We start from the raw sequence: 56503 nt of genomic DNA on the forward strand, positions 1-56503 counted from the left end.
GTCTCCTCGACCTTCGACGAGCCCGCCGCGCGCCACGTGCAGGTCGCCGAGATGGTGATCGAGCGCGCCAAGCGCTTGGTCGAGCACAGGAAGGATGTGGTGATCCTGCTTGACTCGATCACCCGCCTCGCCCGCGCGTACAACACCGTGGTGCCGAGCTCCGGCAAGGTGCTGACCGGCGGCGTCGACGCCAACGCCCTGCACCGCCCGAAGCGCTTCTTCGGCGCGGCGCGCAAGGTGGAGGAAGGCGGCTCGCTGACGATCATCGCCACCGCGCTCGTGGAAACGGGCTCGAAGATGGACGAGGTGATCTACGAGGAGTTCAAGGGCACCGGCAACTGCGAAGTGCACCTCGACCGCCGCATCGCCGAGAAGCGCGTCTACCCGGCGATCAACATCAACCGCTCGGGCACGCGTCGCGAAGAGCTGCTGATCGAGCCGGACATGCTGCAGAAGATCTGGATCCTCCGGAAGCTGCTGCACCCGATGGACGAACTGGCGGCGATGGAGTTCCTGCTCGACAAGATGAAGAACACCAAGTCGAACGACGAGTTCTTCAACTTCATGAAACGCTGAACCGTCGCGGCGAACGCCGCGTCGAACGGCAGGCAGTAAAGCGAAGGCCCCGCGATGCGGGGCCTTCGTCGTTTCGCCGGCCTGTCGCCCGGCGCCTTCAGTTCACCGAGGTGCCGGCGACGTCGTCGAGGAGTTGGAAGCTCGACGAAGCGGCTTCACCCAGCGGCGTCATGGCCACGGCACCTTCGAGCGACATCGTCATCCACGGCAACGGGGTGACCTCGACCGGAATGCGCGGCTGCCAGCCCGAATGCGCGCGGCCTGGTGGCGTGTACTGAACCGGCACCAGTGCGGTGCCGCTGGCGATCACTCCCGGGTCGCGGAACCTCCAGCCCCGCGCGGCGCGCATCGAGGCGGAAGCGAACTGCCTGGCGAAGGCGATGGCACGAAGGCGATGCTGGATGTCGTCGACGGCGAGCGCGAGGCTGTGCACGCCTACACCGACCACGTGGCCCTCGGCATCGACGCGCACCATCAGCATCACCTTGGCGCCATAGCCTTCGCGCGCCGGTGTCATTGGATAGGTCGGCGGGCGCAGATCATTGCGAGGCGCGCGCTCGCCGTTTGCACTTTCGTGACTGGGCGGATCGATGAACACGATGTTTTCGATGCCGAGCTTCACCTGGTCACTGCCTGGCAGGCGCTCCCCGGTGGCATCGAGGAGGAAATGTGCCTTGGCGCGCACGACGCGACCGTCGACATCCACGGGCTTGAAGCGCCACGTCGACATCGCGGCGCGGTAGATCTCGCGCGTCGACGCCGGCATGTCGAGCTCGACTTCCGTAACGCGGCCATCCGGCTCGACCACTAGGGTGCCACGCGTCGAAATCTCAAAGCGCTGCACCTGTCGCGGACCATCGGGAATGGCGTACTGCTGCTCAGTGGGCAGCGTCGACGCCGGTGCCGACGCGCCGATCGGAGAGGACAACATCAAGACGGCCGCGCAGGCCGTTGCGATCATCGTTCGCATGGGGGGACTCCTGTCATTGCGAGGGGGGTACGCCGCCACACCGTGCCACGCCACCGCGCGGGTCGCAACGGCACCAGCCTAGTGCGGGGGAGCAGCCCGCCGTTGTGTCAGGGATCCCGCGGCTTCAGCAGTCGCGCGAGCGACGGCAACACGCCCGAAGCGGTGGGCGTCGATGGCACAGCCGGCGACGATGCCGAATTCGCGGCGTCGGAGGTGCTGGCACCGACGTCAGCCACAGGTTTCGCTTCCACGTGGCGCACCGACTGGAACAGCGCGGCGATGTCGACGAAGCCGCGGATCAGGGCGAGATCGTGCGGGGTGCGGCCGAGACGGTCGCGGGCCGCGGGCTGGGCGCCTTCGCGCAGCAGCCGCTCGACGATGCGGCCGAGGCCGTGCAGCGCCGCGAGGTGCAGGACGGTGAGGCCGCGGTGCTCGACGTGGGCCAAGGACACGCCTTCGCTGAGCAGGCGGTCGAGCGCGGCAAACAGCACATCCTCGTCGACGCTGGCACCGGCCTCGGCGCGCGCGCCGAGCAGCAGCAGCGTCGGGGTCTGCTCGGAGGCACTCGTCGCTTCGGCGTCGGCATCGGCCAGGAGCAGCGCGTCGAACAGCGCCAGGACGCGCGCACGCTCGCGCGAATTGAAGGTGAACAGCGCAGCGCAGTGCAGCGGCGTCAGCCCCTGGGCGTCGCGCGCGGCGACATCGGCACCGGCGCGCAGCAGGCGCGAAACGAGGTCCGGGAGGCCAAGCGCGGAGGCCAACATCAGCGGCGTGACGCCGCCGGGCATCGCCTGCTCGGGGTCGGCACCCGCCGCCAGCAGGCGATCGACGACGTTGGCGTGGCGCATGCTGATCGCCGCCGACAGCGGCGTGGCGCCGGTGCGCGCCGCGATGGAGGTGTCGGCATGCAGCCCGAGCAGATGGTCGACGATGGCGAGGTGGCCGCCGCCGGCAGCCCGCAGCAGGGCCGTGCAGCCCTGTGCATCCACGCCATCCACCGCGAGCCCCAGCGCGACGAGTCGGACGACGGCGCCGAGATCGCCGGCCATCGCCGCGGCCGGGAGATCCCCCGGCTGCAGCGCGCGTCCCGGCAGTTTCCAGGGGCCCCAGTCCAGCCATTCGGCGAGGTCGCGGCGGCCACGGGCCAGGGCCGCGCCGTGCGGCGTCTGGCCGTCGGCGGCACGCGCATCGGCGGGTGCGCCGTGGCGGACGAGGCGCTTGATCACGGCTTCGTGGCCACGGGCGACGGCCAGATGGAGCGGCGTGTGTCCGCGTGCATCGCGCTGCGCCGGGTCGACGCCCCGCTGAAGCAGCGCATCGAGCATGGGCAGGCAGGGCAACTGCGCGGCGAGGCCGATGGCGCTGTCCCCGTTCGGTGCGGAACCGAAGGGGTCGACGCCCCGTTCGAGCAGCCCCAGGCCGATGGCGGCGGCGCGCGATGGTTCGCGCGGGTTCGCAGCCAACCAGCGCGCCACCGCGCCCACGCCTTGCGGGGTTTGGCCCTGTGCCAGCAGCGCGCGCAGACCGAGTTCGGCATCGAGGCCGCGATCCAGCAGCAGCAGGCCGACGCTGTCCATGCCGGACACGCGATCGTCGGAATGCGCGCCGTGCTCGAGCAACCATTCGAAGACGTCGATGCCGGCGGCGTCGGCGAACTCCAGCAGCAGCATCGAAATCGCCACGCGGCCCGGCGCGTCCTCCGCGCCGAGCACGTCCTGCGCGGCGCGGAAATCGCGGGCCCGCAGCGCGTCGCGGAGGCGCTCGCGGGCCGGCTTGAGCGCGATGCCCGACGCCACCTCGTCGAGGTCGCCCGGCAGCGGGTAATCGGGATCGAGCACGGCGACGAGCGCCCAGCGTCCTCCACCAACGGCATGGTCGACCGGACGACGGCCCGCGGCGTCGCGCGCCTCGCGATCGATGCCGAGGGCCAGCAGGGCGCGCAGGCGCTCCGGCTCGACACCGGCCTCGCAGGCCAGGGCCAAGGCATTGCGCCCGCCGACGTCGCGGGCCGCCGGGTCGGGATGGCGGGCGAGCACCAGCGGCAACAGCGCCGGGTTCGGCGAACGCGCGGCTTCCAGCAGGGCGGTGCGTCCTTCGTCGTCGGCGGCGTCCACCGAGGCGCCGGCGTCGATCAGCACCTGCGCGATTGCGGCGTGGCCGGCGGCGAGCGCTTCGAGCAGCGCGGTACGGCCGCGGGCATCGCGCGAATCGACCTTCGCCTTGTGCTTGAGCAGCAATTGCACGCCGGCGGGATCGTCGTCTTCGCCACCCGCGGCCGCGAGCAGGGTCGGCTGTGCACCGGGGGATTCCGGCTTGGCGCCGCGTTCGAGCAGGAAGCGCGCGACGCGCCAGTTGCCCGAGGCGAGGGCCAACGCGAGAGGCGGCTGCGCTTCGCCGTTGAGGGCGTGCAGGTCGGCGCCGGCATCGAGCAACTGGGCCGCGATCGCCGGATCGGTGCTGCGCGCTGCGTGGTGCAGGGGCGTGTTGCCGTCGCGGTCGGCGCGTCGCGGGTCGGCGCCGTTGGCGAGCAGCATGGTCACGGCGTCGATGCGACCGTGCCAGGAATCGCGCGTCGCCGCGAGCAGCGGGGTCAGCCCGGCGTGCTCCTGGTTGAGGTCGGCGCCGCGGACGATCAGCTCACGCAGCAGGCGAAGGTCGGGCAGCAGGGCCGCGAGCATCGGCAGGCTGCGCTGGTCGGGCGCACCGGGCTCCGGCAGGGCGTCCGGGTCGGCGCCCGCATCGAGCGCTTCGATCACGGCATCGATGCGGCCGGCGCGGGCATGGGCGTACACGTCGCCGACAGCCGGCGAAGCGGGTTCGTCGTCTTCCTCGGCTTCGAGCACCCGAGGAGCGACAGGCTCCGGCGGCAGCGGCGGTGCTTCGGGCGCATGGCCCGAACGCTGGAGGGCGGCGTGCACCGCCAGCAGGCCGACGGCATAGGGCACCGCCAGCCACCAGATGGAGAGCAGGCGCGGCGGCGGCCACACCATCAGCCACGCCCCGACCGTGGCCGCGAGCACCGCGAAGGCCAGTGCCAGCCCCCGATGCAGCGACCAGGTCCCGGGCACCGCGGCGGCGAGTGTGGCCAAGCCGCCGCCCTGGCGGGCGGCCATGGCGAACAAGGTCCATTGCCGCCACAGCACGGTCCACGCGAGTCCCACGACCGCGCCCAGCCCCAGCGCGGCGGCAAGGCTGCCGGTTTCGAGCAGGCTGCTCCAAGGCCAAGCGAAGCCGAGGCCCAGCAGGGCGAACGTGGCGCCCCACAGCACGGCTAGGGTGATCGCGTCGCGCCACCACACGCGCAGCGCCGGGGACTCCGGGGCCGGCGACAGCAGAGCCATGCCGAGGGCCAACGCGGGCTGGGCCAGCCACGGCCCGAGCACGGCCATCGCACCGACCGGCCAGAGCGCCGGCAACACGGCCAGCCCCAAGCCGACGAGCAGCAGCGGAAGGGCGAGGCTGCGCTGCAGCGTCGACCGCGGATCAGTCATCCGCGCTCCCGTCGGTGGGCGGCGGCGGGAATTGGATGTGGAAGCCCTGCCCGGCGAGGTTCGCACGCACCACGGCGGCATCCTCGCGGGCCAGCTGGCGCTCCGGCGTCAGCGCCACGTCGAGCACGAAGCGCAGTTCGCCGAGCTGGGTGCGCAGCACCTCGGGCAGCAGGCCGAAGGCGTCGCGCTCACGCAGGTAGACGAAGGTCTCGGCCTTGCGGAGGGATTTGTAGACGTAGGCCTGCATTGAGCGGCGGCGCAATGCGCCAAATCTTGGGAATGCGGCGATTGTGGCCGCTGGCGGCCACAGTGACCAGCGCGCCGTCGCGCAGCCTGCGCGCGGGGCCCTGCTAGGCTCGCGCCCTCGTTTCCCGATGGAGAGCCTCGTGCCGAAGCCCCTGCCCCGCCCGATGCGCGGCCTTGCCCTGCTTGCGTCGACGCTGGCCGTCGCCCTGCCCGCCCATGCCGAGCCCACGCCCGCCCCGCTGACGCTGGACCTCGCGATGTCGCACCCGGACTGGATCGGCCCGCCGGTGGAGCAGCTGTGGTGGAGCGCCGATTCGCAGCACGTGGCCTACACGCTAAAGCGCACCGGCTCGCCGGTGCGCGACGTGTTCCGCCAGCCTGCGGCCGGCGGCGACGCGGTGAAGCTGGCACCGGCCGATGCCGCGGAAGCCGACGCCGCTGCCCCGGTCTTCGACGCCCGCCGCACGCGCATGGCGACGCTGCGCAACGGCGATGTCTTCGTGGTGACGCTCGCCACCGGCCAGCGCCAGCAGCTCACGCAGAGCGCCGCCGACGAAGCCGACCTGCGTTTCGCCGCCGACGGCAACGCGGTGTTCTACCGCGTCGGCGACGAATGGCGCGCCTACGATTTCGCCGCGCAGCGCGAGCGCACCGTCGCCGTGCTGAAGGCCGAGAAGGACCCGCAGGCGGCGCCGAAGCCCGACGTGCTGCGCGATGCCGAGCTGCGACTGATCGACACCCTCGCCCGCCAGCGCGCCGATCGCGACGCCCTGGCAGCCGAGGCCAAGGCGCAGCGCGACGGCGACCGCACGCGCGTGGCCGCACCGGTCTTTTTCGGCGACGACGTGACCATCGCCGCGAGCAGCCTCTCCACCGATGGCCGCCACCTGCTGGTGGCGCTGGAGCCGAAGGGCGCCGATGCCGGGCGCGGCGGCAAGATGCCGCGCTACGTCAACGAGGATGGCTTCGAGGACGCCGAGGACGTGCGCACGCGCGTGGGTCGGAACGCCCCCATCGCGCAGACCTTCAAGCTCGTCGACCTCGCCGACGGCACGGTCACCGACCTCGACCTCAAGGCCCTGCCCGGCATCGACGTCGACCCGCTCGCCGCGCTGAAGAAGGAACACGAGCAGCCCGCGCTCGAGGGCCTGCGCGCCGTGCGCCTGATGGACGCGCGTTTCGCCCCGGACGGCACGCCGCTGGCCATGCTGCGCAGCGTCGACAACAAGGATCGCTGGATCGTCCGCATCGACCGCGACACGGCGACGCTCTCGACGGTGCATCGCCTGACGGACGCCGCGTGGATCAACTGGAACTTCAACGACTTCGGCGTGCTGCCCGATGGCCGGGCGTGGTGGCTCTCGGAGGAATCCGGCTACTCGCACCTCTACGTGCAGGACGGTCGTCGCGCGAAGGCGCTGACCAGCGGCCGCTGGGAAGCCTCGTCGCCCGTCCTCACGGCCGATGCCGCCAGCTTCGTCTTCGTCTGCAACCGCGCATGGCCGGGTGACTACGAACTGTGCCGCGTGCCGGTGGCCGGCGGCGAAGTGCGCGAGCTCACGTCGCTCGATGGCGTGGAGGACTTCGCCCTGTCGCCCGACGGATCGAAGATCGCGCTGCGCTGGTCGGCCTCGTTCACGCCGCCGCAGGCGGCCGTGGTCGGCATCGATGGCGGTGACGTGCGCAAGCTCACCGACACGCGCGCGGCGGCCTTCAAGGCCATGCCGTGGCGCGCGCCGCGCTTCGTTCAGGTGCCGAGCAGCGACGGCGCGGGCACCGTCTGGGGCAAGCTCTACACGCCCACCACGATGGAGCCCGGCAAGCAGTATCCGGTGGTGATGTTCGTGCACGGCGCCGGCTACCTGCAGAACGTCTTCGCCCGCTATCCCGTGTACTTCCGCGAGCAGATGTTCCACCAGCTGCTCACCGACCGCGGCTACATCGTCCTCGACCTCGATTTCCGCGCCTCGGAAGGCTACGGCCGCGACTGGCGCACGGCGATCTACCGCCAGATGGGCACGCCGGAGCTGCAGGACTACAAGGACGGCATCGACTACCTCGTCGCCAACCATCAGGCGGATCGCGCGCGGGTGGGCATCTACGGCGGCAGCTACGGCGGCTTCATGAGCCTGATGGCGATGTTCAAGGCGCCCGGCGTGTTCCACGCCGGCGCGGCGCTGCGCCCGGTCACCGACTGGCGCCACTACAACCACGAGTACACCAGCAACATCCTCGACACCCCGGAGCTGGGCCCGCAGGTCTACATCGACAGCTCGCCGATCGAGCACGCGGAACACCTGCAAGGCCGCCTGCTGATCGCCCACGGCATGATCGACGACAACGTGTTCTTCCAGGATTCGGTGCGCCTCGCGCAGCGCCTGATCGAGCTGAAGAAGCCGGGCTGGGAGCTCGCGAGCTACCCGCTGGAGCGCCACGGCTACGTGCAGCCGGAAAGCTGGTACGACCAGTACCGCCGCATCCTTGAATTGATGGACGAGACCTTGAAGCCATGATCACCGCCCTCACCCTCCTCGCCGGTCTCGCCCTGCTGATCGTCGGTGCCGAAATGCTCGTCAAGGGCGCCTCGCGCGTCGCCGCGGGCTTCGGCATCTCGCCGCTGGTGATCGGCCTCACCGTCGTCGCCTTCGGCACCAGCTCGCCGGAGATGGCCATTTCGGTGTCATCCGCCTGGAAGGGCGAAGCCGACATCGCCGTCGGCAACGTGGTCGGCAGCAACATCTTCAACGTCCTGTTCATCCTCGGCCTGTCGGCGCTGATCACGCCGCTGGTGGTCAGCAAGCAGCTGGTGAAGCTCGACGTGCCGCTGATGATCGGTGTGTCGGTGCTGGCCTTCCTGCTGTCGATGGACGGCCGCATCGCCTTCTGGGAAGGCGCCATTCTCTTCGTCGGCGTCATCGGCTACACGATCCTTGCCATCCGCATGGGCAAGGCCAGCGGCGAAACCGGCGAAGCCGTCGAGGGCGCCGACCGGACGGGGATGAACCTCGGTCTCATCGCCGTCGGACTGGTGCTGCTGGTGCTCGGCTCGCAGTGGCTGGTGAGCGCGGCCATCACCATCGCCACCGCCATGGGCGTGAGCGAACTCGTGATCGGCCTGACCATCGTCGCCGCCGGCACCTCGATGCCGGAAGTGGCGACCTCGGTCACCGCGGCCATCCGCGGCCAACGCGACATCGCGGTGGGCAACGTCGTCGGCAGCAACATCTTCAACATCCTCGCCGTGCTCGGCCTCACCGCGATGGTCGCCCCGGGCGGCCTGCCGGTCTCGCAGGCGGCGCTCAACTTCGACTACCCGGTGATGATGGCGGTGGCCGTGGCCTGCCTGCCGATCTTCTTCGTCGGCTACACGATCCAGCGCTGGGAAGGCGCCCTGTTCCTCGGCTACTACGTTGCCTACACCGTGTACCTCGTTTTCGCCGCCACCGAGCATGACGCCCTGCCGGTGTTCAGCCAGGCGATGATGTGGTTCGTGGTGCCGCTCACGGTGATCACGCTGCTGATCGTGCTGGCCCGCGAGCTGAAGGCACGCCGGTCACGCCAGGGGACTTGAGACAACGGGGCGCTTTACGGCCTGTAGACGCCCCGCAAGACCCTCAACAAGCCAAGCCATCGCCGGCCACCGCTCAGGTCGCCGGCCAGTCGCATCAGTGCATCGTGGAAGCCAAGGTCGGGCAATGCAGCCTCCACTGCACGGAGCTGTTCCGCGCCCAGACCCTTGCGCAGTCGTCCTTGGGTGGCATCCACCCAGTCCGCCTTGCGCAAGGCATTGACCACCCTCGCGTTCGGCCCACAGTAGGGCGTCAGCTTGTGGTGCCAGTGGATCAACGCGACCATCAGATCCACATCCACTGCCAGCTGCCGCTGGCGGACCGTCTGCGTCGCCAAATGCTCGGAGGGCGCCAGATAGGCGAGGTCTTTGGCCACCCACAGTCCGATGTCATGGAAGGCCAAGGCGGCTTCGATGGTGGTGCGGTGGGCCTCGTCCCCGCCGAGGAAGTGGTTGGTGTAGGTCAGCACCCGAAGGATGTGGTTCCGGTACCCGGGCAGGTCGCTGCCGATCAGGGCAGCGTGCGGTTCGAGCAGCGTATCGACCAGCGGCGAACCGGTGATGATGGCGATGGGGGTCACGAGCGTCTTGTCCGGTCTGCGGGCAGGCGGCGATCCTAGGCATTGCATGCCCCCGGGGCGACGACAGAATGTTCTGACTCGATGCGAAAGCCCTACACGAAGAAGCGGCCGCCGCTGGACCCCTGTCCTCTGGAGGAAGTGCTCTCCCTCGTCGGGGGCAAGTGGAAGGCGCGGATCCTCTACGCGTTGGGCCAGGGGCCCGCGAGCTTCAGCAGGCTGAAGGCGTCGCTGGGTCGGGTCTCCCGCGAGGTGTTGTCCACCCAACTGCGCGCCCTGATGTCCGATGGGCTCATCACGGCTGCGCCCGACGACGGCGGCACGGGAACGCTCTACCTGATCACCACCGACGGTGCGGCACTGGTCGCGCTTCTCGTGCCCGTTGCCGCCTGGGGCGAGCAGCGCCTCGAGCGGCGGTGCCTTCCCCGCTAGCTCCCGGCGAACACGCCCTCGAGTTCGACATCGAGCTCGCGGCGGCAGACATCACCCTGCAGGAAGGCGACGCGGGCCAGTGGCAGGCCCGCGGCCTCGAGGCGCTCCTGCACGGCCGGCAGCGCGGCGGCCTCGCGCACGTAGACGCGCAGGGCCTGCAGGCCCTCCATGCGGAAGCGCTCGCCGCTGCGCTGCGAGCCCTCGTCGAGCAGCACGTGCAGGTTCGCGAGGCTCTCGTCGAGCTGGGCCACGACATCCCCCGCGTGCAGCGAGACATGGCCGACGATGCTCGCCGTGCCGGACGCCAGCAGCGTGGCGCCGTCGCCGTCGCACAGCACGGCGCCGCGCGAGAAGCCCGGCGGCACCGGGCCGTATTCGCGCGGGTACTGCCAGGCCGGCGTCTGCCGCGGATTCTCCAGCGCGATGGCGGGCTGCGCGCTGCACAGCGCGACGACGCTGAGCGGTGCGCCGGGATCAGGCGCTCCGATGGCGGTGGCCGCCGGCGGCGGATCACGGAACATCGCATCCACGGCCGCGTTGCGCCCGACGCAGAACCGCCGGTAGCGCTCGCTGTCACCGTCGCCGGCATTGATGGCGCCGAAGTAGTTCCAGATGCGGATCAGGAAGGGATGCGCGCTGGGGCGCGCGGCGGCGAGCAGGTCGCGGTAGGCGGCTTCCGACTCCGCCGCCACGTCGCCGCCGGCCATCGGCCGGTGCAGGCCCAACACCGCCCACGCGCCGGCGGATCGTCGCAGCACGCCCGCACCGATCGAACCCGCCTCCAGCGGCCGGTCCGACATCCACGCCTCGCGCCGCGCGCCGCCGAGCCACGAGCAGCCGCTGCGCCACGGCAGGGCGGCATCGACGAAGTCGAAGTCGAGCAGGGGAGCGTTGTCGGGGCGGTCGGAAACGCGCAAGGCGGATCGGGGCGATTCGGAAGGCCGCGAAGTATAGCGGCGCAGCCCCCTTGACCCCGCGCAAGGGGGCTCGACGGCAGGGGCCGCTAGACTGCGCGCCATCGATGCCTCCGAGGACCCGCATGAGCGCCCCCAGCCCGAACTTCACCGCCGTCCGCGACTACCTGATGGGCCTGCAGGACCGCATCTGCGCGGGGCTCGAGGCCGAGGACGGCGAGGGCCGCTTTGCCGAGGACGCTTGGGCGCGGACGGAAGGCGGCGGTGGCCGCTCGCGGGTGATGAAGGAAGGCGCGGTGTTCGAGCAGGCGGGCGTCGGCTTTTCCGACGTGAGCGGAACTACCCTGCCCGCCTCGGCCACGGCGCACCGCCCCGAACTCGCCGGCGCGCCATGGCGAGCGGTCGGCGTCTCGCTAGTGATCCACCCGCGCAATCCGTACGTGCCGACCTCGCACGCCAACGTGCGCTACTTCGAGGCCCGCCCCGAAGGCCGCGACCCCATCTGGTGGTTCGGCGGCGGCTTCGACCTGACGCCGTTGTATCCCGTCGACGAGGACGTGCGGCATTGGCACGGCGTCGCCCGCGCCCTCTGCGCGCCCTTCGGCGCCACGCGCTACGCCGAGCACAAGGCCTGGTGCGACAAGTACTTCTTCCTCAAGCACCGCAACGAGTGCCGCGGCGTGGGCGGGCTGTTCTTCGACGACCTGCACGCCGACGGCTTCGAACGCAGCTTCGCCTACCAGCGCGCCGTCGGCGACGGCTACCTCGAGGCCTACGTACCCATCGTCGCGAAGCGCAAGGCCACGCCCTACGGCGAACGCGAGCGCGAATTCCAGCTCTACCGCCGCGGCCGCTACGTCGAGTTCAACCTGGTGTGGGACCGCGGCACGCTGTTCGGCCTGCAGAGCGGCGGCCGTACCGAGAGCATCCTGATGAGCCTGCCGCCGCGCGTGCGCTTCGAGTACGGCTACGTGCCGGAAGCGGGCAGCGACGAGGCAAGGCTGGCGGAGTATCTGGTGCCGCGGGAGTGGCTCAGCGAGGGGATGCCACGATGCGGGGCCTGAGCGTGGCGGCCATGGGCCGCCTCGAGCCTAGCTAGGGCATCCACCGCCGCACCACGTCCACCGCCTGCTGCCGCAGTTCCGGCACGGCGCTGGTCTCGAAGCGCTCGCCGAAGCGCGCGGCGCCAACCAACGCGAGGCTCGGATCGGCAGGCGAGCGCACGCCGGTGCCGAGCGGATGCGCCTCGAGCACGCCATCGCGCACCAAGCGAGCGAGCAGTGAATCGCCCGCGAGCGCGGCGCGGAAGCCGGGGCCGCGGCAATCCAGCGCGAGCGCGACATCCAGCACGGTTCCACCGGAACGATCGCGCTTGACGATGCGACCTTCGCTATCGACGCCGATGCGGCCGGGCTCCAACGAGAGCGCGGTGTCAGCGTCGAGCGCCGCGCACACGTCAGGGGCCATGCGGTGGCGGTGGCGGTTCCAGACGCCGAAGGCGTGGCGCAGCACGCGCCGCTGCTCGTCCGGCGCAAGGCCGGCCCAGCGCGCATTGGTGTCGGCGCGCAGCGCATCGATGACGGCGCGCCACGGATGCCGCGCCGCGAATTCGCGGAGTACGCCCAGCACCTGCCGGGCCGTGGCGGCCTCGTCGAGGGCCTCGTCGAGGGCTTCGCGCACGGCGGGCGCCAGCGGCGCGGCCGGGGCATGCGCCTGCGACCAGCGACCACCCGGCGACACCACGCGGATCCGTCCGCGGAAGCCACGCTCGCGCAAGCCCAGCACCATGTCGACCGCCGTCAACCCGCTGCCGACCACCAGCACCGTCTCGGCATCGCCGACCGGCACGCCCTGCGCCGGAAGCGCCCGCCACCACGCCCACGGGTCGGCGATCCAATGCGTCGGGGCATGCGCCATCGGCAGGCCTGTCGGCATACCGAGGCACAGCGCCACACGCAGGGCAGTGTGCGGAACGGCTGGCCCACCCGGCCTGTCGTGGCCAGTGTCGATCCGCCAGGCGCACGCCTCGTTGCGGAGGCTGCGCACAGCGCCAAAGCAGGACGTCACGTCGACGTCTTCCAGCCGGGCCTGGAGGAACTCACCAAACCAGCGCCGCGGCACGAACTGGCCGGGCTCGACGCCGCGATCTGGATGCTCTTGACGCAGCCAATCGAAGAAGTCGACCGGCGCTTCGGCGTCGAGGCCCATGCGCTCCACGGGGACGTTCAAGCGATGCAGGAGGCTGTTCGCGCCATAGGCTGGAAGGAAGGCGCGCGCCGGCGCCTCCGGTCCACGGCACCAGAGCAGCCGCCAGTGCGGCTGCCGCGCGCGAGCGGCCAGTACCGTCGCGACGCCAGCGGGCCCGCCGCCGATCACGGCGAGGTCGTAGGGAGCGTCGATCGCGGTCATGCGGCCTTATGCCACAAGCCGCCGGGATCGGAAAATAAAAACCCCGCGAGCCAGGGGAGACTCGCGGGGCTGGTGAAGCGACGAGAGGGGAGGCCCGCCGCTTCGGTGTGGGTCGACCAGGGGAGGGATCGATTCCACGGCAACGGACATTGCATCCGTTGCGTGACATCTGACCACCCGGGCACTGAGAAGTTCGTGAACTCGCGCGCTCTTTTCCGCAAGGATTCAGGAGGGATTCACCGCTTTGTCGTCGAAGCGTGACGGAGTCGCTAGTCCGCCGTGATGGAACCGTAAAGTCAGTGTGCCTCGTCCCAACTGGCGCCCACGCCGGCCTCGACGAGCAGCGGCACGCGCAGGGTGGCCGCGGCCTCCATGCGTTGCAGGATCTCGGCCTTGGCCTCGTCGACGAAGCCGGCCTCCACTTCGAACACCAGTTCGTCGTGCACCTGCATCAGCATCGCGATGCGGTCGGCGCGCGGCACCGTCCACGCATCCACCGCGACCATCGCGCGCTTGATGATGTCGGCGGCGGTGCCCTGCATCGGCGCGTTGATGGCGGCGCGTTCCGCACCCGCGCGCTGAGCCTGGTTGCGCGATCGGATCTCGGCGAGATGCAGGCGGCGGCCGAACACGGTCTCGACGTAGCCCTTCTCCTTGGCCTGTTCGCGGGTGCGGTCCATGTAGGCGCGGACGCCGGGATAGCGGCTGAAGTAGAGGCCGATGTAGTCCTGCGCCTGGCCGCGGTCGATGCCGAGCTGGCGCGCGAGGCCGAAGGCGCTCATGCCGTAGATCAGGCCGAAGTTGATGGCCTTGGCCGCACGGCGCTGGTCGCCGCTGACCTCGGCCAGCGTCACGCCGAACACCTCTGCCGCGGTGGCCTTGTGCACGTCGAGGCCTTCGGCGAAGGCGCGCAGCAGGCCGGCGTCCTCGGAGAGGTGGGCCATGATGCGGAGCTCGATCTGCGAGTAGTCGCAGGCGAGGATCACGCGGCCCTCGGGGGCCACGAAGGCACGGCGGATCTGCCGGCCTTCCGGCGTGCGAATCGGGATGTTCTGCAGGTTCGGGTCGTTCGACGACAGACGGCCCGTCGCGGCGCCCGCCTGGTTGTAGCGCGTATGCACGCGGCCGGTGAGCGGATTGACGCTCTCGGGCAGCTTGTCGGTGTACGTGCTCTTGAGTTTGGCGAGGCCGCGATGCTCGAGGATGAGGCGCGGCAGCGCGTGCTGGTCGGCGATCGCCTCCAGCGCCTCTTCGTTCGTGCTGGGCTGGCCGGTGGGCGTCTTCACCAGTGCCGGCAGGCCGAGCTCGTCGAACAGCAGGGCCTGCAGCTGCTTGGGCGAGTCGAGGTTGAAGGGCCGGCCGGCGATGCCATGCGCTTCCTGCTCGATGGCATGCAGGCGCTTCGCGTGCTCGGCGCTCTGGCGCTTCAGTTCGGCGACGTCGATGCGCACGCCGCTGCGCTCCATCCGCGCCAGTACCGGCACCAGCGGCATCTCGATGTCTCGGTAGACCGAGGCCAAGGCCGGCTCGGCGGCGAGGCGCGACGACAGCGCGGCGTGCAGGCGCAGCGTGACGTCGGCGTCCTCGGCGGCGTAGGCCGTGGCGCGTTCGAGGTCCACCTGGTCGAAAGTGATCTGCTTGGCACCCTTGCCGCAGACGGTTTCGTACTTGATGGTCGTATAGCCCAGATGGCGCTCCGCCAGCGCGTCCATGTCGTGGCGGTTGAGGCCGGCGTCGAGCACGAAGCTCATCAGCAACGTGTCCTCCGCGTAGCCCTGCACGTCGATGCCGTGGCGGGCCAGCACTTCGATGTCGAACTTGCCGTTCTGGCCGAGCTTCGGCTTGGCGGCATCCTCGAGGATCGGCTTGAGCGCCTCGCAAACCATCGCCCAAGGCAGCTGCGGAGGCGCGCCGGCGTAGGCGTGCGCGATGGGGATGTAGCAGGCCGTGCCGACAGCGACGCAGAGGCTGACGCCGACGAGGTGGCACTGCTGCGGATCGAGGCCGTCGGTCTCGGTGTCGAAGGCGATGAGCGGCGCGGCGCGCAGCGCCTCGACCCAGCGCGCGAGCTGCGCTTCGTCGAGCACGCACTCCACCTCGCCTTTTGCCGACCAAGCCGGGTCGATCGGCGCGGCCGGCGTCGGATCACCGCCACCGCCGAAGCCCCGCGGTGCACTGCGCGCCGCTCCGCTCGATGCCGGAGCGCCCGTTCCGCCATCCAGATCGCGCGCGGCGGCGTTGAAGCCGTACTGCAGGTAGAGCGCGCGCAGCGCATCGACGTGGCGCTCGCGCAGATGCAGCTCGGCCGGACGGCGATCGAGTTCGACATCGGTCTTGATGGTCACGAGCTGGCGGTTCAGCGGCAGGCGCGGCAGCGCGGCGCGCAGGTTCTCGCCGATCTTGCCCGTCACCTTGTCGGCGCTCGCGATGACGGCTTCGAGCGTGCCGTACTCGGCCAGCCACTTCGCCGCCGTCTTCGGCCCGCACTTGTCGACGCCGGGCACGTTGTCGACGCTGTCGCCCATCAGCGAGAGGTAGTCGATGATCTGGTCGGCGCGCACGCCGAACTTCTCGATGACGTCGGCATCGCTCGAGAGCTTCGAGCCGCTCATCGTGTTGGTGAGCGTGATTCCGGGGCGAACCAGCTGGGCGAAGTCCTTGTCCGAGGTGGACACGGTGACGTCCATGCCCTGCGCAGCGCCCTGCACCGCCAGCGTGCCGATCACGTCGTCGGCCTCGACGCCGGGCACGCGAAGGATCGGGAACCCCAGCGCCTCGACGATGGCGATCATCGGTTCGACCTGCGCGCGCAGGTCGTCGGGCATCGGAGGGCGGTGCGCCTTGTATTGCGGGTCGAGCGCCTCGCGGAAAGTCGGACCGGAGGCGTCGAGAACAAAGGCGGCGTGCTCCGGCCCCTCCTTCAACGTGGCACGCAGCATGTTCACGACGCCGAACAGCGCACCGGTGGGCGTGCCGTCCGGGCCGGTCAGCGGCGGCAGCGCATGGAAGGCGCGGTAGAGGTAGGACGAGCCGTCGATCAGGACGAGGCGCGGCATGGACGGCTCCGGTTCGGCAGAGGCGGCGATTGTATCGGCCTCGCCCACGGTGCGATCCTCGCGCGTCGCGAGCCACGCGGGAGGGCGCATGGGCAGAATCCAGAAGATCATCGACGGGACCAGCGAGGTCTGCGGGCACGTCGCCGCGCTGGCAGCCACGGCGCTGGTCGTGCTCACGGCCGGCCTCGTGCTGGCTTTCAGCCTCGGCGTCGGCTCGGTGAGGCTCCAGGACCTCGTGCTGTGGCTCAACGCCGGCATGGTGATGCTCGGGCTCGGCTATGCGCTGAAGCACCGCGCGCACGTGCGCATCGACGTGTTCTCCTCGCGCTGGTCGACGCGCACCGTGGCCCGCATCGAGCTACTGGGCATCGGGCTGCTGCTGCTGCCATTCTCCGCCGCACTCGTGTGGTTCAGCCTCGACTACGTCGCCATGAGCTGGCGCATCGGCGAGCGCTCGGGCAGCACCGGCGGCCTCGGCGGCCTCTATCTCGCGAAGACACTGCTGCCGGTGGGCGCCGGGCTGCTGGCGCTGCAGGGCATCGCGGAAGCGCTGCGCGCGCTGCCCGTCGCCCTTGGCGGCGAGGCGGGCGCCACGGCGGCGAAGGCCGGGGAGGCGACGGCATGAGCCTGCACGACCAGCACATCCTGATGCTCGTCCTGCTGATGCTGGGCCTGTGCGCCGGCCTGGCCAGCGGCTTCCCGGTGGCCTTCGTCATCGGCGGCGTGGCCCTGCTGCTCGCGGGGCTGGGCACCCTGCTCGGCAATTTCGATCCGAGTTTCCTGCAGGCGCTGCCGAACCGCCTGATCGACACGATGACCAGCCAGACGCTGCTCGCCGTGCCCCTGTTCGTCTACATGGGCGTGATGCTCGAACGCAGCCAGCTCGCGGAAGCCCTGCTCACCCGCGTGGCCGCACTGTTCGGGCAGCGTCGCGGCGGGCTCGTCGTGGCGGTGATCCTGGTCGGCGCGATCCTTGCGGCCAGCACCGGCATCGTCGGCGCCACCGTCGTGACCATGGGCCTGATCTCGCTGCCGGTGATGCTGCGCGCTGGCTACGACCCGAAGCTCGCCACGGGTGCCATCGCCGCCTCAGGCACGCTGGGCCAGATCATCCCGCCGTCGATCGTGCTGGTGCTGCTGGGCGACCAGCTCGGCAACGCCTACCAGCGCGCGCAGCTGGCCGCGGGCAACTACTCGCCGGACACCGTTTCGGTGGGCGATCTTTTCGCCGGTGCGCTGCTGCCCGGCCTCGGCCTCGTGGTGCTCTACCTCGGCTACGCCCTGTGGGTGGCCTGGCGGCACCCGGAGCGCGCGCCCGCGCTGCCCGACGCCGTGCGGCCCTCGCTGTTCGAGCTGGCCCGCGACGTGCTGCCGGCGCTCGGCCTGATCGTGCTGGTGCTGGGCTCGATCCTCGGCGGCTTCGCCACGCCGACGGAAGCCGCGGCCGTGGGCGCTCTGGGCGCCAGCGCCTTCGCCGCGATGCGTGGGCGGCTCTCGTTCGCGCGCCTGCACGAAGTCGCGCGCGAAACGGTCAAGGTGAGCGCGATGGTCTTCGCCATCCTGTTCGGCGCGGCGCTGTTCTCGCTGGTCTTCCGCGGCTACGGCGGCGACGACCTCGTGCATGAACTGCTGACGGGCCTGCCGGGCGGGGCGAACGGGGCGGTGCTGCTGGTGATGCTGCTGATGTTCCTGCTGGGCTTCGTTCTCGACTTCATCGAGATCGTGTTCATCGTCGTGCCGATCGTCGCCCCGGTGCTGTTCGCCCTCGGCGTCGACCCGGTGTGGCTGGGCGTGATGATGGCCGTGAACCTGCAGACGAGCTTCCTGACGCCGCCCTTCGGCTTCGCGTTGTTCTACCTGCGCGGCGTCGCGCCGCCGAGCATCGAGACGATGGCCATCTATCGCGGCGTGGTGCCCTTCATCGGCCTGCAGCTGGCGATGCTGGGCATCCTCTGGTTCGTGCCGGAGTTGGCGACGTGGCTGCCGGGCGTGCTGTACGACTGAGCCGGCCGACCCGCCCGGGCGGGCCCGTGCTTCAGCCGCGCTGCGCCTTGATGTTGGCCACGACGTCATCGAACGGCGCCGGGCGGCCCAGCAGGTAGCCCTGCAGCTCACCACAGCCGTGCTCGGCGAGCCAGTCGCGCTGCGGCTCGGTCTCGACGCCTTCGGCCACGGTGTCGAGGCCGAGGCTGCTCGCCAGCAGGATCACCGAGGCGCAGATGGCCTCGTCGTCCGGGTCGCCGCCGAGGCCGCGCACGAAGCTGCGGTCGATCTTCAGGCGCTGGATCGGCAGGCGCTTCAGGTACGAGAGCGAGGAATAACCGGTACCGAAATCATCCACCGCGATGCCGACGCCGAGCTTCGCGACGCGACGCATCTGCTCGATGGTGCTTTCGGCGTTCACCATCAACACGCTCTCGGTCAGTTCGAGCTCGAACGCGCCGTGCGGCAGCGCGAACTCCTGCACGATGGCCTCGATGTCCTCGAGCAGGTGGTGGTGCAGCTGCGTGGCCGACACGTTCACCGCCAGTCGGACATCGCCCAGCCCCAGCGCGACCAGTTCGGCGTGACGGCGCGCGGCGTCGCGCAGCACCCAGCGCCCCACCTCCACCATCAGGCCGCTCTCTTCGAGGGCATCGATGAAGTGCCCCGGAGCGAGCAGTCCACGCTGCGGGTGGCGCCAACGCAACAGGGCTTCGAGGCCCTGCGCGCGGCCATCCCAGCGGAACTGCGGCTGGTAGTGCAGCTCGAACTCCTGCCGCTCGACGGCCTCGCGCAGCTGCGAAATCAGGAACAGGCGCTCGGTGGCGCCCTGGTCGAAGGCCGGCTCGTAGCCCACGGCGCAGTTCCGTCCGCGGGCCTTGGCCTGGTACATCGCGATGTCGGCGCGCTGCAGCAGGATGCCGGCCTCGTCGCCATGCTGGGGGCAGCGCGCGTAGCCGATGCTGGCGGTGACGTAATGCATCGAACCCGCCAGCTCGACCGGGCGGCGCAAGGCTTCGGTGATGCGGTCGACGACGCGCAGCACGTCGGTCTCCACTTCGCCGAGCAGCAGCACCACGAACTCGTCGCCGCCGAAGCGCGCCACGGTGTCGGTCTGCCGCAGGCAGCCTTGCAGGCGGCGCGCCACGGTACGCAGCAGCTCGTCGCCGGCGGCGTGGCCGAGCGAATCGTTGACCAGCTTGAAGTTGTCGAGATCGACGAACAGCACCACGAGGTTCAGGCCGAAACGTTTGCTCTCGCGCAGCGCCTGCGCGAGACGGTCGCGGAACAGCTGGCGGTTCGGCAGCGTGGTGAGTTCGTCGTGGGTCGCGCGGTGCGCCAGCGCCTGCTCGGTGGCCACGCGCTCGCTGACGTCGATCTGCGAACCAACGTAGTGGGTGAGCGTGCCGCTCGCGTCGCGCACCGGCGAGACGACCAGTTCGATCCAGTAGGCGCTGCCATCCTTGCGGAAGTTGCGCAGCAGCACCTGCCCGTCGCGGCCTTCGCGCAGGGAATGACGCAGGGTTTCCAGCCCGGGCTGCTCGCGCTCGGCGCCCTGCAGGAAATTGAGGTTACGGCCCAGCAGTTCAGCGGCGCTGTAGCCGCTCATGGCCTCCAGCGCGGAGTTCACGTACACGGTCGGCCAGCCGTCCTGCCGGGCATCGACGATGGCCACGCCGGTGGTCGTGGCGTCGAGCGCGCGCTTGAGCAGCGCGAGGCGGTCGATGGCACCGAGTTCCTCGCTGATGTCGGTGACGCCGCCGATGGCGCGCATCGGATGGCCGGCGGTGTCGCGCAGGATCATCAGTCGGTCGCGGGCATGGCCGGTGCTGCCATCGGGCTTGTCGAAGCGGTAGGCGATCTCCCATTCGACCATGCCGGTGTTCAGCGCCTGCGCGTAGCCCTGCCGGACGCGCTCGCGGTCCTCCGGGTGGACCTTGGCGAGCCAGTCGGCGATCTCGTGCGCCGCAGCGTCGGCGGGCAGGCCGAACATCCGGCAGAAGGCCTCGCTGCGCCACAAGGTGTTGCGCTCGAGGTCGGCGTCGTAGATGCCGTCACTGGTGGCGCGGGCGATCAAGGCGAAGCGCTCGCGCTCGCGGGCCTCGCGCCGACGGGCCCGCCACAGCGCCAACAGCGCCACGCCCATCGCAATGAGCAGCGCGAGGATGGCGAGGGTGGACGGTGACGCGCTTGCGGGCATGGGGGCTCCCTTGAAGACGCCCTCAGCCTACCAGCGTCACCCCCGGCAGGCCGAGTACGTAGTCGGCGCCCATCAGCATCGACGGGGTCTTGAAGCCGGGCTCGGCGCCGCCGTCGAGCAGGCGCTGCGTGATGCCCAGCGCGGCGGTCACCGTGAGGTCGTAGCCGTTCGGCGTGCGCAACTGGCGCTTCAGCTCACGGCCGTCGGCGGTGCGTGCCTCGCCCCACACCAGCGTGTCGGTCTTGCCGCGCTTCGACTCCGACGGGCCGCGCACGCTTTTCTCGACGCGTGCCTTCATGAAGCGCTGCACCGGACCGAGGCCCAGCAACGGCCGGACGAGGCGCAGTCGCCGCACGCGACCGATGACGGCCGGCGGCACCGCCATGTAGACCTCGATGTCCGGGATGCCGGTGCTGACGTAGGCCGTATAGACATCGCCCCACGGGATGGTCATGGCGGTGCGGGGCTCGCCGTCGCGATCGAAGGTTCGGTGCTTCCACGCCAGCGGCACCGTGGTCATCTGGCCGCCGATGCGGGCGCGCCCGCCCTTGCCGAGGCCCTCGACGCTGGTCTTGGCCGTGCCCGGGCTTGGGCCGCCGCCGGCTTCGAAGGCCAGGACGAGCGAGGTGGCCTCGGGGAGATCCCGCTTCAACTGCGCCGCAAGGCAGTCGGTGGGCACCACGTCAAAGCCGGAACCCGGCAGCACGACGATGCCGGCCGCCTTCGCCCGCGCGTCCTGCTGGTGGCAGTGCGCGAAGACATCGATCTCGCCGGTGATGTCGAGGTAGTGCGCCTTCGCGCGCAAGCAAGCCTCGAGCATCGGCGCGCAGGTTTCGGAGAACGGGCCCGCGCAGTGCAGCACCAGCGTGACGCCGCGAAGGCCCAGGTCGAGCGCGGCGGGCTCGAGGCCGAAGACGCGCACTTCGAGGCCGCCGAGCTCGCGCCCCATCGCCTCGAGCTCCTCGCGGCGACGGCCAGCGAGGATGGGCTTCATGCCGCGCGCCACTGCTTCCTTGGCCATCAGGCGGCCGGTGTAGCCGTTGGCGCCGTAGATCATCCACGTCATCGCATCGTCTCCGTCAGCTGCGGCGCATCGCGCCGGCAGTTTCCATCAGCTTCTTGAAGTACCAGTTCGGGAACCAGCGCTTGAGGCGCCAGCGCATCGGTTCGTGCTTCGTCGGCAGCACGAGGAAGGTGCGGGCCTGCAGGGCGGCGTAGGTCGCGTCGGCCACGGAATCGAGGGTGTCCGGGCTCTTGTCCATCATCCGCGAAGCCATGCCGCGCACCTTGGCGTCGCCGTGGAAGTTCTCGAGCAGGTTGGTGCGGAAGAAGGCCGGGCACAGCACGGAGACATCCACGCCGGTGCCGTGCATCTCGGCGCGAAGCTGCTCCGAGAAAGCCACCACGCCGGCCTTGGCCACGCCGTAGCTCATGATGCCGGGCGCGCCGGCGAGGCCCGCGAAACTCGCGGTGCTCACGACGTGGCCGCGGCCGCGTTCGACCATGCCGGACAAGAAGGCCAGCGTGCAGCGCACCACGCTGAGCAGGTCCACCTCGATCAGCCGCCGCCACTCGGCCATGTCGGTGCCGAGCAGCGCGCCGCCGCTGGCGATGCCGGCATTGTTGACGAGCACGTCGACACCGCCGACGGCCGCGTCGACCTCGGCCTTCAACGCGTCGACGGACGCGTCGTCGCCGACATCGGCCTGGAAGGCGAGGTGGCCGTCACCGGGCAGGCTCGACGCGGCCGCCTGCGCACGCGCGGGGTCGAGATCGACGCAGAGCAGGCGCGCGCCGTCGCGGGCGTAGCGCTGCGCGAGGGCGAGACCCAGGCCGCTGCCAGCGCCGGTGATGAGCACGCGCAGGCGTGCGGAGGAGGCGGGGTTCGTTGAGCCAGCAGCCATCGGCAGTCCGTACGGGGCGGTGTGGTAGGTTCCCGAGCCTAACGCAAAGCCCCCTTCGCGATGGAGTGAACGATGAGTGACGCCTCGACCCTGTTCTCGTTGGCCGGCCGCACCGCGCTGGTCACCGGCGCCTCGCGCGGCATCGGCGAATCGATCGCCCACCTGCTCGCCGCGCAGGGCGCGCACGTGATCTGCACCAGTCGCAAGGTGGAGGCCTGCGAGTCGGTGGCCGAGGCCATCCGCGCGGCCGGCGGCAGCGCCGAGGCCCGCGCCGTGCACATCGGCGATCCGGCCGCGATCGAAGCCCTGTTCGCCGCCCTCGACGCCGAGGGCAAGACCGTTTCGCTGCTGGTGAACAACGCCGCGGCCAACCCCTACTTCGGCCCGATGCTCGACATGGACCTCGTGGCCTACGAGAAGACCGTCGAAGTGAACCTGCGCGGCTACTTCTGGGCCACGGTGCAGGCCGCCAAGCGCATGGCGAAGGCCGGCGGCGGCAGTGTCGTCAACGTCGCCTCGGTGAACGCCAAGCGCCCGGCGCCCGGCCAGGGCATCTATTCGATGACCAAGGCCGGCATCGTCAACATGACCGAAGGCTTCGCCAAGGAACTCGCCGCGCAGAAGGTGCGCGTCAATGCGGTGCTGCCGGGCCTGACCGACACCAAGTTCGCCAGCGCCATCACCGGCAACCCGAAGATGATGGGGATGATGAGCCAGCTGATCCCGCAGGGCCGCGCCGCGCAGCCCGACGAGATCGCACCGGCGGTGCTGTTCCTGCTCAGCGATGCCGCGAGCTACGTGACCGGCACCACGCTCACAGTGGACGGCGGTTACCTGGCCTGAGGATCGCGCCATGATCGACCTGCACTACTGGCCCACGCCGAACGCCCACAAGGTCACGCTGCTCCTCGAGGAAACCGGCCTGCCCTACACCGTGCATCCGGTGAACATCGGCGCCGGCGAACAGTTCCGGCCCGAGTTCCTGGCCATCGCGCCGAACAACCGCATGCCGGCGATCGTCGACCACGCGCCGACCGACGGCGGCGCGCCGGTCAGCGTGTTCGAGTCCGGTGCCATCCTGCTCTACCTCGCCGAGAAGACCGGGCGCTTCCTGCCGGCCGACCTGCGCGGCCGCACGGCCACGCTCGAATGGCTGTTCTGGCAGATGGCGGGCCTGGGGCCGATGACCGGCCAATACGGGCACTTCCACGTCTACGCGCCGGAAACGATCCCCTACGCGCAGGAACGCTACGCCCGTGAAGCGCAGCGGCTGCTGGGCGTGCTGGATCGCCGCCTCGAAGGCCGCGACTTCCTCGCCGGCGAGGCGTACACCATCGCCGACATGGCCTGTTACCCGTGGATCTCGCCCTACGTGAAGGCGCCGCTCGACCTCGAGCCGCATGCGAACCTGCGCCGCTGGCGCGAGGCCATCGCCGCGCGCCCGGCCACGGCGCGCGCCTATGCGGTAGCGAAGGACCCCCGCTTCGCCCGGCCTGCCGAACTCAGCGACGAGCAGAAGCGCATTCTGTTCGGCATCACGCCGAAACCCTGATTCCTCCCGCCACGCACGACCACGACGGAACGCCGCGCATGCGCCTCCTTGCCACCCTCACCCTCGCCGCCTGCGGCGCCTTCGCCTCGCCCGCCATGAGCTCGACGCCCGCACCGACCGCTGCCACGCCTGCCGCCACGCCGCAGCGACTCACGCTCGAAGCCATCACCGGCGACACGCCGCTGTCCGGCCCGACACTCGTCCAGCCGAGGTTCTCCCCGGACGGCGCGCGCATCACCTTCCTCAAGGGCAAGGCCGAGAACCGCAACCAGCTCGACCTCTGGGCCTTCGACGTCGCCACGAAACAATCCGCGATGCTGGTCGATTCGAAGGCGCTGCTGCCAGAGGGCGAGGGCGAACTCAGCGACGAGGAGAAGGCACGCCGCGAGCGCCAGCGCACCGCCGCGCTGTCGGGCATCGTCGAGTACGCGTGGTTCCCCGACTCGCGCCGCCTGCTGTTCCCGCTGGGCGGCGAGCTCTACCTGTTCGACCTCGCCACGCCGGACGCCGGTGCGCGCAAGCTGACGTCCGGCGAGGGCTTCGCCACCGATCCGAAGGTCTCGCCGAAGGGCGGCTTCGTCAGCTTCATCCGCGGCCGCAACCTGTGGGTGGTCGAGGTCGGCACGGGCAAGGAGGCGCAACTCACTGCCGATGGCAGCGACGTGATCGGCAATGGCGTGGCCGAATTCGTCGCCGACGAGGAGATGAACCGCCACACCGGCTACTGGTGGGCGCCGGACGACAGCGCCATCGCCTTCGCGCGCATCGACGAGACGCCGGTACCGATCCGCGAGCGCTTCGAGATCTACCCGGACCGCACCGAGGTCGTGCGGCAGCGCTACCCCGCGGCCGGTGAGCCGAACGTGCTGATCCAGCTCGGCGTGATCGCGCCGACGGCCGGCGCCGACGTCCGCTGGATCGACCTCGGCGACGAGAAGGACATCTACCTCACGCGCGTGGACTGGGCCTCGCCGCGGCGCCTGCTGTTCCAGCGCCAGAGCCGCAACCAGCAGCAGCTGGCCCTCGTGGCCGCCGATCTCGCCAGCGGTGAGCAGGAGACGCTGGTCACCGAGCGCAGCGACGCGTGGGTGAACCTGCACGAGCTGCTGCACGTCTTCGCCGACGGCAGCCTTCTGTGGGGCAGCGAGCGCAGCGGCTTCCAGCACCTGTACCGGATGGATGCCGATGGCCGCGACGCCCGCGCGCTGACGCGCGGCAAGTGGATGGTGGAGGACCTGCTCGCGGTGGACGAGCCACGCGGCGTCGTCTACTTCAGCGGCACCAAGGACGGCGCGTTGGAGCGGCATGTGTACCGCGTGCGCCTCGATGGCCGCAGCGAACCGGAACGGATCACCCGCGACGCCGGCATGCATGCCGCGAGCTTCGATGCGAAGGCCGAGCGTTTCGTCTCGCTGTGGTCGAACGCCACCACGCCGCCGCAGACCCAGCTCTTCGACCGCGACGGCGCGCTGCTCGCCACCCTCGTCGAGAACACGCTCGCGGAAGGGCACCCCTACTTCGCCTACCGGGGCATCCACGCACCGGTGGAGTTCGGCACGCTGAAGGCCGCGGACGGCCGCACCGACCTGAGCTACAGCCTGATCAAGCCGCCGGGCTTCGACGCGCGGAAGAAGTACCCGGTCGTGGTCTACGTGTACGGCGGCCCGGCGGCGCAGACCGTCACCAACAGCTGGCCGGGGCGCGGCGACCACTTCTTCAGCCGCTACCTCGCCCAGCAGGGCTACGTGGTGTTCTCGCTCGACAACCGCGGCACGCCGCGGCGCGGGCAGGCCTTCCTCTCGGCGCTCTATCGCAAACAGGGCACGGTCGAGGTGGAAGACCAGCTCAACGGCATCGCCTGGCTGCGCGCGCAACCGTGGGTGGATGCGCGCCGCATCGGCGTGCACGGCTGGAGCAACGGCGGCTACATGACCCTGATGCTCTTGGCCCGCAGCCGCGGCGCCTATGCCTGCGGCGTCTCCGGGGCGCCGGTGACCGATTGGGCGCTGTACGACACGCACTACACCGAGCGCTACATGGACCTGCCGCAGGCCAATCCGGAGGGCTACGACAAGGCGCGCGTTCTGGCCCACATCGAGGGCCTCACGGAGCCGCTGCTGCTCATCCATGGCATGGCCGACGACAACGTGCTGTTCTCCAACGCCACGGTGCTGATGAGCGCCCTGCAGCAGCGCGCCCAGCCCTTCGAACTGATGACCTACCCCGGCGCGAAGCATGGCCTGCGCGGGGCCGATGCCCTGCACCGCTACCGGATGACCGAGGCCTTCTTCGGGCGCTGCTTGGGCGCGGAGCCCTCGTCCTGAGCCTCACGAGTCATCCGCCGGGCCTCACGGGCGTTTCGAAATAGCGCCCCAGGGCGGTGTCGAATGGATGCGTGCGCACATCGACCGGTTGCACGCCACGGAGGACTACATGCAGGAGGGCGAAGGCCTCGGCGTTCTCGTCGCGCACGTCGAACTCGACCCGGTGGCGAAGACCGTCGATGCCATCTTCGGGAACGGGCACCCGAGCCACTTGGGAAAGGCCGGCCGACGACGACATCACTGCATGGAAGCGGCGTTGCCCCCCATCACGGGCGGCAAACACCCACCCCCACCGATCACGCCCCATGCGTCGCAGCTCGGCGTCGGAGCAACCGCAATCACCCTCGTTACCCGCCGGCAGTCCGCGCAACTTGGCAACGGCGCGCCAGCCCCCCTCTGTCGCCGACTCGGCCACGATCGCTGCGAACACGCCGCGACGCCGCCCGGATTCGGGCAACGCGTAGGCATGGAGGAAGACCCGCTCACGCCCGTCCTGAGGGCGCGATGCCGGCAGGCCAGGCCGCAGGCAGATCTCATGCACCGCGCCATCGGCCGCAAGGTCCGAGGGCCAGCATCCTCGTTCGGCATCGAATGGCCGGCCCGTCAGCAGGCCCATGAGCGCCGGAACGGGCGCCGTGAAGCCCGCCGCTTCGGCGGCCGTGGCGGGGGACAAGGGGGCCGTCGCATCCGTGTGCGGTGCGGGATCCGCACACGCAACCAAGGCGAGCGCGCATACCAGCGCGGCGCCGGCGAAACGGCGGTGGACAGCATGCCGGTGTTGCATCGGTCGTCCTTGCGGGGCGGGGCGAGTTCTGCATCGTGCCAGTCCCGCGCGCAAACGCGTGGGGGGCCACCCGCCGGCTGGCGGATCACCCGTGCCGCGCGTCGGTAGAATCCGAGGCATGGACGTCTCCTTTCTCCTCGACGGGCTGAACGAAGCCCAGCGCGAGGCCGTTTCCGCGCCGCCGGGCCACTACCTCGTGCTCGCCGGCGCCGGCTCCGGCAAGACCCGCGTGCTCACGCACCGCATCGGCTGGCTGCATGCCGTCGACGGCGTGCCGCTGTACGGCCTTCTCGCCGTCACCTTCACCAACAAGGCGGCGCACGAGATGCGCCACCGCATCGCCGCCACGCTCGGCGTGGAGACGCGCGGCCTGTGGGTGGGGACCTTCCACGGCATCGCCCACCGCCTGCTGCGCCTGCACTGGCAGGAAGCGGGGCTTCCGGAAGGCTTCCAGATCCTCGACGCCGACGACCAGCTGCGGCTGGTGAAGCGCGTCATCGCCGATCTCGACCTCGATGATTCGCGCTTTCCGCCGCGCCAGGTCGTGTGGTGGATCAACGCCCGCAAGGACGAAGGCCAACGGCCCGAGCACATCCAGGTCGCCGGCGGCGACTACATGGGCAAGGAGATGCTGCGCGCCTATGCCGAGTACGAGGTGCGCTGCCGCCGCGCCGGGCTCGTCGACTTCGCCGAGATCCTGCTGCGCGCGCACGAGACCCTGCGCGACCACGAGGCGCTACTGGCGCACTATCAGCGCCGCTTCACCCACCTGCTGATCGACGAGTTCCAGGACACCAACGCCATCCAGTACGCCTTCGTGCGCCTGCTGGCCGGTGCGCGCGGCCAGGTCTTCATCGTCGGCGACGACGACCAGGCCATCTACGGCTGGCGCGGGGCCAAGGTCGAGAACGTGCAGAAGGTGTTGGCCGACTACCCCGGTGCACGCACGGTGAAGCTGGAGCAGAACTACCGCAGCACCGGCACAATCCTCGCCGCGGCGAACGCGGTGATCGGCCACAACACCGACCGGCTCGGGAAGAACCTGTGGACCGAAGCCGGCGACGGCAACGCCATCGACGTCTACGCCGCGTACAACGAGATGGACGAAGCGCGCTACATCGTCGAGCGCGTGCGACAGCACGTGGCCGCCGGTGGACGGCTCGTCGACTGCGCCATCCTCTACCGCAGCAACGCGCAGTCCCGCGCCATCGAAGAAGAATTGCTGAAGACACAGGTGCCCTACCGCGTGTACGGCGGGCAACGCTTCTTCGAGCGTATGGAAGTGAAGGATGCCCTCGCCTACCTGCGCCTGTTCGCTTCGCGTAGCGACGATGCGGCCTTCGAGCGCGCGGTGAACACGCCGCCGCGCGGCATCGGTGAAAAGACGCTGGACGAAGTCCGCCGCGCCGCTCGCGAGGGCGCCGAACCGCTGTGGAACGCCGCTCGGCGGCTGTCCGAGTCCGGTGCGCTGGCTGCCCGCGCGCGCAATGCACTGGCTGCGTTCCTCGACCTCGTCGATCGCCTGGCGGATGACGCCTGCGACCTCGACCTGCCGGCGCAGGTCGAGAAGGCCATCACCGACACCAAGCTGCGCGAGCACTACGACAAAGAGGGCAAGAACCAGCTCGACTCGCGCATCGACAACCTCGACGAACTCGTCTCGGTGGCCAGCCGCTATGCGCGCACCGAAGACGTCGACGCCGACATGCCCGAGCTGATCGCCTTCCTCGGCTATGCCGCCCTTGAAGCGGGCGAATCGCAGGCCGATGTCGGCAGCGACGCGGTGCAGCTGATGACCCTGCACACCGCCAAGGGCCTGGAATTCCCGTTCGTCACGCTGGCTGGCGTCGAGGAAGGCCTGTTCCCGTCGATCCGCTCCACCGAAGGCGATCGCCTCGCGGAAGAGCGGCGCCTGGCCTATGTCGGCATCACCCGCGCGCGTGAGCAGCTGCTGATCACCTATGCCGAATCGCGCCGCCTGCATGGGCAGGAACTGCTCGGCGCGCCCTCGCGCTTCCTGCGCGAAGTGCCAGCGGCGCTGCTGCGCGAGGTGCGCCCGAAGGTGGCGGTGTCACGCCCCGGCAGCACCAGCGCGTGGGCCGGCGAGCGCGACGTCCAGTACGCCGATACCACGCCATTGAAGGGCTTCAAGCTTGGCCAGCGCGTCAAGCATCCGAACTTCGGTGTGGGCGTGCTGAAGAGCGCCGAAGGCAGCGGCAACCACGTGCGCGTGCAGGTCGATTTCGAGAACGGCGGCGCGAAGTGGCTGGTGCTGGCCTACGCGCCGCTCTCGGCGGCCTGAGCGCGACTTGTGCCGCGGGCTTCGCAAAGCCCGCTCAGCGCCCGTCGGGCGTCCCCACCACGCCGTCCAACTGCCCGCGGATCGCTTCGCCGGCCTTCGCATCGGCATTCATCGCGGTGTACTCGACACGCGAGCGGAAGCCCGGGCCCAGCGCACGCCCGGCCGGGCCGAAGGCGCGCACGCTGAGCTGGCCGATCACCATCTCGCTGCTGCGGCCGTAGTACTGCAACTGCTGCGTGCCGGTCTGGTCGAAACTGACGCGGATGATTCGGTCGGCGCCGTCGGGGTTCTCGGTGAGCTGCCAGCCGGCGTTGCTTGCGCGATCTTCGATCGCCTGCACCACCGGGATGATGATCGCCGGGTCGCCGCTGCCCACCACGGCCACGATGGTGGCCGCACGCGCGGCAGCGCGACGCTCCTGCCGGGCTTCGCGGCGCTCGGCCACGGGAGCGGGCGGTGGCGCGCCCACCGACGGGTCGACGAGGGTGCCATCGGCCGGCGGATTCGCGGCGGCCTCCGTACCCACCGCGGCCACGGCGGCAGCCGCGGCGGTCGTCGCCGTGGCCAGTCCGCTGCCGTCGGCAGCGGTTTCCGTCGTCGGCACCGGCGCGCCATCGCCGGCCCCTCCGTCCGCAACCACGGCGGCGGTGGGCGGCTCGATCGGCGGCGCAGCCGTCGGGGGCGTGACCGCGGCCTCGGCGGTGGGCGTCGGGGATTCAGCAGATTCAGCAACCGGCGCTCCGGCCTCCGCCGCAGGCGCGACGAAGAAGCGATAGGCGCCGAACGCCGCCGCGCCCAGCACACCGAAGAGCAACACGCCGGCCACGACCATCGGCGCCTTCGACGGCGCGCTGCCGCGCACTGGCGCCGGCGCGGGCGGTGGTGAGCCCCCGGGGATCGTCGGCGGCTCGCTCGGGCCCGCCGCGTTGGACGGGCTGGAGCCGACAACCGGCGGCGGCGTCGGGCGGCGCTTCGCGGTGGGCGTGGTCGGCGGTGCGGAATACAGCGTCGACGCTGCACCGCTGGGCTTGCGTACCTGCAGCCCGAGCTGGGTGCCCTTGCCGGCGACGAGCGGATGCAACTCGAGGTCGTCGATCAGGTCGGCGGCGCTCTGGTAGCGGTCACCGGGATCCTTCGCCACCAGCTTGGTGAGGATGGCCGCCGTGCTGGCGTCGACTTCCTTGTTGATGCCGCGGATGTCGGGAATCTCGGCCTGCACGACGTCGAGCATCAGCTTCAGCGGCGACTCGTCGGAGAACGGCAGCCGGCCGGTGAGCGACTCGAACATCACGATGCCCAGCGCGAACAGGTCGGAGCGCGCGTCCACGGACTTGCCGAGGCAGATCTCCGGCGAGAGGTAGCCCGGCGTGCCGACGAACTCGCCGGTGCCGGTGAGCTTGGCGTCGAACTCCTGCCGGGCCAGCGCGATGCCGAAGTCGGCGATCTTCACCCGCCCGCGCAGGTCGAGCATCAGGTTCGCCGGCTTGATGTCGCGGTGCACGACGCCGCGCTCGTGCGCGGTCTGCAGGCCGCGCGCCGTTTGCAGCAGGATCTTCAACACGTCGGCGATGGGCAGCCGGCCCTCGCGCTTGATCAGCTGCGAGAGGCTCTCGCCCTCGACGAACTCCATCGCGAAGAACGGCTGGTTGTTCTCCTGGCCGATGAAATAGACCTGGATGATGTGCGGATCGTTGAGCGCCGCCATCGAGCGCGCTTCGCGCAGGAAGCGCTCGACGAGGTTGTGGTCGTGAGCCAGCGCCGGCGAGAGCTCCTTGATCGCGACGTAGCGCGTCAGCGCCGGCTCGTAGCCCTTGTAGACGACGCCCATGCCTCCGCGGCCGAGCTCGGCGACGATTTCGTAATGCCCAAGGCTTTCTTTCATGGTGGAGCGTCCGACGCGTCAGGGGGAGTGGGGGAATCCTACGCCCTCGGGGCGGGCCTGCAACGCGGCCGCGACGGGCCCCGTTGCTACACTCGGGCGATCGAACTGGAGGGGCAACGATGAAGCGTCGCGACATCCTGAAGGGCGTGGGCATGGCCGCCGCCGCCGCGGGCCTGGCGGCCTGCAGCCAGTCCGGCCAAAACACCGGAGCAGCGGTCGCGGACGAAGGCCCGCGCCAATGGAAGATGGTGACGAGCTGGCCGACCAACTTCCCCGGCCTGGGCACCGGCGCGGCGCGTTTGGCCGAGCGCATCACCCAGGCGACGGGCGGACGAATCACGGTGAAGGTGTTCGGCTCCGGCGAGCTGGTGCCCCCTTTCGAAGTGTTCGACGCCGTCAGCCGCGGCACCGCCGAGATCGGCCACAGCGCCGCCTACTACTGGAAGGGCAAGGCCGCGGCGGCGCCATTCTTCTGCGCCGTACCCTTCGGCCTGAACGCGCAGGAGATGACGAGCTGGCTTCGCGTCGGTGGTGGCCTCGAGCTGTGGCGCGAACTCTACGCGCCGTTCAACCTCGTGCCCTTCCCCGCCGGGAACACCGGCGTGCAGCTGGCCGGCTGGTTCCGCAAGCCGATCAACGGCATCGGCGACCTGCAGGGCCTGAAGATGCGCATCCCCGGCCTCGGCGGCGACGTGCTGCAGGCCGTCGGCGGCGTGCCGGTGAACCTGCCCGGCGCCGAGATCTTCAGCAGCCTGCAGAGCGGCGCCATCGACGCCGCCGAGTGGGTGGGCCCCTACAACGACCTCGCCTTCGGTCTGCACCGCGTGGCCAAGTACGCCTACTACCCCGGCTGGCAGGAGCCCGGCCCGACGCTCGAGGCGATGTTCAACAAGGCCGCCTTCGACGCGCTGCCGGACGACCTGAAGGCCATCGTCGACGCCTGCTGCGCCGCGGTGAACGACGAGATGCTCGCCGAGTACACCGCGCGCAACCAGCAGGCGCTCGACAGCCTGGTGCGCGAGCACGGCACGCAGTTGCGCCGCCTTCCCGACGACGTGCTCGGCGCCCTGAAGCGCGCCGCCGACGACGTGCTCGACAACCTCGCCAACAGCGATCCGTTCGCCCGCCGGGTATGGAACTCGATCCGCGCCTTCCGGGCCCAGGCGCAGGCCTGGCACTCGGTCTCCGAAGAGGCCTACTACCAGGCACGGCGATGAACGCGCGCCGCGCCGCATTCGCCGTGCTGCTGGCCGGCCTCGCCGGTTGCACACCTGCACCGCAGGGTGGCGGCGGCGTGGACGCCGGCGTCGCGGCGCAGCACGACGCCCTTCGCTCGAACCTCGACCTTGAGGACACGCAGGCCTTCGAGGACGCCAAGCGCGGCTTCATCGCCGCACCGTCGGGCGTGGTGCGCGATGCGGCCGGCGAAGTGATCTGGGATTTCGCCGCCTTCGATTTCGTCGACGGCGAAGCCCCACCCACGGTGAACCCCAGCCTGTGGCGGCAGGCGCGGCTCAACAACCACGCCGGCCTGTTCAAGGTGACGGACCGCATCTGGCAGCTGCGCGGCTTCGACATCGCCAACCTGTCGTTGATCGAAGGCGAGAGCGGCTGGATCGTCGTCGACCCGCTCACGTCCAAGGAAACGGCCGCCGCCGCGATGGCCTTCGCCCGCCAGCACCTCGGCGACCGCCCGGTGAGCGCGATCGTCTACACCCACAGCCACGTCGACCACTTCGGCGGCGTGCTCGGCGTAATCAGCGCCGAGGAGGCCACGGCGCGGCAGGTGCCGATCGTGGCGCCCGGCGGCTTCATGGAAGAAGCGACCAGCGAGAACGTGCTGCTCGGCGTGGCCATGGTTCGCCGCTCCGAATACATGTACGGCAAGCACCTCCCGCGCGATGCGCACGGGCTGGTCGACAACGGCCTTGGCAAGGCGGTGGCCTACGGCAGCATCGGGCTGCTGCCGCCGACGCTCGTGGTCTCGAAACCCACCGAAGAACACGTCATCGACGGCGTGCGCTTCGTGTTCCACAACGTGCCGGGCACGGAGGCGCCCTCGGAGTTTACCTTCGCACTGCCCGAGCTCAAGGCCTTCAACGGCGCGGAGCTGGTCAGCCAGACGCTGCACAACCTCTACACGATCCGCGGCGCCAAGGTTCGCGACGCCCTGCGCTGGGCCAACGACATCGACGCCACGGCCGAACGGCTGGGCGACGCCGAGGTACTGTTCAACCAGCACCACTGGCCGGTGTGGGGCAATGACGAGATCCGCGGCTTCCTCGCCGCGCAGGGCGATGTGTACCGCTACCTGCACGACCAGACGGTGCGCCTGATGAACGCCGGGCTGACGGCCCCCGAGATCGCGGAGACGCTCGAACTGCCCGAGGCGCTCGATCGCCACCTCGCCACCCGCGGCTACTACGGCACGGTGCGCCACAACATCAAGGCGATCTACCAGTTCTACCTCGGTTGGTACGACGCCCACCCGGCCAACCTCGATCCGCTGCCGCCGGTCCCCGCCGCGCAGGGCTACGTGGCGCTGGCCGGCGGCATGGGGCCGTTGCTCGACGCCGCCCGCGCCGCGCAGGGCCGCGGCGAACACCGCTGGGCCGCAGAGCTGCTGAAGCACGCCGTCTACGCCGAGCCCGGCAACACGGCGGCCCGCGGCCTGCTGGCCATCAGTTTCGAACAGCTCGGCTTTGCCGCCGAAGCGAGCACCTGGCGCAATGCCTACCTGGCGGGCGCGCAGGAGGCCCGCGACGGCGCCCCGGCCAAGGGGTTCTCGCCGACGCGCATGCGCGAACTGCTGGCCCGGACGCCGGTGGAACGCTTCCTCGAGCGCATGGCCGCGTCGATCGACGGCCCGGCCGCCGGCGACCTCGATCTCACCATCAACCTCGTGCTCACCGATCGCGGCGAAAGCCACGTCCTGCAGCTGCGCAATGGCGTGCTGCGGCATCGCGCGGCACCGGAGGACCCGTCGGCCGACGCCACGCTGCGGCTCACCCACGCGGTGTTCCTCGACATGATGACGGGCCAAGCCGGCGCGGGTGCGCTGCTCACCTCGGACGAGGTCACGATCGAAGGCAGCACCCTCGACCTCGGCCGCTTCTTCAGCCTCGTCGAGAAGCCGCCGGGCAACTTCCCGATCCTGTCGCGCTGAGGGCGCGACGCCGGCTCAGCCGAGCGTCACCATGGCCGGCGCGTGGTCGGAGGGGCGCTCCCAGGTGCGCGGCTCGCGGTCGATCGAGGCCTCGGTGCAGCGGCCGGCGAGCGCGGCCGAGAGCAGCACGAGGTCGATGCGCAGGCCGAGGTTGCGGCGGAAGCCCGCAGCCCGGTAATCCCACCAGCTGAACACGCCGCCGTCCTCGTGCTTCAACCGGTAGCTGTCGACGAGACCGAGGTCGAGCAGCCGCCGCAGCGCGGCGCGTTCGGCGGTCGAGGTCAGGATGCTGTCGTCGTTCCAGGCCTTGGGGTCGTGCACATCGCGGTCGTCCGGCGCGATGTTGAAATCGCCCAGCACCACGAGGTTCGGGTGCCGCGCGATCTCGCTGGCCAGCCAGCCGTGCACGGCGTCGAGCCAGCGCAGCTTGTAGTCGTACTTCTCGCTGCCGACGGCCTGGCCGTTGACCACGTACAGGTTGACGATGCGCAGGTCGCCGACGGTCGCCGCGATCACCCGCTTCTGCTCGTCGGCGAATCCGGGGATGCCGGCTTGCACATCGGTGGGCGCGAGGCCGCTGCCGCTTCGCACCAGGATCGCGACGCCGTTGTAGGTTTTCTGCCCGGCGAACACCGAGCGGTAGCCCAGCGCGGCGATCTCGCTGTCGGGGAACCGGTGGTCCTCGAGCTTGGTCTCCTGCAGGCCGACCACGTCGGGCTGGCGGGAGCCGAGCCAGGCCAGCAGGTGCTCCTGCCGGGCGTTGAGGGAGTTGACGTTCCAGCTGGCGATCTTCATGCCCGAAGTGTAGCGGCCGCGCCCCGGCGTTTGATCCCGGTCGGATTGCATGCACGCCCGGAACCGCTACGCTCGGCGACTGGACGCCCGGAAACCCATGCCGCCTCTCTTCGCCCGCCTGCTGGTCCGACTGCGAAAGGACTTCCGCCTCAGCATCATCACCGTCTTCGGGGTGTGCGCGGTGGTGGCGATCGCGCCGTTCGCGGCCCTGCGCTTCGCGCAGGGGCAATGGCTGGCGGGCGTTGTCGACGCGCTGATCGTCTTGGGCATCGTCGGGCCCTCGATTTACGCGTGGCGGGGCGGCAACCTCGATCGCGCGGGACTGTGCATCGCCGTCACCAACACGATAGGCGCCTTGCTGATCGTCGCGCTTCTGGGGCGGACCGGAGTCTACTGGCTGTTCCCCACCCTGCTCGCGAACTCGTTCCTGATCCGCCCCGGCATCGCCGGCAGCCTCGCGCTGGGGGCGGTCGCGCTGACGCAGCTGCAGCCGGACGCATTCGAATCCCCCGGTCAACGGCTCACGGTCACGACCACCCTGCTGCTGGTCTCGCTGTTCGCCTTCATCTTCGCGAAGCGCACGGCAATGCAGCGCAGCGCGCTGGAGGAGATCGCCTCGCTCGATCCCCTCACGGGCGCACGCAACCGACGCGCCATGGAGGAAGAGGTCGCGATCGCGCTGAACGCCCACCAGCGCACCGGGCGCCCGGTGACCCTCGCGCTGCTCGACCTCGACCACTTCAAGCGCGTCAATGACCGCCACGGCCACGAGGCCGGCGACCGCCTGCTCTGCACCTTCGTTGAGCTCGTGCGTCGCTCGACGCGCGCGACCGACCGCCTGTTCCGTTTCGGTGGCGAGGAGTTCGTCCTCCTGATGGAGCACACCGATGAGATCGGCGCGATGCGCGCCTTCGCCAACCTGCAGCGCCGCATCCACGAGGACCTGCGCGCCGGGGGCGAACCCGTGACGGCCTCCATGGGCGCCGCGGTCCTGCGCCATGGCGAGAGCCGCGATGCCTGGTTCGCCCGGGCGGACGCCGCGCTGTATCGGGCCAAGCAGAACGGCCGCGACCGCCTCGTGCTCGACGAGACCGCGCCATGACCCCGCGCGCCTTGCTCGCCCTGCTGCGGCAACGCACCCGGTCGGACTTCCGCCTGGGGGTGTACGTCGTGTTCGGGGCGCTGGCCGTGCTGATCCTGCTGCCCATCGCCTTCGTGCGCCTAGCTCAGGGAGCAACGCTGCACGCCGCCGTGGATTTCGCCGTGGTTTCCTTCATCGTCGGCGCCACGGTGCATGCGTGGCGCGGCGGCGACCTCGAACGCCTCGGCGTGTTCGTGGCGTTCGCCGTGGCCTCGGGCGGCTGCCTGGTGGCCACGATCAGCCCCGCGGGCCTGTACTGGCTCTACCCCATCGTGATGGCCATCGCCTTCATGGTGCGGCCGCGCGTCTCCATCCCGCTCTATGCCGGCGTGGTCCTGTGGCTGGCGATCGAAGGTGACGCGCTCGCGCAGACCGGGCAGCCGCTCGCGGCCCTGGCCGCGATCATCGTCAACGGCGTGTTCGCGATGATCTTCGCGGAACGCACCGGCGAGCGCCGCGTGCAGCTCGAACAGTTGGCGACGCTCGATGCCCTGACCGGCGCCGAGAACCGGCGCGCCCTCGAGACCGAGCTGGAAGTCGCCATTGCCGGCTTCCGCCGCGACGCCCGCCCAGTGGCGCTCGCGGTGCTCGACCTCGACCATTTCAAGACCATCAACGACCGCTTCGGCCACGACGAAGGCGACCGCGTGCTGCAGCGCTTCGTGCAGCTCGTGCAGGCCTCGGTTCGCCGCACCGACCGCCTGTACCGGTATGGCGGCGAGGAGTTCGTGCTGCTGATGCCAGCCACCGACGAGCTCGGCCTGCAGCTCGCGATGAGCCACCTGCGTTCGCAGATCCGCAACGGCCTCGCGGTGCGCGGCGAACCGGTGACGGTCTCGATCGGGGGCGCCATCCTGCGCACGGGCGAGAAACGCGAGGCGTGGTTCGCCCGCGCCGACGACGCCCTGTACCGGGCAAAGCAGGCCGGACGAAACCGGCTGGAAATCGACGGCGCGGACTGAGCCGCGGCTTCAGGCGGGCAGGCGGCCGAGCAGCTCCGCCACGTCGCGCGAGAGCGCCGCGGAGCGCAACGGCGCGAGGGCGGCGAGGGCCGCTGTACGGGCCGCCACCGTCCACCGCGGCAGCCCCTCGAACGCGCCGAGCAGGCGCGCGGCGACCTGCGGGTTGATCGCATCCAAGGCCTGCACCTGTGCCGCGACGAAGCGATAGCCGGCGCCGTCGCCGCGATGGAATGCCGCGGGATTCAGCCGCGCCAGGCTGCCGACGATGGCGCGGACGCGGTTCGGATTCGTCGGGTGCCAATACGGCCCGGCCAACAGCGACTCGACATCGTCCAGCGCGTCGGCGGCGGGCCGCGTCGCCACGACCGCCAACCACTTGTCGGTGACCAGCGCGTGGTCGGCGAACTCCGCGGCGAAAGCCTCGCGAGCGGCCGCCGCGCCGTCGGCCTTCGCGTGCAGCAGGGCGCGCAGCGCGGCCATGCGCTCGGTCATCGATCCGGCATCGGCCCACAGGCGACGCGCGGCTGCACCGCCATCGACCCGGGAAAGCCACGCAAGCGCGGCATGACGGAAGCTGCGCGCGGCCATCGCCGCATCGTCGAGCCCGCCACGCGCGCCAGCGCGGAGCGCATCGAAGCGCCGCTGCAGCGCCTCGCGGTGGGCCACGGCAAGCGACAGGCCCAATCGCTCTCGGGCGGCCACGAGCGCCCCCGGATCGACCACGGCGACGGCGTCGGCCAAGGTGTCGAAATCGGGCAGAGCCAGGCACTCGGCGACGAAGGCCGGATGCGCCTGCGTATCCGCCAGCAGGGCGCCAAGCGCCGCCGACAGCGCGGCCTCCGCGGCATCGACGTCACACAGGCCGTCCACGGACTCGCCCGCGCGTGCGAGCAGCACGTCGAGCGCCAGGTGTTGCAGGGCGTCCCAACGCGCGAAGCCGTCACTCTCGACCTGCACGATGCGAGCCCGCTCCTCAGGCCGCATCGGCATCCGCAGGCGGATCGGCGCGGCGAAACCGCGGTTCAACACCGGCAGGGGCTCGGCGTCGAGGCCCTGCCAGCGCAGCGTGTGCGTGGCGTGGCGCAGCAGCAAACCGCCGGGGATCGGCTCGGCGTCGTGCGCGTGGGGCGGCGGCAAGGCGCGCCCGTCCGGCGCGTACAGCGCGAGGCGGAACGGGATCGGCAGCGGGGCCGCATCGGGCACGTTCGCCGGCGGACGCTGGCGCAGCACCAGCGTGTATTCGCCCGTCGACGGATCGAAAGACCGTTCGACTTCCAGCACGGGCGTGCCGGCCTGCGCGTACCACGCGAGCATGTCGCGGCAGTCGATGCCGGTGGCCGCGCTGTGCGCGGCATAGAAGTCCTCGAGCGTGGCGCTGCGGCCGTCGTTGTCGGCGAAGTAGCGGTCAATGCCGGCGCGGAAGGCCGGCTCGCCCAAGCGCGAATGCAGCATGCGGACGATCTCGGCGCCCTTCTCGTAGATGGTGAGCGTGTAGAAGTTGTTGATCTCGCGGTATTCCGCAGGCCGAACCGGATGGGCGAGCGCGCCGGCGTCCTCGGCGAACTGGCGGGCGCGCAGCAGGCGGACGTCGTCGATTCGCTTCAGGTCGCGCGAGTGCAGGTCGGCGGTGAACTCCTGATCGCGGAACACCGTGAGGCCTTCCTTCAGCGAGAGCTGGAACCAGTCGCGCAAGGTGACGCGGTTTCCCGACCAATTGTGGAAGTACTCGTGGCCCACCACCGATTCGATGCCCATGAAGTCGGCATCCGTCGCGGTGCGCTCGTCGGCGAGGATGTAGCGGGCGTTGAAGATGTTCAGGCCCTTGTTCTCCATCGCCCCCATGGTGAAGTCCTGCGCGGCCACGACGTTGAACACCCCGAGGTCGTAGCAGCGGCCGAAGCGCGATTCGTCCCAGCGCAACGCACGCTCCACCGCGCCGAGCGCGTAGCGGCAGGGCTCAGGGTCTTCGCCTTCGACCCACACATTGAGCTCGACCACGCGGCCATCAGCCCCGGTGACCACTTTCGACACACGCGTCATCGGCCCGGCGGCCAGCGCGAACAGGTAGCAGGGCGTCGGATGCGGGTTGTGCCACTCGGCCTCGTGACGGCCGTCGCCGAGATCGCGCTCGGCCACACGGTCACCACCGGCGAGCAGCACCGGATAGCGTGCGCGCTCGGCGCGCAGCGTGGTGCGCCAGCGCGCCTGCACGTCCGGCCGATCGACGAAGAAGGTGATGCGGCGGAAACCCTCGGCCTCGCACTGCGTCAGCAGCAGGCTGCCGCTGGTGTAGAGCCCTTCGAGGCGGGTGTTGGCGGCCGGATGGACCCGAACGCGCGTGCGCAGCGTGCAGGCCGCGAGGCCGCGCGCCGCGTGCACGGTCAGCCCCGACGCATCCTGCGCGTACTCCTCCGCGGCCAAGGCGCGACCGTCGAGTTCGATAGCCAGCAGCTCGAGGTCCTCGCCATCGAGCTGCAGAGTCGCCTCGGGCGCATCGCAACGCAGCATCAGCGTCGCCTCGATCTCGCTCGATTCGCGTTCGAGATCGAACACCAGAGCGACGTCAGTGATGGTCCATGCCGGCGCGCGGTACTCAGCGAGGCGGATCGGCGGCGAGGCTTGGTCGGTCATCGGGCTGGGGAAGGTACGCGGGCTCGAAGCATAGCCCCGTCGCCCCGGACGACGATGCGCCGAGGGCTGAACGGGATGGCGACGCTGGGCGTGGTCGGGCGAAAATCGCGCTCCCCTCAGTTCGCTCCCTCCATGCCGCCGCCTCTGATCCGGATCATTCTTCCCCTTCGCGATGGCCGGCTTCTGCTGGATTTCGTCGACGGTGAACGTCGACTGCTCGGCGACGCCGCGATGACGGCCTTCGGCCTGGACCGCACGACGCTGTATGCCGACGCCGACACCGTGACCGCCGAGGGCTGGCGAAGCACCCGCGGCGAGCGCATCGATGCCGCGCGGCTGCATGCCGCCGCGGTGCCGATCACGCTCCCGGCCCACCGCCACCTTGGCCTCGTGATCGGGCGTGCGCAGTTCCCCGGCGGTCCCGGCGTTCCGCCGCGCCGGATCGATGCCAGCGTCGATCCCGTCGAGCGCGATATCGCGCTGCGCATCGATGAAGTGTTCGGCGCGGGCATGGCCGCCGATGGCTACACGACCGAGCTGCGGCTCGATGAACTGGCCGCGCACGACGACGCTCGTGCGCGACTCGCGGACGTCGGGGCCTCATGGCTTTGCGAGGCTGCGAGCAGCAGCGATGACGACGGCGAACGGATGCGCGCCGTGCTGCGCGCCGCGTGGCAGGCCGGCGTCGAGGGTCTGGGCCACGAGCCGGTGGAGCCGCCGCACACCACCGAGGACGTCGTGCATTCCCGCCTCGATGCCGCCGGCGTCGACCACCACGCCCCGGCGTCGGAGACCCCGGCAGAACCCAAGCACGGCTGGTGGGCGCCGCCCGGCGGACCGGCGCTGTGGTTCGAAACGTCGACGTTGAATTTCGACGAGCTCTCGGTCGACATCGCCACGATCGCCAAGCAGATGCAGGCCAACCGCGAGCAGGATGGCGTCCCGGGCGCCGAGCACGTCCTTCTGCTGCCCTTCGCCAGCAACTGCAAGCTGCGGATGATCTGGTTCGACCCCGAAACGGGCGACGCCCTGGGCGCCGACGAATACACGCTGGTGCTGCGCGTACCGGAAGAGGAGGACGACCATTTTGATGCCAGCGACTTCGAGCACTTGTGCCTCGAAGCCGGGCAGGATGTCGTCGAGACCGAGGGCTACGACGGACCGAAGCTCCACTTCCGCTGGGAGTGGGGCGGCCTGGTGAAGGCCCTGACCTGGCCATGACGCGCCGCCGTCACCGCGGTGCCCGGCGCATAATCCGGCCATGAGCACCGACTCCCTCTCCGGCGCCGCGCGCGGCCTGCAGCGCGACGACACGCCCACCCTCGACGACGTCCGCGATGCCGCGGCGCGCATCGCCGGCATCGCGCACATCACGCCGGTGCTGCGCTCGCGCTCGCTCGACGAGCTCGCCGGCTGCCAGCTGTTCTTCAAGGCCGAGAACCTGCAGCGCGCCGGGGCCTTCAAGTTCCGCGGTGCCGCCAATGCGGTGTTCTCGCTGACACCCGAGCAGGCGGCACGCGGCGTGGTGACGCAAAGCTCCGGCAACCACGGCGCCGCCGTCGCCCTGGCCTGCCGGCTGCGCGGCATCGTCTGCACCGTCGTCGTGCCGGGCGCCGCGCCGCGCATCAAGCGCGAGGCCATCGCCCGCAACGGCGCGCGCATCGTCGATTGCGAGGTAGCGCAATCCGCGCGCAACGAAGCCACGGACCGCGTGCTTGCCGAGACCGGCGGTGAACTGGTGCACCCCTACAACGACGCGCGGGTGATCGCCGGGCAAGGCACGGCCACGCTGGAGCTGCTGCACCAGGCCTGCCGCCGCGGAAAGTCGCGCGAAGCGACGCCGGCGCTCGACATCGTGATGGCGCCACTCTCCGGTGGCGGCCTGATGAGCGGTACAGCCATCGCCGCGAAGGGCATCGACGCGCGCGTCCTCGCCATCGCCGCCGAGCCCGAGGGGGCCCGCGACGGCCACGATTCGCTGAAGTCCGGCAGCCGCATCACCGGACGGACGGCGAACACCATCAGCGATGGCCTGCGCGCCGAACTCGGCCCGCTGACCTTCTCGATCCTGCGCGAGCACTGCGACGACGTGCTGCTGGTCGACGACGCCGAAACCGTCGCCGCCATGCGCCTCGTCTGGGAGCGCCTGAAGATCGTCATCGAACCGAGCTGCGCCGTGCCGCTCGCCGCGGTGCTCAAGCATCGCGAGCGCTTCGCCGGCCTGCGCATCGGGATCATCCTCTCCGGCGGAAACGTCGATCTCGACGCGCTGCCCGCCCTCCTCGCCCTTGCACCGCCCACCGCATGAACGCCCACGACGCCACCCTCGCCCTCGTCACCCGCTACTACGCCGCCTTCAACGCCGGCGACCGCGAGGCCATGCTCGCCTGCCTCGCCGACGACGTCGTCCACGACCTGAACCAGGGGCCGAGCGAGCACGGCAAGGCCGCATTCCGTAGCTTCATGGCGCGCATGGACCGCTGCTACCGCGAACGCCTCGAGGGCCTACGCTTCCTCGCCTCGCCGGACGGCATGCACGCCGCCGCCGAGTACGTGGTGCACGGCGAGTACCTCGCCGACGACGACGGCCTGCCGCCCGCGAAGGGCCAGCGCTACGTGCTTCCGGGCGGCGCATTCTTCGACATCCGCGACGGGCGCATCACGCGCGTTACGAACACGTACAACCTCGAGGACTGGATCCGCCAGGTGGCGGGCTGAGGCGCGCGGGGTAGGCTAAGGCACCCCCCAACGTTGGACCCATCATGACGCCTACGCCACCACACTCCTCCTTCGTCACCGTCCTCGCTTGGATCTTCCTGCTGCTCAGCGGGTTCGGCAGCGTGATCGGCGTGCTGCAGAACCTGATGGTCCACACCGTCATGCTGCCGATGATGCGCAACGACCCGCTGCATGGCGAAGCGATGGCGCAGCTGCCGGGGCCCGCCGCCCTGATGTTCGACGCCATGCCTTGGTTTTTCCTTGTGACTTTGGCCGTGTCCCTGCTCGGCGTCGTGGCCTCCTTCGGCCTGCTGAAGCGCCGCCCGTGGGGCCGACGCCTGTTCATCGCGCTGATGGGCGTCCTCATCGCGTGGCAGGTGGCCGGCTTCGTGTTCCAGATCGTCCTCCAGCGCGACATCCAAGCCACCTTCGCCGGCAGCGGCATGCCGCCGGAATCGGGCATCGCCTTCGTCGTCATGCAGGCGTTCATCGGCCTTTTCGCCACAGCGTTCATCGGCCTGTTCGGATGGATCATCCATCGACTGACCCGGCCGGCCATCGTCGCGGAGTTCGCTCCGTGACCCGCTGGGAGTACCACGTGGTGAAATCCGCGACGTCCGGATTCTGGCTGGGCGGGCAATTCGATGCCGAGGCGTTCGGGAAGCACCTCACCGAGCTCGGCCTGAAGGGCTGGGAGCTGGTTTCGTGCTTCGACACCAACCAGCACCAAGGCGCATCGCGCGACGTGATCGCCATCTTGAAGAGGACACTGTGATGCGCCAGCGCTTCCTTCCCGCGATCCTTCTGCTGCTCGCCCTGCTCACCGCCTGCGCCCAACCGTTGCCCGCCGACCGTGCCGACTACGCCGGCGACTGGCGCGGCAACGGGGTGTCGCTGCTCATCACCCCGGAAGGCCAGGTCGTCTACCACCGCCAGGAGGGCGGTTCGACGGTCTCGCTCGACGCGCCGCTCAAGGCCTTCGACGGCGACGACTTCGAGGTGGGCATCGGACCGCTGGTGACCCGCTTCGACGTCGGCCAGCCGCCCACCGAAGCCGACGGCGAATGGACCATGGAAGTGGATGGCCGCATGTTGCGCCGCGAGGACGGTGAATCCCCGAAGTCCAAGGGGGAGATCGCGACGTGAAGCGGACGCAGACGGTCATCCCGCAGCTGCGCATGACCGACGCGGAGCGCAGCCTGCGCTTCTACGTCGAGGGCCTCGGCTTCGCCGAGGACTGGCGCCACCAGTTCGAACCGGGCCTGCCGCTGTTCGTGCAGCTCACCCGCGACGGCCAGACGATCTTCCTGAGGGGCCACGCCGGCGATGGCAACTTCGGCGGCGCGGTGTTCTTCATCGTCCCGGACGTCGATGCCGTTTACCGCGCCCTGCCGGACTGGCTGGCCCTGCATGTGTCGCCGCCGGCCGAGATGCCGTGGGGCACGCGCGAGATGGCGATGATGGATCCGGACGGCAATCGGCTGCGCTTCGCGACCTACCTGACCGAAGAGAACGACTGACGATGCGACGGCAAGGACGCCTGCAATCTTGGAACGACGAGCGTGGTTTCGGCTTCGTCGAGCCGAATGGCGGAGGGGATCGGGCCTTCGTGCACGTCCGCGCCTTCCGGCCCGGCAACCGGCGGCCCACGGACGGCGACCTGATCACCTACCGCGCGGAGCGCGACGAGCAAGGCCGCTGGCGCGCGGTCGACATCGACTTCGCACGCGCCCTCCGCCGCATCGAAACGACCGAGGGCGAGGCCTCGCCCCGCACCGCACGCTGGGCGGCAATGGGCGGCCTGTATGTCGTGGCCATCGCTGCACTTTGCGCGGCGGGACTTTGGCCGTGGGCCGTTTCGGGGATTGTCGGCATGCTGTCGCTGATCGCCTTCGTGGCCTACTGGAACGACAAGCGGTCCGCGCAGGCGGGACGCTGGCGGACGCCAGAGGCGCACCTGCACCTGATCGCCCTGCTGGGCGGCTGGCCGGGCGCGGCGTTCGCGCAACACGTGCTGAGGCACAAGTCGAAGAAGCCCGCCTTCCGGATGGTGTTCATCGCCACGGTGATCCTGAATGTGGTCGCGGCGGTGGTGCTTTCGGGCGACGAGGGGCGCGAGTTTCTGGCGATGCTCGCTTCGCGCTGAGTGACGTGCGGCCTCGCGCCGCGAGAAGCGATCAGCGCTTCCGGATCGTCAGCTTCTCGACCGGGAAGGTCGCGATGTCGGCACCGCCCTCGCGCCGCGCCGCACCCGGCGGCGGCGCCCAGGCCATCGCGGTGACGACTTCCCAGGTGCTCGGCAGCACGCCTTCGCGGCGCAGCGCCTCGTAGGCCGCGGACACGGCGCGATGCCGACCGCGACCGCTCAAGCCCCGGGGACGATCGCCTCGCGCGTCGGTGGCACCGATCGCCTTGAGCTCACGCATCAGCGCCGCGGTGTCGGGATAGGTGAGCGTGTACACGTCGCGCTCGATCACCGGGTTCTTGAAGCCCTGCGCCACCAGCGCGTCGCCCACCTGCTGGATCGCCGCGAAGGGCGAGAGCGGCGGTTCGATACCGGCCTGCGCATAGGCCTCGCGCAATTCCACCAGCGTGTCCGGACCGAAAGTACTGAACACCAGCAGGCCACCTTCGCGCATCACGCGGCGAAGTTCACCCAAGGCCTTCGGAAGATCGGCCACCCACTGCAGGCAGAGGCTGGAGAAGACGAGATCGAAGGCACCGTCGGCGAACGGCAGCGCCTGCGCGTCGCCCTGCACAGCATGGATCGGCCGCCAGAACCGCGACTTCGCCCGCGCCTCGCGCAGCATCGGCAGCGCGAGGTCCATGGCGACGACATCGCTCTTGCGGCCCCACTTCGCCTTCAGTGCCGCGGCGGCGCTGCCGGGGCCGCTGCCGAGATCGAGCACGCGCGCCGGCACGCGGTCGTCGAGGTAGCCGAGCTGCTCGAGCAGGCGCGATTCCACCTCGCGCTGCAGGGCCGCGGCCTGGGTGTAGGTGGCGGCGGCGCGGCCGAAAGCACGGCGCACGGCGCGGGGGTCGAACACGCTCATGGCGGGCAGGATGACGCGAAGGCCGTGAGCGCTTCGGCGACGGCGCCGGGCTCGGTGAGGAAGGGGGCGTGGCCGGCGTGGTCGTATTGCTGGAAACGCGAGCGCGGGGCGAGCGCCGCAGCGGCCTGCATCGCCTGCGGACTCACCAGCCGGTCGCGGCGGCCGGCGATCCAAAGGCTGGGCATGGCGAGCGCCGGCAACACAGCGCGCAGATCGCTGTCGTGCAGCAGGCCCAGGCCCTCCTGCAGGGCGCGCGGGGCGGGTTCGCCGCGGGCATACACCGCGTCGCGCAGGTAGCGCAGCTCCTCGCGCAGATGCGCCGAGCCCTGCGCCTCGAGCATCAGGAAGCGGTCGAGCGTGCCGCGGTAGTCGCGGCCGAGCTCTTCGCCGAACAGCTCGAACACGCGCGGGTCCATGCCCGCTGGCCAGTCCGGTGCCTGCACGAAGCGCGGGCTGGCCGCGAGCATCGCCAAGCCGCGCACGCGATCGGGATGCCGCGCCGCCAGGGCCGTGGCGACCAGCCCGCCAAGCGACCAGCCCGCCACCAGCGCGCGCTTCGACGGCTGCGTATCGATAAGCCCCGCCAATGCATCAGCCACGGCGTCCAGCGCCAGCGGCAGTTCGCTGTCACGGCTGCCACCATGACCGGGCAGGTCGACGGCGATGACCTCGAAATCCGCTTCGAGTTCACGCACGAGCGGAGCGAACACGCCGCCGTGCATCGCCCAGCCATGCACCAACAGGAGCGCCGGGCCCTGCCCGGTGCGTTCGACATGCAGCGCGCTCATGCCCCGGTGTCGATGTCTTCGAGGCAGGAGGCCAGCACGTCAACGAGGGCGTCGACTTCGATCTCGGTGTGCGCGGCCGTCAGCGTGATGCGCAGACGGGCTTTGCCGTCGGGCACGGTCGGCGGGCGGATCGGCGCCACCCAGAAGCCTTGCTGCTCCAGAACGCGAGCCACGGCCAGCGCGCGCGAGTTGCCACCCAGCACCAGCGGCTGGATCGGCGTGTTCGATTCCAGCACCGGCAGGCCGTGGCGCAGCGCGCCGCGCCGGAAGCGCGCCACCAGCGACGCCAGCTTGGCGCGCCGCCAGCCCTGGCTGCGCACGGCTTCGAGGTTCGCGGACATGGCCGCGGCGAGCGCTGGTGCACCGGCCGTGCTGAACACGTAGGGTCGCGCGCTTTGCAGCAGGTGTTCGATGAGGGACGTGCCGCCGAACACCAGCGCGCCCTGCCCGCCGAAGGCCTTGCCCAGCGGCGCCACCAGCGCCGGCACGTCGCGCGCGGAGAGGTTCGCGGCCGCGCAGGCACCACGGCCCTCCGGCCCCATCACGCCCACCCCATGCGCCTCGTCGACGACGAACAGCGCGTGCTCGCCGGTGGCCGCCAGCGCGAGTTCGCGCAGCGGCGCGACGTCGCCATCCATGCTGAACACCGAATCGGTGGCGAGCACCGCCGCCGCTTCGGGCATCGACTGCAGCTGGCGCAGCGCGCCGCCGAAATCACGATGCGGGTAGCGCTTGAGTTCGGCGCCGGCGAGGCGCGCGCCATCCAGCAGGCAGGCGTGGTTGAGCTTGTCCTGCACGCAGAGGTCGCCGCCATCCAGCAGGGCCTGCAGCACGGCGAGATTCGCCGTGTAGCCGCTGGGGAAATACAGCGCGCGCTCGTAGCCCATCCACTCGGCGGCCTCGCGCTCGAAGCGCGCGTGCAGCACATGGTGGCCGCTGACGAGGGCCGAAGCGCCGCTGCCCACGCCGTGCCACGCGGCCGCCTCCTGCAACGCGCTGACGGCGTCGAGCGAACCGGCGAGGCCGAGGTAGTCGTTGCTGCAGAAATTGATCAGCGGCTGCCCGTCGACGACCACGTGCACGCCCTCGACCCGCTCGACCACGCGGCGGCGGCGCAGCGCGTCGCTGCGCGCTCGGCTGGCCTGCGCGACGGCGAGTCGTTCGCTCCAGCGCGGTCGCGACATGCGGCTCAGGCCGCCTGCGGCGAGGGGCAGACGATGTCGGCGTGCACCGTCTTCGATTCCTCGACGACGGCCATCGGCTTCAGGCCAAGGCGGGCGAACAGGGCCTGGTCGGCCTCGACGTCCGGGTTGCCGGTGGTGAGCAGCTTCTCGCCGTAGAAGATCGAGTTGGCGCCAGCGAGGAAGCACAGGGCCTGCAGCTCCTCGTTCATCTCGTTGCGCCCGGCCGAGAGGCGAACCATCGAGGCCGGCATCATCAGGCGCGCGACGGCGATCGTGCGCACGAACTCGAACGGATCGAGCAGGGCCGTGCCATGCAGCGGCGTGCCCTCGACCTGCACGAGGCGGTTGATCGGCACCGAGCCCGGATGCTCGGGCAGGTTCGCCAGCGTCTGAAGCAGGCCGGCGCGCTGCTCACGCGTCTCGCCCATGCCGACGATGCCGCCGCAGCAGGTCTTCAGGCCGGCGGTGCGCACCGCCTCCAGCGTGTCGAGGCGGTCCTGGTACTCGCGCGTCTTGATCACGTCGCCGTAGAACTCCGGCGCGGTGTCGAGGTTGTGGTTGTAGTAGTCGAGGCCGGCCACCTTGAGCGAAGCGGCCTGCTCGGGCTTCAGCATGCCCAGCGTGGCGCAGGTCTCGAGGCCCATCGCCTTGACGGCGCCGACCATCTTCGCGACCTCGGCCACGTCCTTGTCCTTCGGCGAACGCCACGCCGCGCCCATGCAGAAGCGCGTGGCGCCGGCCGCCTTCGCCGCCGCGGCCTTGGCGATGACGTCGTCGAGCGCCATCAGCTTCTCCGCCTTCAGGCCGGTGCTGTAACGCGCGCTCTGCGGGCAGTAGGCGCAGTCCTCGGGGCAGCCGCCGGTCTTGATCGAAAGCAGGGTGCTGACCTGCACTTCGGTGGGATCGAAGCGCTCGCGGTGCACGAGGCTGGCGCGGTGCAGCAATTCAGGGAAGGGCAGGTCGAAGAGCGCGAGGGTTTCCTCTCGCGTCCAGTCATGGCGGATGACGGCAGGCATGGGAGATTTCCGACGGCGGAAGGCCGCGAACCCGGGCAGTCTGGAAACCGCCCCCTGCCCTGTCAACCGCGATGCCCGCACCATTCGCCACCGTCTGGCGCGCGTTCGAGGCCTGGGCCCTGCCCTCGACCTGCCTCGGCTGCGATGCCCGGGCCTCGCCCGACGCCCTGCTATGCCTCGCTTGCCGGGCCCTGCTCCGCCCCGCGCCCTCGGCGCCCGTCGCCGCGTTGCAGACCCTGGGTGTGGCGATGCATGCCGCCTTCCGCTACGACGGAGGCTCGGCGCCGCTGCTGACGCGATACAAGTTCCATGAAGACCTCGCCGCCGGCCGCAGCCTCGCGGCCCTGTCGCTGCCGGTGTTCCGCGACGCGACGCGGCCGCAGGCGCTGGTGCCGGTGCCCCTGCATCGCCGACGCCTGCGCCAGCGCGGTCACGACCAGGCCCTCGGCTTGGCCCGCGACTGGGGCCGCGCCCTCGGCCTTCCGGTGCTCGTCGATGCCCTGCATCGCGAGCGCGAGACCCGGCCGCAGACCGAGCTCGACGCCCGCGAACGGCATCGAAACCTCGAGGCGGCGTTTCGCGCCCGGTCCGGGCTGCCCGCCCACGTGGCGCTGGTCGACGACGTGCTGACCACCGGCAGCACGGCCGCGGCCGCGGTGCGAACCCTGCAGGCGGCAGGCGTGGCCCGGGTCGATGTCTGGGTGGTGGCCCAGGCCCCCGCGCCGGGGGAGGGCGACGGCCGCACGCCCTAGAAGGGCGGCTGCAAGGCCAGGCGCCCTCAGAGCGGAAAGCCGAAGCCCAACCACAGGCGTCGATCGGAACGGTGGGGCAGCGTGTTGAACTGGGCGCCGGCCGAGGGCTGGCGAACGTCCTCGCCGGTCAGGTTCTCGACGCTCACCGTGATCGACGCACGGTCCGGTGCGCGCCCGAACCAGGTGCCGACGTCCACGGCGACGTGCGCGCGAGCGATGACATAGCCGGAGGCGGGAAGGTTCAATGCCGGCCGCACCGGTGTGATCGTCGAGCGGGTGGCCGCCGCGCCGGCGGATTCCACGGCGACGCCGGCCGTCCAGCCATCGGCGGCGTAGGCCAGCTGGACCTTGCCCAGATCGCGCGGTTCGAGGGTGTCGTCCGCCCGGGCGAGGTGCTGCCATGACGCATCGAGGTCCCAGCGCGCCGTCGGGCGCCATCGCAGCTGCACCTCGCTGCCCGCGATGTCCGCCGACACCAGGTTGCGGAACTCCCGCTGGCCCGCGCCGAGACTCACCAGGACGATCACATCCGACAGTCGTTGGCGGAAAAGACGCCCCGACCAGGCCCATTCATCGGAGGCGTAGGCCACCTCGAACGCATCCAGCTGGCCGCGCTCCGGAACGAGGGCGGGGTTACCGCGCTGGAACGATGCCGAGCTGAACAACTCGGCCGGCCCGGGGTTGCGGAACGTCCTGCCGCTGACGGCCTTGACGTGCCAGGGCGACGACGAGGGCGCCCAGACCAGGCTCGCCTGCGGCGTCACGTCGCTGAATCCATTCCCGATCCGCTGCCACTGCAGGCCGGCGCCCAGCGTCCAGTTCACGCGGACATCGAAGTACGCCTGCGCGAAGACCGATCGTGTCTGCTCCGACCAGCGCGGGAACAGCCCGTCGACTTGCCCGTTCGCCGATTCGTACTGGGCGCCGAACCAACCGCGGAGTCGCCTGTCGGCCGGCGCTTCGAGTGCCAACCGCGCCGCGCTGCGGCGGGACCAGCCCTTGAACGTGTCGTAGTCGAGCCGGCTCCAACCATGCTGGCCGGAGCCATGCAGCGTCCAAGCACCGACAGGCATCGCGTGCTGGACCTGCGCGAGCGCCGAGCGGTCCTGGGCACGCGGCCGGGTCGGCGACGAGAGCGTCCCGATCGTCGATGCCAAGCTGTCCATGCCCAGAAGATCGATGGCGGTCCGGCCGCTGCGCGCGGAGAGCGACAGGCTGCGTCCGCGCTGGGAAACCTCGCCGGCGATCGGGGTGTTGGCGGCAATCCGCGTTCCGTCCGGGATCGCCCAGGCATCGAGGCCCTGTTGCTGCGCTGCCGTCAGCCGAAGGCCTTTCTCGCCGTCGCCCCAGTGCATGGAGAGCGCGCCGTCCACGCCGCCCTGGTTCGAGACGCGCCCCATGACCTCGGACGCCGCGTCGCCGCGGACCACGATGTTGAGGATGCCCGCCACGGCGTTGCTTCCGTGCAGGGTGACCGTCTGCCCGCGGACCAGTTCGACGCGCTCGACGGCGGCCAGCGGAAACGCGTCGTAGAGGAGGCGATTGCTGCCGCCGACGGAGGAGGTCCGCCAAGGCAGGCCGTTGACGAGGATCAGCAGGTGGTTGTCGTTGTCATTGATCGCCGTGCCATGCAACGACGTGAAGCCATTGGTGAAGGTCGACCGCTGCAGCACGCGCGTCCCGGGCAGCAGGGCGACGACGTCCACCAGCGTCCGGGCGCCCATCGCCTCCCATTCCTTGCGCGTCACGACATCCACGATCGCCGCCGAGCTCCGGGCGCCCTCGGCGCTCAAGCCGACGCCACTGACCTCCAAGGCAAGCAAGTCGTCGAGGCTGAGGTCGAGAAGGGCGCTTTCTGCCGACGTCTCGCCGGCACTTCGCGCGTCGACGGAGGCGAGCACGGCGCCGAGGCACAGCAACAGACGGACACACCGATGGGGCATCGCCGATCTCCGCGCATCCAGCCGTCGGGAAGCCTCCCCCAAAGGCATCCCGGGATCAAGTCAAGACGACGAAGAAATGCAGCGCCACCCCAGCGAACACGGCGGCACCGACCCGGTTGTTGGCGAGGAAGGCGGCGAAGCAGTCGTCCGGGTGCCGCGAGCGGCCTTGGGCGAACTGCTGCGCCACGAAGACCGCGGCGGCCACGAGGCCCAACCAGTAGACGAGGCCGAGTTCGAGCCGATGGCCGAGCAGGCCCATCGCCAGCCCCGCCAGCGCGAACAGCACGGCGATCACCGGCACGTCGAGGTCGCCGAACAGCAGGGCCGTGCTCTTGGCGCCGGCGCGGCGGTCGTCCTCGCGGTCCACCATCGCGTACCAGGTGTCGTAGGCCGTGGTCCAAAGCAGGTTCGCGCACAGCAGCAGCCACGCCTCCTGCGGCGGCCAGGCATCGCGCGCCGCGGTGAAGGCCATCGGGATGCCCCAACTGAAGGCTAGCCCGAGCCAGACCTGCGGCAGGTAGGTGTGGCGCTTCATGTACGGATAGGCCGCGGCCAGCACGAGGGCGACGGCACTCAGCGCGATCGTCTTCGCGTTCGTCGTCAACACGAGGGCGAAAGCCACCAGCATCAGCCCCGCGAACAGCCCGAGCGCGAAGCGGCCCGACAGTTCGCCGGCCACCAGCGGTCGGGCCCGGGTGCGCTTCACCCGGCCATCGAGCCAGCGATCGGCGTAGTCGTTGATGACGCAGCCCGCCGCGCGCGTCAGCCACACACCGCCGGCGAACACGACCAGCAGGTGCAGCGAAGGCAGTCCGTCCGAGGCCAACCACAGCGCCACCAGCGTCGGCCACAGAAGCAACAGCCAGCCGATCGGTCGGTCGGCGCGCATCAGCCGCCAGCTGGCGTCGTAGCGGGCGCGCCAGGCCGGCGGCAGGTGCGCCGCCAGCGGCGCCGAGGACAGATCAGTCTTCATTGCGGATCAGGTTGCCGAAGTTGAGCGTCCACGTGTCGTTGCCGCGGTTGGTGCGGCCGTAGCCGAACAGGATCGGCCCGAACGGGCTGCTCATGCCGACGAACACGCCACCGGCGCGCGTCGAGCGCTCCCAGCTGAAATCGAGCGTTTCGTCGCCAACCTGACCGATCTCCGCACTGGCGCCAAGGTAGGTGGGCACGGCGAACAGCGCGTTCGCATCGCCGAGCCGGTAGTAGTAGACGGCCCGCCCGTAACCCAACGTCTCCCCGGTGAGGCTGCGCTCCAGCGTGCCCGACAGGTTGAGGAAGCCCCCGAGCGTGGAGAACGCCGCGAGGCCCGGCGGCGCGTCGCGCGTATCGGCCCATCGCGTGCCGAGCAGCAGGTGGTGCTTGCCGCGCGACAGCACCGAGTCGGAACGCCAGCGGGCCACCCAGCCTTCGCCGTCGGCACCCAGCACCGGCTCGTAGCGGTCGATCGACAGCACCGCGCGCGAGCCCTGGCTGGGGAAGCTCAGGCGGTCGAGCGTGTCCCACACCGCACGCGCGCCGAACGAACTCGTCTGCTCGGTGAGGTCTTCGACATCGAACGTACCCACCACCTCGCGACCGAGGAAGCGCGAGCGGCGCATCGTGGCTTCCAGCGCCCAGCGCGGATCGGTCTGCAGGCCCACGCGCACGCCGAACGTGGTGCGGGAGACGCGGAAATCCGCCACCCGCGTGGTGCCGAGCACAAAAGGCACGTCGAAAGCGCGGTAGCCGGTGTCGACGCCGGCGTAGAAGCGGCGGTCGAGGTCGATGGGGGCGAACCAGTCGGCGGACACTTCCATCACCTGGCCGAGGCGCAGCAGGGCGCGCAGCTCGTCACCATCGCCGCTCACGCCGGTCTTCAGCAGCTCGGCGGTGAGCTGGTAGTCGCTGCCGCCACGGAAGTCGTCGGAGATCTGCAGGCCGATGTTGAAGAACAGCGGGCCCCACGCCTTGTCGACCGGCAGCAGTTCGATGCCGGTCTGGCCATCGCGCTGCACTGGGCGCCAGCCGAGGCTCTGGTAGGCGCCCTCGGCATAGGTGCCGGCGACGGCGGCGTCGATCGCCTTGGGATCGAGCGGCCCACCCACCAGCCCTTGCGCGCGGTAGGCCACGAGGCGCTCCGTGCGCGAGCGGCCCGACGCCACGTCGACGAAAGCGATGGTCGTCGCGGGATCGAGCCGGGCGAAGCGCCGGCCGCTCCGCCACGCCGCGTACTCGGCTTCGGGCAGGGCGAGGTGGCGGAAACGCGGCGCTTCAGCCTCGGCGGCATCCACGCCCTTGCCGATCACCGACACCGACTCGTCGAAAGCCGCGCTGGAAAAGGTGCCCAACGGCGGCACGATCAGCACGTCGCCCGCCTCGAGGGCGGTGATGGAACGGTTGGTCTTCTCCTGCATCAGCACCGAGACCATCTGGTAGGCGACATCGAGCGGAGTGCGAATGTCCTCGCGTGCGAGCAGCGGGCTACCCACGTCCACCGCGATCACCACGTCGGCGCCCATCTCGCGCACCACGCCGACGGGAAGGTTGTCGACGATGCCGCCGTCGACGAGGATGCGGCCGTCGATCTCCGCCGGCGCGAACACCGCGGGCACCGCCATCGAGGCGCGCACCGCCATCGCCAGATCCCCTTCCGCGAACACCACGCGCTCGCCGCTGACGATGTCGGTGGCGATGGCGCGGAACGGGATCGGCAGGTCGTCGAAGTGCGCGGTCTGCGACGCGTCGAGCATCAGGCGTCGCAGCAGCAGGCCCAGCTTCTGCCCCTGCACGGCGCCGGAGGGCAGCACCGGCGCCCCGTCGCGCCAACCGGCTTCCAGCTCGGCGCGGTAGTTGAGCTGCGCCTCCTTGCGACGCATCGGCAGGCCGGCGCGGACCGGGTCGTCCTGGAACAGGTCCTGCCAATCGACCGAGGCGAGGGCGTCCTCGATCTCGGCAGGGCGCATGCCACTGGCGTACAGCGAACCCACCACCGCGCCCATGCTGGTGCCAGCGATGGCACAGACGGGGATGCGCTCACGCTCCAGCACTTTCAGCACGCCGACGTGCGCGGCACCGCGCGCTCCGCCGCCGCCGAGCACGAGGCCGACGCAGGGGCGTTCGCCCGTGGCTGTCGCCGGCGCGGCCGACAGCGCCGGGGCCAGTGCCAGCACGAGGGCCCCCAGCAGGGCCGAGAAAAAGGTTCGACGCATTCGTTTCCACTCCGGTGGTTCGCCGTGAATGATGCCCGGTCGCAGACCAAGGACCGCATTCATGCCGCATCGCAGCATGAATTCCCGGCATCCAGCCCAACGGACGGCGGCGTATGGCGGGCACCCGTAACTTTGTTTTAATGTGACCCCCGTCGCGGCCCCTCCCGGCGACCGCGCCTTGCTGCCACCCCTCGTTCCGTCCTGTCCAGGAGTTACCGATGCCCCGCACCCGTCTCATCGTCGGCGCCGTCGCGCTGGCCCTCGCCGCTTCGTCGGCCCACGCGCAGCGCTTCAGCCGCGTCGTCAGCTTCGGCGACAGCCTGTCGGACGCCGGCAACATCGGCCTCGCTCCCGGTGCAGCAGGCGGCCTCGGCGGCGCGTTCGGCCCGAGCCAGAGCTTCACCACCAACCCCGACCCGGTGATGGTCGAGCTGCTGGCGCGCTACTTCGGTTACGCCAACGGCCCGTCGCTGGCCGGCGGCACCAACTTCGCCTGGGGCGGCGCCTGCGCCCGCCCGGCCTCGGCCGCGCCCTGCACCAACAACCCGAACCCGGTCACGCGCCTCGACGCGCAGATCGGCAGTGGCCTCACTGGCGGCGTCGCCGACCCGCGCGCCCTTTACACGGTGTGGATGGGTGCGAACGACCTGTTCGGCGCCATCCCGGTGTGGGCCTCGAACCCGGCCACCGCTTCGGCCAACGCCTCGGTCGGCGGCATTCCGGTCGCGCAGGCCGTCGTCGGCCAGGTCGGCCGCCTGCAGGCCGCTGGCGCGCGCTACATCGTCGTGCTGAACCTCCCGGACCTCGGCGTCACGCCGCAGTTCTCGTCCGGCCCGGCCGCCGCCGCCGGCCCGCTCGCCTCGCTGGCGACCGTCAGCTTCAATGGCGCGCTGTCGCAGGGACTGTCGCAGCTCGGCACCGGCGTGATTCCGGTCAACGTGTTCGGCCTGGTGAACGAAGTGCGCGCCAACCCGGCGGCATTCGGCTTCACCAACGTCACCGGCGTGGCATGCACCACCAGCAGCTCCATCCTCTGCACGCCGAACTCGCTGGCGGCGCCGAACGCCAACAACACCTACCTGTTCGCGGACGGCGTGCACCCGACGGGTGCGGCGCACCGCCTGCTGGCCGAAGTGGCCGTTGCCACCATCAACGCCCCGACCATCGTCTCGATGGCGCCGGAAACCGCCATCGCCGCCTATGACGACCACGGCGGCGCGATCGCCAATGGCCTGTTCGACGAGTACCGCTTCGACCGCGAGGACGGCACCGTGCGCGGCTACTTCCGCGCCACGGGTTCGAGCGGCGACATCACCGGCTCCAGCTTCGCGCCGGGCGGCGACACCAGCGGTTTCAGCCTGACCGGCGGCGCCAACTACCAGGTCAGCGAGACCTTCACCTTCGGCGTCGCGGCCAGCATCGGCAACCAGAACCTCGACCCGACGGGCGGCCGCATCGACGGCAACACCGTGCTGTTCTCCGGCTACGGCGTGGTGAACTTCGGCGGCTTCTACATCAATGCCATCGCCAGCGGCGGCAGCACCAACCTCGACCTGGCGCGCACCATCGTGCTCGGCCCGACGGTGCGTGCAGAGACGGGCGAAACCGACGCCGACCATCTCGCCGGCGAGCTCGGCATCGGCTACGTGTTCAAGGGCGAGAACCTGACCCACGGCCCGTTCGCCGGCATCATCTGGCAGGAAGTGACCGTCGGCCAGTTCTCCGAGGACGCCATCACCTCGACCGCGATGAACTTCCAGGAGTTCACCCGCGAGTCGATGGTCACGCGCTTCGGTTACCAGGCCAAGGCCGACTTCGGCACGCTGCAGCCGTTCGCGCGCATCGCGTGGAACAGCGAGGACGAGGCCGGCGGCACGGTCGTCAATGCCGGTTCGAACAGCATGGGCGGCCGCTTCGCGCTTGACGGCTTCCGTCCGGCCGAGGATTGGACCAGCGCCGACATCGGCCTCGGCTTCACCTTCTCGGAGCGCT

46 protein-coding genes (1 of these 46 cut by a window edge) are annotated in these 56503 nt (G+C 70.5%); 25 read left to right on the plus strand and 21 right to left on the minus strand.

Annotation, left to right across the window (positions count from 1 at the left end; translation table 11 throughout):
* On the plus strand, positions 1–576 hold a 576-nt coding region (rho, locus tag ACIQ6S_RS06505; protein ID WP_397607646.1), incomplete at its 5' end, for a transcription termination factor Rho.
* A 97-nt stretch (positions 577–673) separates the two neighbouring features.
* On the opposite strand, the gene ACIQ6S_RS06510 is transcribed toward rho, so the two are convergent.
* The 3 genes from ACIQ6S_RS06510 to ACIQ6S_RS06520 all read right to left on the minus strand — a co-directional run bounded on the left by ACIQ6S_RS06510 (position 674) and on the right by ACIQ6S_RS06520 (position 5284).
* Entirely contained in the window at positions 674–1546 is an 873-nt protein-coding gene (locus ACIQ6S_RS06510) for a hypothetical protein (protein ID WP_397607647.1), read from the minus strand.
* A 107-nt stretch (positions 1547–1653) separates the two neighbouring features.
* Positions 1654–5037: an ankyrin repeat domain-containing protein gene (locus ACIQ6S_RS06515; RefSeq protein WP_397607648.1), complete on the minus strand. Its 3384-nt coding sequence runs from the start codon at positions 5035–5037 to the stop codon at positions 1654–1656.
* Positions 5030–5284, minus strand: coding sequence for a YcgL domain-containing protein (locus ACIQ6S_RS06520; RefSeq protein ID WP_297865163.1), 255 nt, complete (start codon positions 5282–5284; stop codon positions 5030–5032). Before ACIQ6S_RS06520 ends, ACIQ6S_RS06515 begins: the two co-directional genes overlap by 8 nt.
* A 163-nt stretch (positions 5285–5447) precedes the next feature.
* Between ACIQ6S_RS06520 and ACIQ6S_RS06525 the strand changes: the two genes are divergently transcribed.
* On the plus strand, positions 5448–7796 hold the full coding sequence (locus tag ACIQ6S_RS06525) for a S9 family peptidase (RefSeq protein ID WP_397607743.1): 2349 nt from the start codon (positions 5448–5450) through the stop codon (positions 7794–7796).
* Positions 7793–8854 carry a calcium/sodium antiporter gene (locus ACIQ6S_RS06530; protein WP_397607649.1) on the plus strand — a complete coding sequence of 354 codons (1062 nt, stop codon included), beginning with the start codon at positions 7793–7795 and terminating at the stop codon, positions 8852–8854. The genes ACIQ6S_RS06525 and ACIQ6S_RS06530 overlap by 4 nt, the downstream gene beginning before the upstream one ends.
* A 14-nt stretch (positions 8855–8868) precedes the next feature.
* On the opposite strand, the gene ACIQ6S_RS06535 is transcribed toward ACIQ6S_RS06530, so the two are convergent.
* Positions 8869–9432 (minus strand): hypothetical protein, encoded by a 564-nt coding sequence (locus ACIQ6S_RS06535; RefSeq protein ID WP_397607650.1) that lies wholly within the window; start codon positions 9430–9432, stop codon positions 8869–8871.
* 81 nt (positions 9433–9513) lie between these two features.
* Here ACIQ6S_RS06535 and ACIQ6S_RS06540 point away from each other — a divergent pair, with 81 nt between their 5' ends.
* Positions 9514–9861 (plus strand): winged helix-turn-helix transcriptional regulator, encoded by a 348-nt coding sequence (locus ACIQ6S_RS06540; RefSeq protein WP_397607651.1) that lies wholly within the window; start codon positions 9514–9516, stop codon positions 9859–9861.
* On the opposite strand, the gene ACIQ6S_RS06545 is transcribed toward ACIQ6S_RS06540, so the two are convergent.
* Positions 9858–10778, minus strand: a complete 921-nt coding sequence (locus ACIQ6S_RS06545) for a pteridine-dependent deoxygenase (RefSeq protein WP_397607652.1) — start codon at positions 10776–10778, stop codon at positions 9858–9860. The genes ACIQ6S_RS06540 and ACIQ6S_RS06545 overlap by 4 nt on opposite strands.
* 122 nt (positions 10779–10900) lie before the next feature.
* Between ACIQ6S_RS06545 and hemF the strand changes: the two genes are divergently transcribed.
* Positions 10901–11839: an oxygen-dependent coproporphyrinogen oxidase gene (gene hemF, locus ACIQ6S_RS06550; RefSeq protein ID WP_397607653.1), complete on the plus strand. Its 939-nt coding sequence runs from the start codon at positions 10901–10903 to the stop codon at positions 11837–11839.
* 31 nt (positions 11840–11870) lie between these two features.
* On the opposite strand, the gene ACIQ6S_RS06555 is transcribed toward hemF, so the two are convergent.
* Positions 11871–13184 (minus strand): FAD/NAD(P)-binding protein, encoded by a 1314-nt coding sequence (locus ACIQ6S_RS06555; RefSeq protein WP_397607654.1) that lies wholly within the window; start codon positions 13182–13184, stop codon positions 11871–11873.
* A gap of 296 nt (positions 13185–13480) precedes the next feature.
* A complete protein-coding gene (polA, locus tag ACIQ6S_RS06560; RefSeq protein ID WP_397607744.1) occupies positions 13481–16240 on the minus strand; it encodes a DNA polymerase I in 2760 nt (919 codons plus the stop codon).
* Positions 16241–16328: 88 nt separating this feature from the next.
* Here polA and ACIQ6S_RS06565 point away from each other — a divergent pair, with 88 nt between their 5' ends.
* Both ACIQ6S_RS06565 and ACIQ6S_RS06570 read left to right on the plus strand, forming a co-directional pair.
* Positions 16329–16865 carry a TRAP transporter small permease subunit gene (locus tag ACIQ6S_RS06565; RefSeq protein ID WP_397607655.1) on the plus strand — a complete coding sequence of 179 codons (537 nt, stop codon included), beginning with the start codon at positions 16329–16331 and terminating at the stop codon, positions 16863–16865.
* Positions 16862–18244, plus strand: coding sequence for a TRAP transporter large permease subunit (locus ACIQ6S_RS06570; RefSeq protein WP_397607656.1), 1383 nt, complete (start codon positions 16862–16864; stop codon positions 18242–18244). The genes ACIQ6S_RS06565 and ACIQ6S_RS06570 overlap by 4 nt, the downstream gene beginning before the upstream one ends.
* A gap of 31 nt (positions 18245–18275) precedes the next feature.
* Here ACIQ6S_RS06570 and ACIQ6S_RS06575 read toward each other — a convergent pair whose 3' ends face one another.
* The 3 genes from ACIQ6S_RS06575 to ACIQ6S_RS06585 are packed head-to-tail and all read right to left on the minus strand — an operon-like array spanning position 18276 to position 22327.
* On the minus strand, positions 18276–20423 hold the full coding sequence (locus tag ACIQ6S_RS06575; protein WP_397607657.1) for a putative bifunctional diguanylate cyclase/phosphodiesterase: 2148 nt from the start codon (positions 20421–20423) through the stop codon (positions 18276–18278).
* 22 nt (positions 20424–20445) lie between these two features.
* Positions 20446–21489 (minus strand): saccharopine dehydrogenase family protein, encoded by a 1044-nt coding sequence (locus ACIQ6S_RS06580; protein ID WP_397607658.1) that lies wholly within the window; start codon positions 21487–21489, stop codon positions 20446–20448.
* A gap of 13 nt (positions 21490–21502) precedes the next feature.
* Positions 21503–22327, minus strand: coding sequence for an SDR family NAD(P)-dependent oxidoreductase (locus tag ACIQ6S_RS06585; protein ID WP_397607659.1), 825 nt, complete (start codon positions 22325–22327; stop codon positions 21503–21505).
* A gap of 72 nt (positions 22328–22399) precedes the next feature.
* Between ACIQ6S_RS06585 and ACIQ6S_RS06590 the strand changes: the two genes are divergently transcribed.
* The 3 genes from ACIQ6S_RS06590 to ACIQ6S_RS06600 all read left to right on the plus strand — a co-directional run bounded on the left by ACIQ6S_RS06590 (position 22400) and on the right by ACIQ6S_RS06600 (position 26203).
* Positions 22400–23170 carry a glucose 1-dehydrogenase gene (locus tag ACIQ6S_RS06590; protein ID WP_397607660.1) on the plus strand — a complete coding sequence of 257 codons (771 nt, stop codon included), beginning with the start codon at positions 22400–22402 and terminating at the stop codon, positions 23168–23170.
* Between the two features lie 10 nt (positions 23171–23180).
* Complete coding sequence (locus ACIQ6S_RS06595; RefSeq protein ID WP_397607661.1) at positions 23181–23879, plus strand: glutathione S-transferase N-terminal domain-containing protein; 699 nt, start codon at positions 23181–23183, stop codon at positions 23877–23879.
* 95 nt (positions 23880–23974) lie between these two features.
* Positions 23975–26203, plus strand: coding sequence for a S9 family peptidase (locus tag ACIQ6S_RS06600; RefSeq protein WP_397607745.1), 2229 nt, complete (start codon positions 23975–23977; stop codon positions 26201–26203).
* A gap of 10 nt (positions 26204–26213) precedes the next feature.
* On the opposite strand, the gene ACIQ6S_RS06605 is transcribed toward ACIQ6S_RS06600, so the two are convergent.
* Complete coding sequence (locus ACIQ6S_RS06605; RefSeq protein WP_397607662.1) at positions 26214–26876, minus strand: hypothetical protein; 663 nt, start codon at positions 26874–26876, stop codon at positions 26214–26216.
* A 229-nt stretch (positions 26877–27105) separates the two neighbouring features.
* On the opposite strand from ACIQ6S_RS06605, the gene uvrD reads away from it, so the two are divergent.
* Entirely contained in the window at positions 27106–29289 is a 2184-nt protein-coding gene (gene uvrD, locus ACIQ6S_RS06610; RefSeq protein WP_397607663.1) for a DNA helicase II, read from the plus strand.
* Positions 29290–29323: 34 nt separating this feature from the next.
* On the opposite strand, the gene ACIQ6S_RS06615 is transcribed toward uvrD, so the two are convergent.
* Positions 29324–31171: a protein kinase gene (locus tag ACIQ6S_RS06615; RefSeq protein ID WP_397607664.1), complete on the minus strand. Its 1848-nt coding sequence runs from the start codon at positions 31169–31171 to the stop codon at positions 29324–29326.
* Positions 31172–31290: 119 nt separating this feature from the next.
* Between ACIQ6S_RS06615 and ACIQ6S_RS06620 the strand changes: the two genes are divergently transcribed.
* Both ACIQ6S_RS06620 and ACIQ6S_RS06625 read left to right on the plus strand, forming a co-directional pair.
* Positions 31291–32388, plus strand: coding sequence for a TRAP transporter substrate-binding protein (locus ACIQ6S_RS06620; RefSeq protein ID WP_397607665.1), 1098 nt, complete (start codon positions 31291–31293; stop codon positions 32386–32388).
* Positions 32385–34337 (plus strand): alkyl/aryl-sulfatase, encoded by a 1953-nt coding sequence (locus ACIQ6S_RS06625; protein WP_397607666.1) that lies wholly within the window; start codon positions 32385–32387, stop codon positions 34335–34337. Before ACIQ6S_RS06620 ends, ACIQ6S_RS06625 begins: the two co-directional genes overlap by 4 nt.
* Positions 34338–34352: 15 nt before the next feature.
* On the opposite strand, the gene xth is transcribed toward ACIQ6S_RS06625, so the two are convergent.
* The gene (gene xth / locus ACIQ6S_RS06630; protein WP_397607667.1) at positions 34353–35132 is read right to left on the minus strand and encodes an exodeoxyribonuclease III; all 780 of its coding nucleotides are present in this window, start codon (positions 35130–35132) and stop codon (positions 34353–34355) included.
* Positions 35133–35229: 97 nt separating this feature from the next.
* Here xth and ACIQ6S_RS06635 point away from each other — a divergent pair, with 97 nt between their 5' ends.
* Both ACIQ6S_RS06635 and ACIQ6S_RS06640 read left to right on the plus strand, forming a co-directional pair.
* Positions 35230–36234 carry a diguanylate cyclase domain-containing protein gene (locus tag ACIQ6S_RS06635; protein WP_397607668.1) on the plus strand — a complete coding sequence of 335 codons (1005 nt, stop codon included), beginning with the start codon at positions 35230–35232 and terminating at the stop codon, positions 36232–36234.
* A complete protein-coding gene (locus tag ACIQ6S_RS06640; RefSeq protein ID WP_397607669.1) occupies positions 36231–37235 on the plus strand; it encodes a diguanylate cyclase in 1005 nt (334 codons plus the stop codon). The genes ACIQ6S_RS06635 and ACIQ6S_RS06640 overlap by 4 nt, the downstream gene beginning before the upstream one ends.
* Before the next feature lie 9 nt (positions 37236–37244).
* Here ACIQ6S_RS06640 and pepN read toward each other — a convergent pair whose 3' ends face one another.
* Positions 37245–39866, minus strand: a complete 2622-nt coding sequence (gene pepN / locus ACIQ6S_RS06645) for an aminopeptidase N (RefSeq protein ID WP_397607670.1) — start codon at positions 39864–39866, stop codon at positions 37245–37247.
* Between the two features lie 132 nt (positions 39867–39998).
* On the opposite strand from pepN, the gene ACIQ6S_RS06650 reads away from it, so the two are divergent.
* Genes ACIQ6S_RS06650 through ACIQ6S_RS06685 form a run of 8 tightly spaced genes read left to right on the plus strand, consistent with a single transcriptional unit; the run spans position 39999 to position 44730 of the window.
* Entirely contained in the window at positions 39999–41087 is a 1089-nt protein-coding gene (locus tag ACIQ6S_RS06650) for a hypothetical protein (protein WP_397607671.1), read from the plus strand.
* Between the two features lie 40 nt (positions 41088–41127).
* Entirely contained in the window at positions 41128–42174 is a 1047-nt protein-coding gene (locus tag ACIQ6S_RS06655) for a pyridoxal-phosphate dependent enzyme (protein ID WP_397607672.1), read from the plus strand.
* Positions 42171–42584 carry a ketosteroid isomerase-related protein gene (locus ACIQ6S_RS06660; RefSeq protein ID WP_397607673.1) on the plus strand — a complete coding sequence of 138 codons (414 nt, stop codon included), beginning with the start codon at positions 42171–42173 and terminating at the stop codon, positions 42582–42584. The genes ACIQ6S_RS06655 and ACIQ6S_RS06660 overlap by 4 nt, the downstream gene beginning before the upstream one ends.
* Before the next feature lie 44 nt (positions 42585–42628).
* Positions 42629–43165, plus strand: a complete 537-nt coding sequence (locus tag ACIQ6S_RS06665; RefSeq protein WP_397607674.1) for a hypothetical protein — start codon at positions 42629–42631, stop codon at positions 43163–43165.
* On the plus strand, positions 43162–43359 hold the full coding sequence (locus ACIQ6S_RS06670) for a DUF4177 domain-containing protein (protein ID WP_397573361.1): 198 nt from the start codon (positions 43162–43164) through the stop codon (positions 43357–43359). The genes ACIQ6S_RS06665 and ACIQ6S_RS06670 overlap by 4 nt, the downstream gene beginning before the upstream one ends.
* Positions 43359–43730, plus strand: coding sequence for a hypothetical protein (locus tag ACIQ6S_RS06675; protein ID WP_397607675.1), 372 nt, complete (start codon positions 43359–43361; stop codon positions 43728–43730). The genes ACIQ6S_RS06670 and ACIQ6S_RS06675 overlap by 1 nt, the downstream gene beginning before the upstream one ends.
* On the plus strand, positions 43727–44104 hold the full coding sequence (locus tag ACIQ6S_RS06680) for a bleomycin resistance protein (RefSeq protein ID WP_397607676.1): 378 nt from the start codon (positions 43727–43729) through the stop codon (positions 44102–44104). The genes ACIQ6S_RS06675 and ACIQ6S_RS06680 overlap by 4 nt, the downstream gene beginning before the upstream one ends.
* 2 nt (positions 44105–44106) lie before the next feature.
* A complete protein-coding gene (locus ACIQ6S_RS06685) occupies positions 44107–44730 on the plus strand; it encodes a DUF1294 domain-containing protein (protein ID WP_397607677.1) in 624 nt (207 codons plus the stop codon).
* 31 nt (positions 44731–44761) lie between these two features.
* Here ACIQ6S_RS06685 and bioC read toward each other — a convergent pair whose 3' ends face one another.
* Genes bioC through bioB form a run of 4 tightly spaced genes read right to left on the minus strand, consistent with a single transcriptional unit; the run spans position 44762 to position 48625 of the window.
* Positions 44762–45637 (minus strand): malonyl-ACP O-methyltransferase BioC, encoded by an 876-nt coding sequence (gene bioC / locus ACIQ6S_RS06690; RefSeq protein ID WP_397607678.1) that lies wholly within the window; start codon positions 45635–45637, stop codon positions 44762–44764.
* Positions 45634–46416: a pimeloyl-ACP methyl ester esterase BioH gene (gene bioH, locus ACIQ6S_RS06695; RefSeq protein WP_397607746.1), complete on the minus strand. Its 783-nt coding sequence runs from the start codon at positions 46414–46416 to the stop codon at positions 45634–45636. The genes bioC and bioH overlap by 4 nt, the downstream gene beginning before the upstream one ends.
* Before the next feature lie 5 nt (positions 46417–46421).
* Positions 46422–47609: an 8-amino-7-oxononanoate synthase gene (locus ACIQ6S_RS06700; RefSeq protein ID WP_397607679.1), complete on the minus strand. Its 1188-nt coding sequence runs from the start codon at positions 47607–47609 to the stop codon at positions 46422–46424.
* A 5-nt stretch (positions 47610–47614) separates the two neighbouring features.
* Positions 47615–48625 (minus strand): biotin synthase BioB, encoded by a 1011-nt coding sequence (gene bioB, locus ACIQ6S_RS06705; protein WP_397607680.1) that lies wholly within the window; start codon positions 48623–48625, stop codon positions 47615–47617.
* Positions 48626–48696: 71 nt separating this feature from the next.
* Between bioB and ACIQ6S_RS06710 the strand changes: the two genes are divergently transcribed.
* A complete protein-coding gene (locus ACIQ6S_RS06710; RefSeq protein WP_397607681.1) occupies positions 48697–49377 on the plus strand; it encodes a ComF family protein in 681 nt (226 codons plus the stop codon).
* Between the two features lie 26 nt (positions 49378–49403).
* Here ACIQ6S_RS06710 and ACIQ6S_RS06715 read toward each other — a convergent pair whose 3' ends face one another.
* From ACIQ6S_RS06715 to ACIQ6S_RS06725, 3 genes are read right to left on the minus strand one after another with little or no spacing between them, the layout of a single operon-like run.
* Positions 49404–51320 carry a TonB-dependent receptor plug domain-containing protein gene (locus ACIQ6S_RS06715; protein WP_397607682.1) on the minus strand — a complete coding sequence of 639 codons (1917 nt, stop codon included), beginning with the start codon at positions 51318–51320 and terminating at the stop codon, positions 49404–49406.
* A 55-nt stretch (positions 51321–51375) separates the two neighbouring features.
* Positions 51376–52293 (minus strand): 4-hydroxybenzoate octaprenyltransferase, encoded by a 918-nt coding sequence (ubiA, locus tag ACIQ6S_RS06720; RefSeq protein ID WP_397607683.1) that lies wholly within the window; start codon positions 52291–52293, stop codon positions 51376–51378.
* Positions 52283–54511, minus strand: coding sequence for a patatin-like phospholipase family protein (locus ACIQ6S_RS06725; RefSeq protein WP_397607684.1), 2229 nt, complete (start codon positions 54509–54511; stop codon positions 52283–52285). Before ACIQ6S_RS06725 ends, ubiA begins: the two co-directional genes overlap by 11 nt.
* 218 nt (positions 54512–54729) lie before the next feature.
* On the opposite strand from ACIQ6S_RS06725, the gene ACIQ6S_RS06730 reads away from it, so the two are divergent.
* Positions 54730–56503, plus strand: partial view of an autotransporter domain-containing protein gene (locus ACIQ6S_RS06730; protein ID WP_397573370.1) — the 5' portion only. Its footprint extends 89 nt past the window's final position; 1774 of the gene's 1863 nt are visible here — the first part of the coding sequence; it begins with the start codon at positions 54730–54732; its stop codon lies off the right edge, out of view.

The sequence above is a fragment of the Silanimonas sp. genome (genome assembly GCF_044377035.1).
Lineage (GTDB): Bacteria > Pseudomonadota > Gammaproteobacteria > Xanthomonadales > Xanthomonadaceae > Silanimonas.

What these genes read in the sequence shown, in the direction of transcription:
- ACIQ6S_RS06510 (WP_397607647.1), bottom strand. Translation starts at nt 1,546, where the DNA reads ATGCGAACGATGATCGCAACGGCCTGCGCGGCCGTCTTGATGTTGTCC.
- ACIQ6S_RS06515 (WP_397607648.1), bottom strand. Translation starts at nt 5,037, where the DNA reads ATGACTGATCCGCGGTCGACGCTGCAGCGCAGCCTCGCCCTTCCGCTG.
- ACIQ6S_RS06520 (WP_297865163.1), bottom strand. Translation starts at nt 5,284, where the DNA reads ATGCAGGCCTACGTCTACAAATCCCTCCGCAAGGCCGAGACCTTCGTC.
- ACIQ6S_RS06525 (WP_397607743.1), top strand. Translation starts at nt 5,448, where the DNA reads ATGCGCGGCCTTGCCCTGCTTGCGTCGACGCTGGCCGTCGCCCTGCCC.
- ACIQ6S_RS06530 (WP_397607649.1), top strand. Translation starts at nt 7,793, where the DNA reads ATGATCACCGCCCTCACCCTCCTCGCCGGTCTCGCCCTGCTGATCGTC.
- ACIQ6S_RS06540 (WP_397607651.1), top strand. Translation starts at nt 9,514, where the DNA reads ATGCGAAAGCCCTACACGAAGAAGCGGCCGCCGCTGGACCCCTGTCCT.
- hemF (WP_397607653.1), top strand. Translation starts at nt 10,901, where the DNA reads ATGAGCGCCCCCAGCCCGAACTTCACCGCCGTCCGCGACTACCTGATG.
- ACIQ6S_RS06555 (WP_397607654.1), bottom strand. Translation starts at nt 13,184, where the DNA reads ATGACCGCGATCGACGCTCCCTACGACCTCGCCGTGATCGGCGGCGGG.
- polA (WP_397607744.1), bottom strand. Translation starts at nt 16,240, where the DNA reads ATGCCGCGCCTCGTCCTGATCGACGGCTCGTCCTACCTCTACCGCGCC.
- ACIQ6S_RS06565 (WP_397607655.1), top strand. Translation starts at nt 16,329, where the DNA reads ATGGGCAGAATCCAGAAGATCATCGACGGGACCAGCGAGGTCTGCGGG.
- ACIQ6S_RS06570 (WP_397607656.1), top strand. Translation starts at nt 16,862, where the DNA reads ATGAGCCTGCACGACCAGCACATCCTGATGCTCGTCCTGCTGATGCTG.
- ACIQ6S_RS06575 (WP_397607657.1), bottom strand. Translation starts at nt 20,423, where the DNA reads ATGCCCGCAAGCGCGTCACCGTCCACCCTCGCCATCCTCGCGCTGCTC.
- ACIQ6S_RS06580 (WP_397607658.1), bottom strand. Translation starts at nt 21,489, where the DNA reads ATGACGTGGATGATCTACGGCGCCAACGGCTACACCGGCCGCCTGATG.
- ACIQ6S_RS06585 (WP_397607659.1), bottom strand. Translation starts at nt 22,327, where the DNA reads ATGGCTGCTGGCTCAACGAACCCCGCCTCCTCCGCACGCCTGCGCGTG.
- ACIQ6S_RS06590 (WP_397607660.1), top strand. Translation starts at nt 22,400, where the DNA reads ATGAGTGACGCCTCGACCCTGTTCTCGTTGGCCGGCCGCACCGCGCTG.
- ACIQ6S_RS06595 (WP_397607661.1), top strand. Translation starts at nt 23,181, where the DNA reads ATGATCGACCTGCACTACTGGCCCACGCCGAACGCCCACAAGGTCACG.
- ACIQ6S_RS06600 (WP_397607745.1), top strand. Translation starts at nt 23,975, where the DNA reads ATGAGCTCGACGCCCGCACCGACCGCTGCCACGCCTGCCGCCACGCCG.
- uvrD (WP_397607663.1), top strand. Translation starts at nt 27,106, where the DNA reads ATGGACGTCTCCTTTCTCCTCGACGGGCTGAACGAAGCCCAGCGCGAG.
- ACIQ6S_RS06615 (WP_397607664.1), bottom strand. Translation starts at nt 31,171, where the DNA reads ATGAAAGAAAGCCTTGGGCATTACGAAATCGTCGCCGAGCTCGGCCGC.
- ACIQ6S_RS06620 (WP_397607665.1), top strand. Translation starts at nt 31,291, where the DNA reads ATGAAGCGTCGCGACATCCTGAAGGGCGTGGGCATGGCCGCCGCCGCC.
- ACIQ6S_RS06625 (WP_397607666.1), top strand. Translation starts at nt 32,385, where the DNA reads ATGAACGCGCGCCGCGCCGCATTCGCCGTGCTGCTGGCCGGCCTCGCC.
- xth (WP_397607667.1), bottom strand. Translation starts at nt 35,132, where the DNA reads ATGAAGATCGCCAGCTGGAACGTCAACTCCCTCAACGCCCGGCAGGAG.
- ACIQ6S_RS06635 (WP_397607668.1), top strand. Translation starts at nt 35,230, where the DNA reads ATGCCGCCTCTCTTCGCCCGCCTGCTGGTCCGACTGCGAAAGGACTTC.
- ACIQ6S_RS06640 (WP_397607669.1), top strand. Translation starts at nt 36,231, where the DNA reads ATGACCCCGCGCGCCTTGCTCGCCCTGCTGCGGCAACGCACCCGGTCG.
- pepN (WP_397607670.1), bottom strand. Translation starts at nt 39,866, where the DNA reads ATGACCGACCAAGCCTCGCCGCCGATCCGCCTCGCTGAGTACCGCGCG.
- ACIQ6S_RS06650 (WP_397607671.1), top strand. Translation starts at nt 39,999, where the DNA reads ATGCCGCCGCCTCTGATCCGGATCATTCTTCCCCTTCGCGATGGCCGG.
- ACIQ6S_RS06655 (WP_397607672.1), top strand. Translation starts at nt 41,128, where the DNA reads ATGAGCACCGACTCCCTCTCCGGCGCCGCGCGCGGCCTGCAGCGCGAC.
- ACIQ6S_RS06660 (WP_397607673.1), top strand. Translation starts at nt 42,171, where the DNA reads ATGAACGCCCACGACGCCACCCTCGCCCTCGTCACCCGCTACTACGCC.
- ACIQ6S_RS06665 (WP_397607674.1), top strand. Translation starts at nt 42,629, where the DNA reads ATGACGCCTACGCCACCACACTCCTCCTTCGTCACCGTCCTCGCTTGG.
- ACIQ6S_RS06675 (WP_397607675.1), top strand. Translation starts at nt 43,359, where the DNA reads ATGCGCCAGCGCTTCCTTCCCGCGATCCTTCTGCTGCTCGCCCTGCTC.
- ACIQ6S_RS06685 (WP_397607677.1), top strand. Translation starts at nt 44,107, where the DNA reads ATGCGACGGCAAGGACGCCTGCAATCTTGGAACGACGAGCGTGGTTTC.
- bioC (WP_397607678.1), bottom strand. Translation starts at nt 45,637, where the DNA reads ATGAGCGTGTTCGACCCCCGCGCCGTGCGCCGTGCTTTCGGCCGCGCC.
- ACIQ6S_RS06700 (WP_397607679.1), bottom strand. Translation starts at nt 47,609, where the DNA reads ATGTCGCGACCGCGCTGGAGCGAACGACTCGCCGTCGCGCAGGCCAGC.
- bioB (WP_397607680.1), bottom strand. Translation starts at nt 48,625, where the DNA reads ATGCCTGCCGTCATCCGCCATGACTGGACGCGAGAGGAAACCCTCGCG.
- ACIQ6S_RS06710 (WP_397607681.1), top strand. Translation starts at nt 48,697, where the DNA reads ATGCCCGCACCATTCGCCACCGTCTGGCGCGCGTTCGAGGCCTGGGCC.
- ACIQ6S_RS06715 (WP_397607682.1), bottom strand. Translation starts at nt 51,320, where the DNA reads ATGCCCCATCGGTGTGTCCGTCTGTTGCTGTGCCTCGGCGCCGTGCTC.
- ubiA (WP_397607683.1), bottom strand. Translation starts at nt 52,293, where the DNA reads ATGAAGACTGATCTGTCCTCGGCGCCGCTGGCGGCGCACCTGCCGCCG.
- ACIQ6S_RS06725 (WP_397607684.1), bottom strand. Translation starts at nt 54,511, where the DNA reads ATGCGTCGAACCTTTTTCTCGGCCCTGCTGGGGGCCCTCGTGCTGGCA.